55 protein-coding genes, 8 tRNA genes, 2 rRNA genes and 1 other RNA gene (2 of these 66 cut by a window edge) are annotated in these 57,671 nt (G+C 35.1%); 25 read left to right on the top strand and 41 right to left on the bottom strand.

Annotated elements, in window-relative coordinates:
* From DHMRE_RS03605 to DHMRE_RS03670, 14 genes are all read left to right on the top strand, one after another.
* Positions 1 to 98 carry the 3' end of a hypothetical protein gene (locus DHMRE_RS03605; protein WP_322632341.1) on the top strand. Its footprint begins 160 nt before the window's first position, so the window shows 98 of its 258 coding nt (coding positions 161-258); its start codon lies beyond the left edge, outside the window; its stop codon occupies positions 96 to 98.
* Positions 98 to 550, top strand: a complete 453-nt coding sequence (locus DHMRE_RS03610; RefSeq protein WP_322632342.1) for a type II toxin-antitoxin system PemK/MazF family toxin — start codon at positions 98 to 100, stop codon at positions 548 to 550. Before DHMRE_RS03605 ends, DHMRE_RS03610 begins: the two co-directional genes overlap by 1 nt.
* Positions 551 to 769: 219 nt before the next feature.
* The gene (locus DHMRE_RS03615) at positions 770 to 3,337 is read left to right on the top strand and encodes a hypothetical protein (protein WP_322632343.1); all 2,568 of its coding nucleotides are present in this window, start codon (positions 770 to 772) and stop codon (positions 3,335 to 3,337) included.
* Between the two features lie 154 nt (positions 3,338 to 3,491).
* Positions 3,492 to 3,803, top strand: a complete 312-nt coding sequence (locus DHMRE_RS03620; protein WP_322632344.1) for a hypothetical protein — start codon at positions 3,492 to 3,494, stop codon at positions 3,801 to 3,803.
* A gap of 131 nt (positions 3,804 to 3,934) precedes the next feature.
* An RNA gene (gene rnpB, locus DHMRE_RS03625) (RNase P RNA component class B) lies at positions 3,935 to 4,303 on the top strand.
* A gap of 75 nt (positions 4,304 to 4,378) precedes the next feature.
* Positions 4,379 to 4,452, top strand: a tRNA-Trp gene (locus DHMRE_RS03630).
* Positions 4,453 to 4,505: 53 nt separating this feature from the next.
* Entirely contained in the window at positions 4,506 to 4,709 is a 204-nt protein-coding gene (locus tag DHMRE_RS03635) for a hypothetical protein (protein ID WP_322632345.1), read from the top strand.
* A gap of 204 nt (positions 4,710 to 4,913) precedes the next feature.
* Positions 4,914 to 10,502, top strand: a complete 5,589-nt coding sequence (locus DHMRE_RS03640) for a DNA gyrase subunit A (protein ID WP_322632346.1) — start codon at positions 4,914 to 4,916, stop codon at positions 10,500 to 10,502.
* A gap of 83 nt (positions 10,503 to 10,585) precedes the next feature.
* Positions 10,586 to 11,053 (top strand): GreA/GreB family elongation factor, encoded by a 468-nt coding sequence (locus tag DHMRE_RS03645; RefSeq protein WP_322632347.1) that lies wholly within the window; start codon positions 10,586 to 10,588, stop codon positions 11,051 to 11,053.
* 19 nt (positions 11,054 to 11,072) lie between these two features.
* On the top strand, positions 11,073 to 11,912 hold the full coding sequence (locus DHMRE_RS03650) for a hypothetical protein (protein WP_322632348.1): 840 nt from the start codon (positions 11,073 to 11,075) through the stop codon (positions 11,910 to 11,912).
* A gap of 50 nt (positions 11,913 to 11,962) precedes the next feature.
* Positions 11,963 to 13,561: a hypothetical protein gene (locus tag DHMRE_RS03655; protein WP_322632349.1), complete on the top strand. Its 1,599-nt coding sequence runs from the start codon at positions 11,963 to 11,965 to the stop codon at positions 13,559 to 13,561.
* 305 nt (positions 13,562 to 13,866) lie between these two features.
* Positions 13,867 to 16,380, top strand: coding sequence for a leucine--tRNA ligase (gene leuS / locus DHMRE_RS03660; protein WP_322632350.1), 2,514 nt, complete (start codon positions 13,867 to 13,869; stop codon positions 16,378 to 16,380).
* 5 nt (positions 16,381 to 16,385) lie between these two features.
* Positions 16,386 to 16,922 (top strand): hypothetical protein, encoded by a 537-nt coding sequence (locus DHMRE_RS03665; RefSeq protein ID WP_322632351.1) that lies wholly within the window; start codon positions 16,386 to 16,388, stop codon positions 16,920 to 16,922.
* On the top strand, positions 16,876 to 17,199 hold the full coding sequence (locus tag DHMRE_RS03670) for a Ulp1 family isopeptidase (protein ID WP_322632352.1): 324 nt from the start codon (positions 16,876 to 16,878) through the stop codon (positions 17,197 to 17,199). The genes DHMRE_RS03665 and DHMRE_RS03670 overlap by 47 nt, the downstream gene beginning before the upstream one ends.
* A 28-nt stretch (positions 17,200 to 17,227) precedes the next feature.
* Here DHMRE_RS03670 and DHMRE_RS03675 read toward each other — a convergent pair whose 3' ends face one another.
* The 6 genes from DHMRE_RS03675 to tyrS form a co-directional block, all read right to left on the bottom strand.
* On the bottom strand, positions 17,228 to 18,049 hold the full coding sequence (locus tag DHMRE_RS03675; RefSeq protein WP_322632353.1) for a class I tRNA ligase family protein: 822 nt from the start codon (positions 18,047 to 18,049) through the stop codon (positions 17,228 to 17,230).
* Positions 18,040 to 19,383 (bottom strand): hypothetical protein, encoded by a 1,344-nt coding sequence (locus DHMRE_RS03680; protein WP_322632354.1) that lies wholly within the window; start codon positions 19,381 to 19,383, stop codon positions 18,040 to 18,042. The genes DHMRE_RS03675 and DHMRE_RS03680 overlap by 10 nt, the downstream gene beginning before the upstream one ends.
* Positions 19,384 to 19,532: 149 nt before the next feature.
* Positions 19,533 to 19,802, bottom strand: a complete 270-nt coding sequence (locus tag DHMRE_RS03685) for a hypothetical protein (protein WP_322632355.1) — start codon at positions 19,800 to 19,802, stop codon at positions 19,533 to 19,535.
* Between the two features lie 38 nt (positions 19,803 to 19,840).
* Positions 19,841 to 20,083: a hypothetical protein gene (locus DHMRE_RS03690; RefSeq protein WP_322632356.1), complete on the bottom strand. Its 243-nt coding sequence runs from the start codon at positions 20,081 to 20,083 to the stop codon at positions 19,841 to 19,843.
* Between the two features lie 57 nt (positions 20,084 to 20,140).
* Positions 20,141 to 20,216: transfer RNA gene (locus tag DHMRE_RS03695), tRNA-Arg, on the bottom strand.
* A 101-nt stretch (positions 20,217 to 20,317) separates the two neighbouring features.
* On the bottom strand, positions 20,318 to 21,406 hold the full coding sequence (gene tyrS / locus DHMRE_RS03700) for a tyrosine--tRNA ligase (RefSeq protein ID WP_322632357.1): 1,089 nt from the start codon (positions 21,404 to 21,406) through the stop codon (positions 20,318 to 20,320).
* 75 nt (positions 21,407 to 21,481) lie between these two features.
* Here tyrS and rpl5 point away from each other — a divergent pair, with 75 nt between their 5' ends.
* The gene (rpl5, locus tag DHMRE_RS03705; RefSeq protein ID WP_322632358.1) at positions 21,482 to 22,039 is read left to right on the top strand and encodes a large ribosomal subunit protein uL5; all 558 of its coding nucleotides are present in this window, start codon (positions 21,482 to 21,484) and stop codon (positions 22,037 to 22,039) included.
* 81 nt (positions 22,040 to 22,120) lie between these two features.
* On the opposite strand, the gene DHMRE_RS03710 is transcribed toward rpl5, so the two are convergent.
* From DHMRE_RS03710 to prmC, 16 genes are all read right to left on the bottom strand, one after another.
* Complete coding sequence (locus DHMRE_RS03710; protein ID WP_322632359.1) at positions 22,121 to 22,672, bottom strand: tyrosine-type recombinase/integrase; 552 nt, start codon at positions 22,670 to 22,672, stop codon at positions 22,121 to 22,123.
* Positions 22,673 to 22,839: 167 nt separating this feature from the next.
* Positions 22,840 to 24,078, bottom strand: coding sequence for a tRNA uracil 4-sulfurtransferase ThiI (gene thiI / locus DHMRE_RS03715; protein WP_322632360.1), 1,239 nt, complete (start codon positions 24,076 to 24,078; stop codon positions 22,840 to 22,842).
* Positions 24,079 to 24,729 (bottom strand): hypothetical protein, encoded by a 651-nt coding sequence (locus DHMRE_RS03720; RefSeq protein ID WP_322632361.1) that lies wholly within the window; start codon positions 24,727 to 24,729, stop codon positions 24,079 to 24,081.
* Between the two features lie 301 nt (positions 24,730 to 25,030).
* Positions 25,031 to 25,258, bottom strand: coding sequence for a 50S ribosomal protein L31 (gene rpmE / locus DHMRE_RS03725; RefSeq protein WP_322632362.1), 228 nt, complete (start codon positions 25,256 to 25,258; stop codon positions 25,031 to 25,033).
* Positions 25,259 to 25,439: 181 nt separating this feature from the next.
* Positions 25,440 to 26,162 carry a hypothetical protein gene (locus DHMRE_RS03730; RefSeq protein WP_322632363.1) on the bottom strand — a complete coding sequence of 241 codons (723 nt, stop codon included), beginning with the start codon at positions 26,160 to 26,162 and terminating at the stop codon, positions 25,440 to 25,442.
* A 127-nt stretch (positions 26,163 to 26,289) separates the two neighbouring features.
* Positions 26,290 to 26,418 carry a hypothetical protein gene (locus DHMRE_RS03735; protein WP_322632364.1) on the bottom strand — a complete coding sequence of 43 codons (129 nt, stop codon included), beginning with the start codon at positions 26,416 to 26,418 and terminating at the stop codon, positions 26,290 to 26,292.
* Between the two features lie 12 nt (positions 26,419 to 26,430).
* Positions 26,431 to 26,506: transfer RNA gene (locus DHMRE_RS03740), tRNA-Asp, on the bottom strand.
* A gap of 5 nt (positions 26,507 to 26,511) precedes the next feature.
* A tRNA-Leu gene (locus DHMRE_RS03745) sits at positions 26,512 to 26,588 on the bottom strand.
* A 9-nt stretch (positions 26,589 to 26,597) separates the two neighbouring features.
* Positions 26,598 to 26,671 (bottom strand) — tRNA-Trp (locus tag DHMRE_RS03750).
* Between the two features lie 70 nt (positions 26,672 to 26,741).
* Positions 26,742 to 26,817, bottom strand: a tRNA-Glu gene (locus DHMRE_RS03755).
* Positions 26,818 to 26,821: 4 nt separating this feature from the next.
* Positions 26,822 to 27,163 carry a thioredoxin family protein gene (locus DHMRE_RS03760; protein WP_322632365.1) on the bottom strand — a complete coding sequence of 114 codons (342 nt, stop codon included), beginning with the start codon at positions 27,161 to 27,163 and terminating at the stop codon, positions 26,822 to 26,824.
* Between the two features lie 33 nt (positions 27,164 to 27,196).
* Positions 27,197 to 27,640: a hypothetical protein gene (locus DHMRE_RS03765; RefSeq protein ID WP_322632366.1), complete on the bottom strand. Its 444-nt coding sequence runs from the start codon at positions 27,638 to 27,640 to the stop codon at positions 27,197 to 27,199.
* A 44-nt stretch (positions 27,641 to 27,684) separates the two neighbouring features.
* A tRNA-Gly gene (locus DHMRE_RS03770) sits at positions 27,685 to 27,758 on the bottom strand.
* Between the two features lie 71 nt (positions 27,759 to 27,829).
* Entirely contained in the window at positions 27,830 to 28,183 is a 354-nt protein-coding gene (locus tag DHMRE_RS03775; protein ID WP_322632367.1) for an HU family DNA-binding protein, read from the bottom strand.
* A 29-nt stretch (positions 28,184 to 28,212) separates the two neighbouring features.
* Positions 28,213 to 28,289, bottom strand: a tRNA-Phe gene (locus tag DHMRE_RS03780).
* A 3-nt stretch (positions 28,290 to 28,292) separates the two neighbouring features.
* The gene (prmC, locus tag DHMRE_RS03785) at positions 28,293 to 29,150 is read right to left on the bottom strand and encodes a peptide chain release factor N(5)-glutamine methyltransferase (RefSeq protein ID WP_322632368.1); all 858 of its coding nucleotides are present in this window, start codon (positions 29,148 to 29,150) and stop codon (positions 28,293 to 28,295) included.
* A 125-nt stretch (positions 29,151 to 29,275) separates the two neighbouring features.
* On the opposite strand from prmC, the gene rpmF reads away from it, so the two are divergent.
* Together rpmF and DHMRE_RS03795 are read left to right on the top strand one after the other, a co-directional pair.
* Positions 29,276 to 29,458: a 50S ribosomal protein L32 gene (rpmF, locus tag DHMRE_RS03790; RefSeq protein ID WP_322632369.1), complete on the top strand. Its 183-nt coding sequence runs from the start codon at positions 29,276 to 29,278 to the stop codon at positions 29,456 to 29,458.
* Between the two features lie 234 nt (positions 29,459 to 29,692).
* The gene (locus tag DHMRE_RS03795) at positions 29,693 to 30,379 is read left to right on the top strand and encodes a hypothetical protein (RefSeq protein ID WP_322632370.1); all 687 of its coding nucleotides are present in this window, start codon (positions 29,693 to 29,695) and stop codon (positions 30,377 to 30,379) included.
* A gap of 657 nt (positions 30,380 to 31,036) precedes the next feature.
* Here DHMRE_RS03795 and DHMRE_RS03800 read toward each other — a convergent pair.
* The 12 genes from DHMRE_RS03800 to DHMRE_RS03855 form a co-directional block, all read right to left on the bottom strand.
* The gene (locus DHMRE_RS03800; RefSeq protein WP_322632371.1) at positions 31,037 to 31,690 is read right to left on the bottom strand and encodes a hypothetical protein; all 654 of its coding nucleotides are present in this window, start codon (positions 31,688 to 31,690) and stop codon (positions 31,037 to 31,039) included.
* Positions 31,691 to 31,706: 16 nt separating this feature from the next.
* Complete coding sequence (locus tag DHMRE_RS03805; protein WP_322632372.1) at positions 31,707 to 32,951, bottom strand: EF-Tu/IF-2/RF-3 family GTPase; 1,245 nt, start codon at positions 32,949 to 32,951, stop codon at positions 31,707 to 31,709.
* Positions 32,952 to 32,997: 46 nt separating this feature from the next.
* A complete protein-coding gene (locus DHMRE_RS03810) occupies positions 32,998 to 33,864 on the bottom strand; it encodes an LPXTG cell wall anchor domain-containing protein (protein WP_322632373.1) in 867 nt (288 codons plus the stop codon).
* A 28-nt stretch (positions 33,865 to 33,892) separates the two neighbouring features.
* Complete coding sequence (locus tag DHMRE_RS03815; RefSeq protein ID WP_322632374.1) at positions 33,893 to 34,225, bottom strand: ribosomal-processing cysteine protease Prp; 333 nt, start codon at positions 34,223 to 34,225, stop codon at positions 33,893 to 33,895.
* A gap of 24 nt (positions 34,226 to 34,249) precedes the next feature.
* Positions 34,250 to 35,500 carry an amidase family protein gene (locus DHMRE_RS03820; RefSeq protein WP_322632375.1) on the bottom strand — a complete coding sequence of 417 codons (1,251 nt, stop codon included), beginning with the start codon at positions 35,498 to 35,500 and terminating at the stop codon, positions 34,250 to 34,252.
* A gap of 171 nt (positions 35,501 to 35,671) precedes the next feature.
* The gene (locus tag DHMRE_RS03825) at positions 35,672 to 36,796 is read right to left on the bottom strand and encodes a hypothetical protein (RefSeq protein ID WP_322632376.1); all 1,125 of its coding nucleotides are present in this window, start codon (positions 36,794 to 36,796) and stop codon (positions 35,672 to 35,674) included.
* Positions 36,769 to 37,593 (bottom strand): hypothetical protein, encoded by an 825-nt coding sequence (locus DHMRE_RS03830; RefSeq protein WP_322632377.1) that lies wholly within the window; start codon positions 37,591 to 37,593, stop codon positions 36,769 to 36,771. The genes DHMRE_RS03825 and DHMRE_RS03830 overlap by 28 nt, the downstream gene beginning before the upstream one ends.
* A 53-nt stretch (positions 37,594 to 37,646) precedes the next feature.
* Positions 37,647 to 37,997: a hypothetical protein gene (locus DHMRE_RS03835; RefSeq protein WP_322632378.1), complete on the bottom strand. Its 351-nt coding sequence runs from the start codon at positions 37,995 to 37,997 to the stop codon at positions 37,647 to 37,649.
* 45 nt (positions 37,998 to 38,042) lie between these two features.
* On the bottom strand, positions 38,043 to 38,405 hold the full coding sequence (locus DHMRE_RS03840; protein WP_322632379.1) for a hypothetical protein: 363 nt from the start codon (positions 38,403 to 38,405) through the stop codon (positions 38,043 to 38,045).
* A gap of 96 nt (positions 38,406 to 38,501) precedes the next feature.
* Positions 38,502 to 38,609 (bottom strand): 5S ribosomal RNA (gene rrf / locus DHMRE_RS03845).
* A gap of 72 nt (positions 38,610 to 38,681) precedes the next feature.
* A 23S ribosomal RNA gene (locus DHMRE_RS03850) occupies positions 38,682 to 42,783 on the bottom strand.
* Between the two features lie 267 nt (positions 42,784 to 43,050).
* Positions 43,051 to 44,076 carry a hypothetical protein gene (locus tag DHMRE_RS03855; protein WP_322632380.1) on the bottom strand — a complete coding sequence of 342 codons (1,026 nt, stop codon included), beginning with the start codon at positions 44,074 to 44,076 and terminating at the stop codon, positions 43,051 to 43,053.
* Positions 44,077 to 44,405: 329 nt separating this feature from the next.
* Between DHMRE_RS03855 and DHMRE_RS03860 the strand changes: the two genes are divergently transcribed.
* Positions 44,406 to 44,882: a deoxycytidylate deaminase gene (locus DHMRE_RS03860; protein ID WP_322632381.1), complete on the top strand. Its 477-nt coding sequence runs from the start codon at positions 44,406 to 44,408 to the stop codon at positions 44,880 to 44,882.
* A gap of 34 nt (positions 44,883 to 44,916) precedes the next feature.
* Here the strand turns inward: DHMRE_RS03860 and DHMRE_RS03865 are convergent, their stop codons facing one another.
* The 6 genes from DHMRE_RS03865 to DHMRE_RS03890 form a co-directional block, all read right to left on the bottom strand.
* A complete protein-coding gene (locus DHMRE_RS03865) occupies positions 44,917 to 46,506 on the bottom strand; it encodes a DEAD/DEAH box helicase (RefSeq protein ID WP_322632382.1) in 1,590 nt (529 codons plus the stop codon).
* A 57-nt stretch (positions 46,507 to 46,563) separates the two neighbouring features.
* Positions 46,564 to 46,980 carry a hypothetical protein gene (locus DHMRE_RS03870; protein ID WP_322632383.1) on the bottom strand — a complete coding sequence of 139 codons (417 nt, stop codon included), beginning with the start codon at positions 46,978 to 46,980 and terminating at the stop codon, positions 46,564 to 46,566.
* 63 nt (positions 46,981 to 47,043) lie between these two features.
* The gene (locus DHMRE_RS03875) at positions 47,044 to 47,451 is read right to left on the bottom strand and encodes a hypothetical protein (protein ID WP_322632384.1); all 408 of its coding nucleotides are present in this window, start codon (positions 47,449 to 47,451) and stop codon (positions 47,044 to 47,046) included.
* A gap of 93 nt (positions 47,452 to 47,544) precedes the next feature.
* Entirely contained in the window at positions 47,545 to 48,399 is an 855-nt protein-coding gene (locus DHMRE_RS03880) for a hypothetical protein (RefSeq protein ID WP_322632385.1), read from the bottom strand.
* An 85-nt stretch (positions 48,400 to 48,484) separates the two neighbouring features.
* A complete protein-coding gene (locus DHMRE_RS03885) occupies positions 48,485 to 49,756 on the bottom strand; it encodes a FlxA-like family protein (protein ID WP_322632386.1) in 1,272 nt (423 codons plus the stop codon).
* A gap of 160 nt (positions 49,757 to 49,916) precedes the next feature.
* A complete protein-coding gene (locus tag DHMRE_RS03890) occupies positions 49,917 to 51,536 on the bottom strand; it encodes a hypothetical protein (protein WP_322632387.1) in 1,620 nt (539 codons plus the stop codon).
* Positions 51,537 to 51,621: 85 nt separating this feature from the next.
* On the opposite strand from DHMRE_RS03890, the gene DHMRE_RS03895 reads away from it, so the two are divergent.
* From DHMRE_RS03895 to infC, 4 genes are all read left to right on the top strand, one after another.
* Positions 51,622 to 52,533, top strand: a complete 912-nt coding sequence (locus tag DHMRE_RS03895) for a Cof-type HAD-IIB family hydrolase (RefSeq protein WP_322632388.1) — start codon at positions 51,622 to 51,624, stop codon at positions 52,531 to 52,533.
* 99 nt (positions 52,534 to 52,632) lie between these two features.
* A complete protein-coding gene (locus DHMRE_RS03900; protein WP_322632389.1) occupies positions 52,633 to 52,725 on the top strand; it encodes an AAA family ATPase in 93 nt (30 codons plus the stop codon).
* Positions 52,726 to 52,889: 164 nt separating this feature from the next.
* The gene (locus DHMRE_RS03905) at positions 52,890 to 53,396 is read left to right on the top strand and encodes a hypothetical protein (protein ID WP_322632390.1); all 507 of its coding nucleotides are present in this window, start codon (positions 52,890 to 52,892) and stop codon (positions 53,394 to 53,396) included.
* Positions 53,380 to 53,907: a translation initiation factor IF-3 gene (infC, locus tag DHMRE_RS03910; RefSeq protein WP_322632391.1), complete on the top strand. Its 528-nt coding sequence runs from the start codon at positions 53,380 to 53,382 to the stop codon at positions 53,905 to 53,907. The genes DHMRE_RS03905 and infC overlap by 17 nt, the downstream gene beginning before the upstream one ends.
* A 116-nt stretch (positions 53,908 to 54,023) precedes the next feature.
* On the opposite strand, the gene trxB is transcribed toward infC, so the two are convergent.
* A complete protein-coding gene (gene trxB / locus DHMRE_RS03915) occupies positions 54,024 to 54,944 on the bottom strand; it encodes a thioredoxin-disulfide reductase (protein ID WP_322632392.1) in 921 nt (306 codons plus the stop codon).
* A gap of 68 nt (positions 54,945 to 55,012) precedes the next feature.
* Between trxB and DHMRE_RS03920 the strand changes: the two genes are divergently transcribed.
* The 3 genes from DHMRE_RS03920 to DHMRE_RS03930 all read left to right on the top strand — a co-directional run.
* The gene (locus DHMRE_RS03920) at positions 55,013 to 56,491 is read left to right on the top strand and encodes a hypothetical protein (protein WP_322632393.1); all 1,479 of its coding nucleotides are present in this window, start codon (positions 55,013 to 55,015) and stop codon (positions 56,489 to 56,491) included.
* A gap of 9 nt (positions 56,492 to 56,500) precedes the next feature.
* Positions 56,501 to 57,025: an alanine--tRNA ligase-related protein gene (locus DHMRE_RS03925; RefSeq protein WP_322632394.1), complete on the top strand. Its 525-nt coding sequence runs from the start codon at positions 56,501 to 56,503 to the stop codon at positions 57,023 to 57,025.
* A gap of 70 nt (positions 57,026 to 57,095) precedes the next feature.
* On the top strand, positions 57,096 to 57,671 hold the 5' portion of the coding sequence (locus DHMRE_RS03930; protein WP_322632395.1) for a hypothetical protein. 240 nt of this gene lie beyond the right edge of the window; the window shows 576 of its 816 coding nt (coding positions 1-576); it begins with the start codon at positions 57,096 to 57,098; the stop codon falls past the right edge of the window.

The following is a 57,671-nucleotide window of genomic DNA, read 5'->3' on the forward strand; positions in this document are numbered from 1 at the left end:
TAATTGTAGCCCATCAACGAATAGCCAAAAATAAGAAATTAAAAAAGGTGTTGGCGATTTGAGATGAAGCAGTGGACGATTATATCAACAAAAGGTAATGAAAAAAATTAAAAAAGTTCCGCAAAGGGGAGAAATGCAAATTATTGCCGCAACTAAAATTCCCCACCAAGGTGAAATACAAAGTATTAAAAATACGAGTATTCCTCGACAGGGGCAAATCTGATTAGTGAAATTCAAAAAAATTAAAGAAACCCCCAAAACTTTTCGCTCTTGTATGGTAATTAGTGGTGACATTCAGAATGAGTTTAATGATTTAGTAGTTGTAGTTCCGTTAACTACTGACAATGTCGAGAATATTGAGCCTTTTGAAGTTTTTGTCAAAAATACCCCAGCAACCGGATTAAAGGAGCCAAGCAAAATCCAATTTATTTTCCCTATGACTATTGATAAAGAGTTGCGCTTAGTAGAAAAGTTGGGAATGGTTAGCAGAGAAATAATGGAACAGGCTAAAAAGGCTTGGAGGATTGCTTTTGATATTGAAGATTGGTAATGAAAGCAAAAAAAAAATGAAGTTGAGGTTTTGAAATAGTAGAATATGTATAAAATATAAAATATATGATGTAAATGATGAAATAATTATAGATGACCGATAATAAATAATGATGTAGAGCGATTGAGATTTCGTCTCTCTCTCTCTCTCTCTTTATGTTGTTTTACATAATGAGGATAACAGAAAGTTATAAGAACGCTAATATAAAATATAATAACTATGGAACTTAAATGAATTGGTCACGACGACAAAATTACAAAATTAAAGAAAATATTAATATTAAAAAAAAGTGAATTAAATGCTATTTTAACAACAGTTAGTGGAATTGAAACTAAGAAGAAAGAGTTAGAAAAGGATAAATCTGCTGAAATTCGTTTTCGCGAAATCGAAAAAGAATTGGTAGACACTGACGAAAGTATACATAGGGTGACTGTTGAAATGACAGAGTATGCTGATGCTGCTAAGGGCAAGGCTGCATATGCAAATTTCAAAGCCAAAGGTTATGGTGCAGCACTTAACAAATGAATTAAAGATAATGCCGATGAAAAGTATACTAATAGATATGAAGTTACTTTAGAAGATGGAAGTACTATGTATACTACTGAATCGCTTGGTGCTCAAATGATTGGGCAGGAAATTGTTTTTCAGTTAGCGAAAATTGATGATACTGACTTCAATAGTAAAATAGCGGCAACTGGAACTCCTTTTGATACCACCCAGCAAACCAAGTTAACAGGCTTATTAGCAAAAATCAGAACTTATGCTGCTGAACTGGATCATACATGAACGAAGGTTGAAAATGGAAAGGCGGTCGGACCAGAAGGATCGGGGGGAATTGGAAGGAGGTATGAAAAAAATGGAGTAGAAATAATAACCCATGAGTATAATACAAAATTGCCTACTCTTAAATATAAAGATTTGTTCGATTTTGTTCATTTGCTAGCTCCTATTACAGAAATGAATGGAATAGATGCACCTTTTTTTACTAAACTAAGTAACAAGTGAGGGACTAATCAAAAATGATATATTTGAAAAGCCCAAGACCAGCCTTTAACTGAAGAAGAAAGAAAAAAACTAATAAAGGAGGGAAATGCTCCTCAGGAATTTTTGAATTGCAAATTCGCTTATTTTGATGACCATAATAAAGGAAAAGTTATCAATCTAAAAGATGGCTTAGAAGGCTGGATTAAACTTTACTACATGATTTTTCTAAATAAGAGTAATCGGGAGAAAGTTATTCGTTCTGTTAATGGGGATGGTGGCACTCTTGGAACTAGTATTGAAAATATATTAATCACTAATTACCATGATGCTACTTTTCAAACCAATTGCAGTTACGAATCAGAATTAGAAGATGAAGAGGGAAATAAAATAAGAGTTTTTGCTGTTTCTGACCCTAATGAAGTGGCTAGTAGACTTGGATTAAGGAAAAGAGCCCTTGAAACTAAAAAGAAACTTTTAGAGGAAAACGAACTCAAAGACCAGGGTGTAATATACAATGAATGAAAGAAAAAAGTCGATGATGAGAAAAGAAAACTCGAAGAGGAAGAAGGGAAAATTGATGCTTTAATTAAAGACGAAATTGCCGCTAAACAGAAAAAAGTTACCGACATGAATTTAACCGGTTTAAGTGATTCTGATTGAAGTAATGCTAACACTATTTTAAAGGCTACTGCTGCTAAAAGACTATTGTTGGATATAAATTGATTAGAAAATGAAGGAAAAGACGGTAGACCTTTTAAACAATCAACTAATCAGACTATTTTAGATCTTATTGATTCTAAACGAAAAGATGTAGCGGCTTGAAATGCTGTAATTAAACAAAAATTTGAAAGTCTTGGCACAGATTTAGCCTCTAGAATAACTGCTGCCAAAGCCGATACTGAAATTGGACTTGAACTTTTTCGAGATGCTTACGAAGAATTAGGAGACCAAACCGTAGTGGATGCGATTAATGCTGAATTAGCCAAAGATAAACCTCAGCAAAGCGGTATTACCACAGAAAATTTGAAAGCCTTATTCAATTTTGAATTCACTGCAGACGAAGCAAACAGTTGAAAGAAATCAGATGAAAAAACGATAGCAAACGAGAGCGATATCAAAACTATCTTCTTTGACGCTTACTCTCCAACGGCGGCTGACAAGACCAAATATAATGCTCTCCTGAAATATTTAAAAGAGAATGGTGACGATGGGGGAAAAAAAGAATATGATGACAGCGATGATACTAAAAAAGCCGAAAGTTGACAAAAATTTATCAAAAAAGGTGCTAAAACGGTTATCCGAACAATTGTGACTCATGAACATAAGGCTGATTTAGACAAACCTGCTAATAAGGATAATCCACTGGTGAAAAATATGAAAAGTAATGCTACTGCTGATAACAATGGATATAATACTGACCCAACCAAAAATAAGTTTAACAAAGAGCGGTATGGTAATCCAGAGACTGGCGAAGGAATAACAAAAGATAAGATTATTACTTACCTCCACGATAAAAGAGTGAAAGATATTAAGTTACGAAGTGAAGCCTGAAGTAAAACCGAAACTCCTAGTACGCCATCGCCAACTGAGGAAAAAACCGGCTGAAAGGCTTGATTTGTACCTGGCAAAGGCAACATTGTTAAACCTTTGATAACTTATACTGGAATAGTATTAGGATTGGCAGCCATTGGTGTGGCTATCTTCTGAAAACAAGTTAAAGATTGATGAAATGGACCAGCCGAGGAAGAAGGGGCTGGAGTCGAAAAAAAAGAAGATGAGGATGAAATAGAAATTAGAGATTAAATAAGCAATCGTGAATGGTTGTTTTAGTGTCGTAGATTAAATAAAAAAAGGGAGGAAATGAATAGTCTTTGATAATTCTATTATCGGAGGCTAAGTTGTCTCCTCCCTAATTGTATAATAAACTGACTAAGCAAAATTAAATAATAATATACATATGAATAAAAGTGAAGGTCGAAATTTAGAGGAAATAAATAAGAAAAAAATATTAAACTTTGGTGATTTATCTCGACACCAAAAGGATCTCGGTATTAGTGTCGGTTGGGATGAAGTCTGAATCAAATGTGAACGCTGTAATGAACGAACTAAAGTTAAATGAAAGGATGGTGCTTGGAACATGGAACCAAATTGGAGAACTTACATGAAAAAGGCTCAATTGAGGAAGCAGGATTTAGGTTACTATATAACGGCAGGAATAAAATTTTATTGTGCCCAGTGTGATAGTTGACATAATTGACGAGAAAGATAGATAAAAATATTTTGCCTAATAAAGACCAAAGATAGAAGTAATGCTTATACGAAGTATTAGGCGGATAGTGTTTTGAAATAGATAAAGATACAAAAATATCTTATAGAGATAACAAGATGGTAAAAATAAATCATGAAGACTGGTGGCAGTTATTTTATAACTGAGGAAAGTCCGTACTCGCACTTGCTGGAATTGTAAGTAGTTTTAGTGCTAGGTCCAATAAACCTAGGCAGATTTTATTGTTCTTTCTGACGGCTGGCGAACTACCTAAGTGCCTCTCTTTCTCTCTCCTCGGCATACGGTATATTAGCCTATAAAAGTGCCATAGTGACGATTACTCGGGAAACCGAGGAAGTGGAACGTCGTAAACCCCGCTAGCGAGCAATCCAAATTCTTAAATTGGTAGGAGCACCAAAGCAAGAGAAAAATAATCTTAATTGGTAATTCTCAAAAAGAATTAAGACAGATCACCGGTTAAAAACAGAATGCGGCTTATTCTTCATGATATTTTAGTTATTATTTATTTTACATAGTATTTTTACAAGGGCAGAGAGCGACAGATGTCTCTCAAATTAAGAGGTGTAGTTCAATGGTAGAACATCGGCCTCCAGATCCGAGAATGTGGGTTCGAGTCCTGTCGCCTCTGCCATTTTTTACAAAAAGGTTTTTTTAATAAAATTCCTTTCTGTAAGTTATTTAACTATGAATGATTTAATAGTTTATTTAGTGGTAGCCCCAACAGCCTTTGCATTGGGAGTTGTTGTTGGTATTCTTGTTTATCGTTATATGGCAAAAGTTCAAAAAGTACCAGTTGAAGGAACAAAAAAGGAAATCAAAGCCTCTGACGAGAAAAAACAACAAAACAAAAAGAAAAAAGCCAAAAAGATTCTCCAAAGAAAAAAATAGTGATTTGGGGATTAGTCTATTTTGAATTCTTTTAACAGAAATCCCTCTCAAATTTTTTATCATAATTTTAGCGAGAATGTACATACCTAAGTGGCTTAAAACAGTCATCAGAGTTTATTCATTTATTAGACAATACATTCAAAGTCAGGAAAATTATCACGACAGTTATTTTATATAAATTTCCAAGAAAAGAAAATTTAATTTATGCCTGAAAAGAAAAAGAAAAAAGAAGAATACGGAGCCGAGAGCATTCAGGTTCTAGAAAATATTGAAGCGGTCCGCAAAAGACCGGGAATGTATATTGGCTCCACTGACGAACAAGGCTGACACCACTTAGCCTGAGAAGCCATTGATAATCCAGTCGATGAAGCCGTAGCCGGTTATTGTCAAAAAATCTGAATTACCCTTTCGGCCGACCAAACTACTATTACTATCAAGGACGACGGGCGGGGCATCCCTATTGAAACTCATCCCAAAACTAAAATGAGCGTTTTGAGAACCATTTTTGAGGTTCTTCATTCAGGAGGAAAATTTGACAACAAAGCCTACAAAACCTCTGGTGGACTACACGGAGTAGGGGTGACGGTGGTTAATGCTCTCTCTAGATCTTTACGGGTAGAAAGTAGCCGCGAAGGAAAAACCGAAACCATAATTTATGAGCGGGGAAAATTAATCTCTTCGCAAATTACTGACACTCCCGAACGAAATAACGGCCTATTGGTAGAATTTACTCCCGATTCAGAAATTTTCAAGGAATTTACCTATTTCAAAGTAGAAACCATTCAGCGACGTTTAAAAGAAATAGCCTACTTAAATCCTAACCTTACCTTTTATTTTGCTACTTCTCCCATGGCCGAACCAATCGTCTATCATTTTACAGGCGGCCTAAAGAGTTGAATTGAAGAACTCCATGCCAGCAAAACAACTTTAGGAGAAATTTTTCACCAGGTAGTGAGCGAGGAAAAAGCCTCGGAATATTTCCAATTAAGTCTGGCTTTTCAGTATCAGGACAGTTATGACAAAAACAATATTCGTTCTTTTTGTAATAATATTCGCACCGGTGGCGGTGGTTCCCATGTTAGCGGCTTTGAGAGTGGTCTTTTTGAAATTTGCAAAGAATTAGTCATCAAGGATAATCCCAATTTAGAAATTGAGACGAGCGATATTTTGGTAGGTTTAACATCGCTGGTATCGGTCCGCATTAAAAACCCTGAATTTGCCGGACAAACCAAAGACCGATTGGCTAATCGGGAAGTCCGCGAAAAAACCAAAAAATTGACCCAAGAATTAATAAGTGGTTTTTTTCAAGACAATGCTGCCACGGCTAAAATTATTAAAGAGAAGATTATCGATAATGCTAAATTGCGTCTACACTTGAAAGAAGAGCAAGATATTTTTCAAGGCGGAAAAAAAACGCTTGATTTAGTAAAAGTATTATCCGGTTCGGAAGAAAACGAAGAAATATTTTTTGTCGAAGGTAAATCAGCGGGTGGTAGTGCTGAAGAAGGTCGGGACGTTAAAACCCAGACCGTTCTCGCTCTCCAAGGTAAACCACCCAACGCTTTGAAATTAGTGCGACGGGTGCTCCAAAATAAGCAAATCTATAACATTCTGTTAGCCTTGGGATTTGCCGACACCAAGGGACTTTTGAAAAACAATTATGTTCGCTTTCGTCCCTGATTAGAAAAACAAGTACTTGATGAAGAATTAACTTTGCCGGAAGAGTTTGTTTACGAAGAAGAAGGCAAAAAAAAGGCAATTGCGGCCGATACTCCACTTAATTTAGGGCAAGTATCCATTATTGTTCGAGAAACTCTCAAAAGTTTATTAGGCAAGTCCAATTTTAGAAAAATCATTTTGATGGCTGACCCGGACGACGACGGAGCACATATCGTTATCTTATTAGTAACTTTTATTTTCAAACACTTGCCTTATTTAATTGAAGGGGGAAAATTATTTGTAGCAGTACCTCCACTTTATCGAGTCCAAGCCAGAAAACAGATCCACTATTTTTATAGCGACCAAGAATTAGAAACTTATTTGAAAGACCACCCTCGCGAAGAACGAAAAATTGAGCGGATTAAAGGTTTGGGACAGATAGACGCTTCGGAATTATTTGAAAGTACCATGGACCCTGAAAGACGGCGTTTGTATAACGTAAATATTGCTAACTGGACCGAGGACGAGCAAATAATCCGGGGGCTAATGGGAACCAAGAGCGACAAACGTAAAGAATACTTGGAAAAAAGGAGTTATCGAGAAGCCACTTTAACTATCAGTGAAGACCAAAAAATTGATATGGGCCACTTGGCTTTGGTTAATTTTCTCCGTTATGCCTACGCCGTGGTCGAGGACCGGGCCTTGCCAAATGTACACGATGGTTTAAAGCCCGTACAACGTCGAATCCTTTTTGCTCTCTACCAACTAGGAATTACTCCTAACAAAGCCGAAACAACTTCGGCTAATATTGTAGGTAAAACTATGTCCGATTGGCACCCCCATGGTGACCAAGGTATTTACAACGCTATGACGAACATGGTGCGGTCCGACAAACTTCGTTATCCATTAGTTTATGGTCGGGGCAATTTTGGTTACGACAAAAATCCCCCAGCGGCTATGCGTTACACTAAGGTGAAATTAACTCCTTATGCACTTCATTTATTAGAAGATATCGCTTACGGGGCCACGGACTGAAAAAACAATTATGACGATAGCAAGGGCAAAGAAGAACCGGTTATTTTGCCAACTAGCCTGCCCAATTTGTTATTAAACGGATCCAGTGGCATTGCGGTGGGAATGACTGCTAATCTTCCTCCTCATAATTTAGGAGAAACTTTGACAGCCACTATCAACTTAATTCGTAATCCGGATTTAATTTCTATTCAGAAATTACAGACAGACTTACAGAGTAAGAATCAACAAATCATCGCTACTGATTTTAAAAGGGAGGAGACGCAAAATGCTGCGGCTAAACAATCAATTGAGGAACATTATAACAGTCTAATTACCGAAAGAAAAAAAATCGAAGAAGACCTCCTTCAGTTAAAAAAGAAAATTAATCAAGAATTAGTTCACGATTTAAAAGGACCTGACTTCCCTGGTGGTGGCTATGTTTTAGAGAAAGAAAAATTACCTAGCATTTACGAAAAAGGCGAAGGCACTATCCATTTACGAGCCAAGGCTCAAATTTTCTCGCCTCAAGAGGTGAAAATTGGTCGGGAAATAGCCGGAACAACAAAAACGGCTCGCAATATCATTTGGGTTACGCAATTGCCTTACAAAGTCAGCAAATCGGCTCTCGTAGCCCGCATTGCCGACCTAATTAAAATTAAGGATGAAGACAAAAAAATTGCTGGATTAAAGAAAATTGTTGACTATTCTAATCGGGGAATTACTGACATTCGCCTAGAATTCGATGCCCAACAACACGACGGACAAATAATTCTTAATAAATTATACAAAAATACTCAATTACAAATTAGTTTTTCCGTTAAAATGCGGGCTTTGGTAGGCGAAAATCCTAAGATTTTTTCTTTGACGGAAATTTTACAAGCGTTTATCAGTAATCGCCTAGAAAATATTCGCCGTAAATCCCAATTTCTCTGAAAAGAAAATGAAAAAGAGTTGGTTAATTTAAATACACGGCTCTTTATTATCAATAATTACCAAGAAATTGCGGAAATAATTAAAGGTTACCCGACCGAAGAAGAACGTAACGAACAATTAAAACAAAAGTTCACTGAAATTAAACAAGGAAAAATTAAAATTGAGAACATTTTAAGCATGTCGATTAGTTTTCGTCAATTTACGCCGGAAAAACAAGCCGACTTGACCCAGGGAATAGCCGACCTAAAAATCGAGAATGAAAAATTGGCTCAATTAGTTGCTAGTGAGGAAAAGCGCAAAGAAAAATTAATTGCAGACTTAGAACAATTGAAGAAGGATTACGAGAAAGACCATCGCCGTACTCAAATCATTTCCGATTCTCACCTAATCGACGAAAGAAAGGCCATTGCTCCCGAAGAAATTATTATTATTCTCAGCCGTGGTGAAAAGAAAAAAGCCAAGTCGGAAACGGGGGAAAAAGAAAAATTGCCTAGTTATTTAAATATTTACAAAATTAATTCTTTGGAGGCTACTAATATTCCGAGTGTAGGTAAGGAATTAAAAACTCGTGGGGAAAATTTAGCCATTATTAAATCCAACCGTCGTGATGATTTATGGTGTTTTTCTAACCTTGGAAAAATCTACATTCTCCCAGTTTACAAATTGGCTGATAAAAGTATTAATTTACGAGAGAGCAGAATGTTGAAATTAGCCGAGGGGGAAACTATCGAACAAGTTATTTCGGTTCGCGAAGACTTTCTAACTACAACCGAAAAAAAAGAAAAATGATTAGTAATTAGTACAAAGAAGGGAAAAATTAAGCGTTTATCCCTAGAAAAAATTGGTAGAGTAATGAAAGGGGGGAAAAAAATAATTAATATAGCCAAGCACCGCGACGAAATTAGTCAAGTCGCCTTTACTTCGGGAAATGATGATATAATGGTATTTACCAAGCAGGGAAAGAGCAAAAGTTTTGCTGAGAAAATGGCTGGGGACTTCGGCCGGGCTGCTTATGGAGTTACTGCTATTAAGTTAGAAGATGGCAGTCAAAAAACTCGTTGTCCTAAACACAAATCTTTGCTCGAGCAGCACAAAGCCGCTTCTTGTTGTGATAAGAGTCAACTAGGTGCCTCGCTTCGTTGCCCGCGGGGAAAAGAGATAAATAAAGAAATTAGAAATTGTCCGGACTGTAATAAGGTAACGCCTGTTGCACCAGGCCAAGCAAAAGATGAAATGATTAACTTTTTAGTAGTAGAAAAAGAATTACCGAAAAATGAGTTCAATTTGTTAGCGGTTCGCGAAGATAAAAGTGGAGTAAAAAAATCCCTCTCGGCGGTTTTCCAATTAGCCAAAAAGCGGGGCGGAAAAGGCAAGAAAAAATTCCGAGTAGAGGAGAAGTTGACTTCAAAGTATTGTGATAAGCACGAGAATTCTATTAGCAAGTTAAGAGAAAATTGAGAAAAATTGGAGGAAAAATTAAAAATTGTCAAGAAAAAAGAGGAGGAATTGAAAGAGGTGCTGGGGCAGGCACAAAAAGAACAAGTTAATCCAGAGGTGATTGAAAAATACAAAAAAGAATTGGATCAAATCAAACAAGAGCAACAAGGTTGAAAGGATAAAGCCGACAAAAAGAAAAAAGAGTTGAAAAATGCCGAAGAAAAAACCAAAAGATGTGCGGATTGTCGGAAAAATTGTCTTCAACACGAAGAGGCAAAAATTCAGCACGAGAATGATAAATGTTGTGATAAGAAAAAAAGAGAAAAAGAAGAATTGAAAGGAAAAATCGAACAATTGCAGAAGACTGCTAAGCCTAGCGCTAAAAAGTTGGAAAAATTACGAGCAGAATCGAAAGAATTAAATAAACAGTCCAGTAAAAATCGTCTGGAATGTCCTAAATTCCAAGCCCTAAATAAAGAAATTAGAAATTGTTCGGAATGTATCGGCAAAAAAGCCAAAAAAGCGGTCAAGATTATTCCATCCCATTTACAAAAAGTATTTTTGATTGACAAGCGAGCCAAGTCCGAGATTTATCTATTAGCCGAAGAAGTGGTATGCTGATACAATAAAAAAGATTTAGTCGATTTTCTTCAAGACGAAAAAAAGAAAAGAATTCAACTTTACAAAGGGCAAAAATTAATTACTAGTCTGAATGCCTATCCAGTAGATAGTTCCGTTACTCAAAAGTAAATCTAATAATAAATAAAATATTTTCTAAAAATTAAAAAAAAGGACAATATTGTCAAAGCGTAAAAAATAGATAAGAATATTTTATGCGAAGCATTAAAAATAAACCTGATATTTTGCCGGAGGCTAAAAAGAAAGTTAGAGAAACTTATACTCCTCTACAAGAAAGATTACACAAGTTGGAGAACATTTTTTTCGCCACTAAAGAAAAATTAAAAAATTATGGGGCTAAAGATTGTTCGGAAAATAGCGACTGGATTTTATTGAATGAAAATTTACTAATTTATCAAGAACAAATTGATTATTTAAAATCCAAATTAACCGCAGCCAGCCACGAGGAGGATAAAATTATTACTTATCGTTTATTGGAGACCGACGAGGAAATAACGGTTCGGCTAACCAGCGGAGAGACCAATCCCGAGCAAGGCCGAATTTCCCGCGATTGCCCTCTCGGAATGGCTCTCAACAACAAAAAAGTTGGTGAAATAGCCGAAGTCAAAACCAGCCAAAAAGAATACAAAATACAAATAGTTGCTATTAAAGAAGCCCAATAACGAAGTAGAAATAAATATCATGTTAAGTAGAAAGAAAGTGATTAAGCCAAAGAAAGTAATTTTAATAATTGTCGGTCTCGCGATTTTAATCTTGCTAGTGGCAAGTAGCGTTTTTTGGTGAAAAAGTGGAGATTTAGACAAAAGCCAAAGTTCTGATATTAATCCCAACGATTCGTCTAATCAAGAAACACCCCCGCTGCCAGAAAATAATGATAAAACTGAACTAAAAATTTTTTGAGTAGGCAGTTTGTCATTTGCTAACGACGATTGGAAAGACTATTGAGTGTTTTCTGAGGCAAAAGAAGGAGAATGAATGTATCCTACCAACAAAAGATTTCTGTTGCCAAAAAATACTCCTATTTTAGTAGATAAAGATTTGTGGCAACAAGACTTGCTTTTTAACCTTGTTTACTCCAAAAATCAAGGAAGTAAAGTTGAAAAAGCCGATAAAAATGGAAATCCAAACTTAACTATGATAAAAAATAATTTTACTTTAATTCCTCTTTCTCCAATTAAAAATGACTCTGACTTTTTAAATCGCTGAGAAAATACCAAAGCCAAGGAAATTTATTTTGACTATTCTCAGTATAGCGGCGGAGACTACATTTTTATCGATAACCAAATCCAAGGAGGAAAACCTGAAAAAGATTTAGATAAATACGTATTCCATCCGGACAATCCCTCTATTAAGGAACTTCTTGCTAAAAAACATCTACAAGTTCAAAACCGACGAAGTGATAAAGAATACCAAATTTTTTATTTAGAACGAGATATTGAAAAACGGGTCTCGGCAGGAAATTCCACAACTTACTATTTTAATAACGAAGCCAAAGTCAAAACTGCCACACTTCGTCCCTAAAAACCCTTACATGCTAACTATTTATAATTATCAATTACAGAAATATTAATATGAAAATTCGCTTTTTACTTTTTAGTGGCCGTTGAGAAAATGAAGGTAATTTTTACCTCTTAGAGTCCGAAAAAAATATCCTTCTTTTAGCCACCGGCAAGGATTATTCCTTAATTGGCTCCCAAGAACAACAAGTCGGTCGTGATTATTTGAAAGAAAACAGGAATAAAATTAGAGCAATCATTGCCACCAATACTAATTGGCAAAATATCGGATTATTGGCTGATATTGGTCGTGAAATCGGCTTCCAAATCCCTATTTACACCAGTCATCCGAGCAAATTAATTTTGTCTCATCTTTTTCCTCGCTTAAGAAACAAAATAATCGCTGTGGAAGCATGAAATTTTTCTAAGGAGCTAAAAATTGGCGATTTTTCATTATCTTTTGTTCCCCTCAATGGCTATCTATTAGGAAATTTGGGAGTGGCAGTTCATCATTCTCAATCCAGTTTCTATTTTTTGGAAGGGTTTATTTTTAGCGGTCTTCTGAATAATAAAATACTTTTTGCCTCTAATTTCTGGCCCAATTTTCAACAATTTTGTGCGCGAAAAAGAAAAAATACTTATTTGATTACTAACTATTGAGGTCTCCACTGGCAAAACAAAAATTCTCTTTTTTTTGCGGCCAAGAGAATCCCGAGCCAAGAACGACCACTCTTTTTCATTTTCTACGATTTTGACTGATTACATATTCTCGAATTACTGGAATTAGCCCGCGTCTGAAAAAAACAGGTTCAAATTCTCAGTCCGGAATTTATTCCTCTCATTAAGCAAATACTCGGCAAAAGTTCACTCAGCGAAGTGCTAGCCAAAGAACGCTCTCCCTTTGACGGCAAAAAAGGACCAGAAAAAATCTACTTGCTGGTTGGAAATCCGGAAAATATCGAACAAAAGTTACTGGATTACTTAGCCAATTTGCCTTCCGAACAGAAAGCCAATTTTCAATTTATAGTTGGCATTCCACCAGTTATCGGCGGAGAAATGAGATTAGCCCGCATAATTGACTATCTTTATACTCAGAGTGAATACGTAATTAATTTCAGCAAAAAGGAATATTTAAGTTTAGGTGTTAGTTTTTACGACTTAAAGTTGCTACTTCAATTATTACAGCCAGCCGGAACCATTATTCTCCAAAATAGTTATAAGAACAAAAATTTTCTGCCCCATTTGCCCGATCGATTTTTGACTCTAAATAATGGGTGTGCTCTGGATTTTCCCGCTCATAAAATTTCCCCCCTAAGAGCCAAAAAGTCTTTAATAAGTTTGGAGGAAATATTGGTCGAGCAAAGAAGCAATTTGGGACAAACCGGATTATTGATTGTTCTCCTGACCGCTGACTGGGAAGATAAGCAATTACAATTAAAAGAAGTAAGGGTTGAACCTGTGGCTATCAGTTCGGTGTTAAATATTCCCAAATTTGTAAACAAAATAAACGGTTGATGATCGACTAAATTGGTTTCTGATATCCAAAAAGAGGATCCGCTAAAAATAATAAAAAAAGCCGTAGAGAAAAGATTAAATGGTTTAGTAAGAAATTATTTGAGTTCAGAACACGATCTGAATGTAGGAGAAGCCCTTATTTTGTTGTTTATTCATTAAAAGAAGTATAAGTTAAGCCATTCTCCTGTAACCTGAAAAATTACAGACGGTCATTTGTATTTTTCTTGCGCGGGGGCCGAATAGGCGAGAACATTGCCATGATGTAGCCAATAATTAGGAAATATTTACCATATGATTTATTAATTTTGCTTATAGAAAGAGGAAAAATTAGACGGAGATATTTTGCTGAAAGGCTAAAAATGGATAGGAGTATTTTGTTGTAAACTAAAAATAAAAGCACGGATATTCTATCGGAGATTAAAAATAGACATTAATATTTTGTCGTGGGCTAAAATCTTTTTAATATGGGCTATTCACACCAGGAAATAGAAAAAAAATGACAAAATTATTGAGAGAAAAATCAAATTTTTTTCACTAATTTAACCGATAAATCGAAACCAAAAAAATACATTTTGGCTATGTTTCCTTATCCATCAGGTAGCGGTTTACATGTCGGGCATATTCGCAATTATACTATTACGGACGCTTTAGCCCGTTTTTATCGAATGAAAGGCTACGAGGTTCTGATGCCGATTGGTTGAGACGCCTTTGGCTTACCAGCCGAGCAGTACGCGATACAAACTAATAATCACCCCGCCACTTTCACCCAAAAAAATATTGATAATTTTAAGAGGCAATTGTTAAGAATGGGTTTTTCTTATGATTGGGATAAGGAAATAAATACTAGCGAGCCCGCTTATTATCACTGGACGCAATGGATTTTTTGCCAAATATACCGGCAAGAATTAGCCGAATATAAAGAAATCCCCGTTTATTGATGCGAAAAATTAGGGACTGTCCTGGCGAATGAGGAAATCAAAAATGTTGACGGCAAAAAGGTTTCAGAACGAGGAAATTTTCCGGTCGTAGAAAAAAAAATATCCCAATGAGTTTTGAAAATTACTCAATATGCTCCGCAATTATTAGAGGATTTAGAAAAATTAGATTGACCCAACAGTATTAAAAGTTTACAAAGAAATTGGATCGGTTTATCGAGAGGAACGATTATTAATTTTTCGCTAACCGAAAAAAAATTGATTATTCCTGTTTTTACTACCCGCCCCGATACTATTTATGGAGTGGTAGCAATCACTTTGTCAATTAATCACCCTTTAATTTCGGAAATTACTTTGTCTGAATATCAAAAAAAAGTTGCTGGTTTTTGCGAATATTGAAAAGACAAAAAAGAAAGCAAAGAAATATGTGGAGAGTTTACCGGAAATTATTGTTTAAATCCTCTAAATAATGAAAAAATACCAATTTGAATAGCCAATTTTGTCATTAGTGATTATGGCACCGGAGCAGTCATGATTGCCCCCTTTTTTCTAGTAGAAGAAATATATTCTACCTTAAAAAAAACTTCTCCTCTTGCCAAAGAGATTTCAGAACAAGAAATGAAGCAAAACAAAGAAGTAGATTTTGCTTTTGCTCAAAAATATCAATTATCAATAAAAGGTGTTGGCTTTTCACACAGTAGGATTTTCTACGACAAATATAGCCAATATGGTGATAATCTCGATATTTCTGGTTTTTTTTCAAATTCAAACGGAAGAAAAGAAGAACTTATGGAAATCATTAACCAAAAATTAGAAAAAAAACAAGTTGGTAAAAGAACCGAAACTTATCACCTAAAAGACTGAATTTTTTCTCGTCAGCGCTATTGAGGCGAACCTATTCCGGTTATTCATTGAGAAAACAATCAAAAAGAACTTTTGTCCGAAAAAAATTTGCCCTTAATTCTCCCTCCTCTAACTGATTTCACTCCTGATTCTCGCTATTATTCTCCTCTCCAAAAAGCGGAAAATTGAGTAAATTTTGAAAATAAAAATGGTCTAAAGGGAAAAAGAGACGTGAATGTCATGCCCCAGTGAGCGGGCTCTTGTTGATATTATATTGCGTTTTTGTTGCGGAAAAATGACTCCTACTTGCCGCTGAATAGCCTAGAAGCCCAAGAAATTTTAAAAAACTGGTTGCCAGTAGATATTTATATTGGAGGACAAGAACACGCAAATTTACACTTGTTATATGCTCGTTTTTGGCATAAAATATTACACAAAATTGGTGTGGTTTCCCAATCCGAACCTTTTCAAAAATTAATTTGCCAAGGCATGATTTTAGGAGCCGATGGCGAAAAAATGTCAAAATCGCGAGGCAACGTTATTAACCCCAATGAGTTGGTGGAAAAATATGGAGCCGACGCTTTGCGTCTTTACGAGGTTTTTGTTGGTCCTATCGATCAAACCGCTAACTTTAATACTGACGGTGTGCGAGCCATGAAAAAATGGCTAGACCGCGTTTACAACTTTTTTGTTGACTACCGCGAAGCCGTTCTCACCGACGTTCGCAATCAGGAGATAGAAACCGCTCATTACGAAATGGTTGTAAAAGTAAACATTTGTTATGAAAATATTAAATTGAATTTAGTAGTTGCTTCACTCATGGAATTTATTAACAAATGTTATCAAGCCGAGACAAAGTTCATGCCTACTGAATGTTTTTTGGATTTTCTTAAATTATTAAACCCTATCGCCCCTCATATTGCCGAGGAAATGTGAAGTTATTTTGAAAAAAAATCTATCAGTAAAAGTCCTTGACCGCACCTTGAAAAATTGTCAATAACTACCCCCCAACAAGTAAAGATTGTAGTCCAAATTAACGGACAAAAAAAGGTCGTGATTTCAGCCCCAAAAGACCTCGATCAGAAAAAAGTGGAGGAATTAGCCAAAAAAGACTCCGTTATAAGTAAACTGTTAGTGAAACAAACAATCACCAAAGCAATTTTCATAAAGAATAAATTAATTAATTTTGTTATTAATTAAAAATTATGTCAAAATTTTTAAGAAAAATACTTTTTTGGGTCATTTTAATAGCATTAATACTTGTGGCCGTTTTATTTGTTAATTGAAAAATAGAGAATGGCAAAAAGGACAGAGGAAATTCAGAAAACAAACCGCAACAAAATCCGCCTAAGCCATCAAATAACGATGGTTCAACAGAAAATCCCGTCCCAAAACCACCGGTGGATGCTGAAAATTGATGATTGGGTGAGGAGGAAATTGAGCATGCCTACCAAGAAATTAGGAAAGAAATCACCGACTACCCAGAGGTTCAATTAGCCAGCCCTAGTGAAGTTCGCGCTATCCAAGGGGGCGGTGAAATTAGCGAGAATTTGAAAAAGGCGAAAATAGTTTTCTTTCCGGTAAACAATTCAGAGGTTCTGGCCACCGGCCGAAAAATCCAAAATCATTGGACTTTAATGTTATTTCGCTTCTGGCGTCCATTAGACGACCCCGAAGGAGAAAAAAGAATTTCTTTTGACCTTTACGACCCCCTCAAATTCCTTTGAATGGAGTTTTTATAGAAAAGGAGTTAGCCAAAATAAATTAGCCGAGCAGTGAGAAAAAAAATTAGGAAAGACTAGTTGGACCGCAACTGAAAGCCCTGATAATGCTAAACAGACTAATGATAGCGATTCTGGCGTTTTTGTCATTGCCTTTACGCGGGCCTTGGTAAAAAAAATTAAAGAGGAGAGGATTAACAATTTAGAAACATACATAGAATTGAGAGAAAAAGACTTCATTTTCTCAATTTCTGAGGAAAGACAAAAATTAAAAGAGGCCGGTTTCCCTAAAAAATAAAAGATTTGACACAACCCACATTGTCTTTTTATATTTTTGTATTATTCAAAGAACTTTTCAACTTGGCTTGGATTTTTTTCTTTTGCTTTTGATAGTAAATCAATTTTTTTTTCTCTTCTTCTATTAATTGCAAGGGTGCTTTTTTTTGAAAATTTTTATTGTTTAATATGCCTTGGCTCCTTTGGCATTCGGCTTCATAGAATTTTAATTGTTTTTCTAACTCTTTTTGGTTAATTTTTTCATGATATCACAGAACGCCGAAAGGTGGCAAATCCAGAAAAGAACTGAACTCGGTTTTTTTCTCTTTTTGAGAAAGTTCAGAACAAACTCTTTCCTTTTCTAAAATGAAAATTTTACTCTTGGTTAATGGCTCTAAATATCGGTTAAAATCGAAAGCATTATTCAATTTATTTTTTCATTCAGGAGTCAGTTCTAAATAAAATTTATCAATATTACTTTTTTGGTGAAAATTACGAATACTACTTACTAGAAGCAGTAAACAATCAATTTGTCAGAGTTCTTGCTTTTGTTCTTTTATATCAATAATTTCAATTTCGGCTTGTAATATTTTTTGGTGGGTTAATTCTTGGTAAATATGCTCGGTAATGAAAGGAGTAGCTGGATGAAGCATAATTAATAATTGCTGATAAACAAAAAGTGTGGTATTTTTAGTATCAGTATCCCAAGGAGCAATTTTGCTTAATTCCAAATATTCATTACTTAATTTTTCTCGCGCAAATTTAATAAGTTGTGCGGTGGCGAAATTGATTTCTTTTCTTTTTAAATGGTAAAAATAATTCTTTTGACAAAGAGTTAGTTCATTTAAAATTCAACTGTTAATTAAGTCCATTGGTTATTTTTTCTCTTTTTAGAGCGAAAATAAAAAACCAGTCCTAGAGCAATTACTACTCCCGCCCCAATGCCTCCAAATAGTCAGAGATATTTATTTCTGTTATCAGAATTAGCAGTATTATCAGAGTTAATATTTAAACTTTCTCTGGTTATTTCTTTTTGGTTATGGGCTTGAAAATATTCTCTTATTTTTTGGAATAACTTATCGTTTATTTTGGCTTGTTCGACAGAATTAATTTCTTGGTTGTAGTCAATGGATAAAGTGTCATTTTCAAAGGTAATTTTCGCAATATGGTATTTTTGAAAAATATTTTTTAATCATTCTTGTTCGTGGTCGTTCATTTTTTTATTGTTATCAACTGGCAAAGGAGAACCATTTATTAAGGCTTCAATTTCGGCTCAATATTTTACTATTTCATTTTTTCCGCCGCCTCAATAATGATTAATCGCCAATTTTCAATACCTCCGACCGGATGGCTGATGTTTAACCAGTTGATTTAGGTTTTTGTCAGCATAATTCTCATTTTTCCCCCGCTCAATTTTCCACTCGGAAGGATTTTGCTCTATTTCTTGCTTTATTTTCTTAACCAATTCTCTTTTTACCTCATAATATTCGCTGCTAGCATTATCAAAATCATATAAGTCTATTTCCTCACCTTCAATGGTTATTTTTAGATAGCGGTTTTTTCATTCCCTTTGATACGGCAAGTTAAATGTCTTTTGGTATTCTTCCTCCGCTTCATCTGTTTTTAAATATTCGTTATTCGCCAAATAACCGTCTGGGTCTAAACATAATTTATCCAAATTACGAAGTAATTTTTCTTTTATCCGAACATTATTTTCGTTTGACGGTTCTTTACCCGCAAAATATTTTTTGGCACATTCGGGGTGGAAGTAAGCGATAACTTTTGAATCTTGACCAAATTCTTTGCCAATTGTTTTTTCATTTCATAACAACATTCGACCATTTTCCTCAAAAGTCATTTCTCCACAATTCTTACACTTTTTCGGTTTCTCATGTTCTAACCCTCTATTAGTAAGACGTCAATATAAACCTTCATGCTCTCCCTTGCCATGTTCGCCATCAAGTCGATAATAATAATTATTAGCAGAATTAGTTTTGCTATAATCTAAATAGTCGTTGACACCCGACGGAAAATCAAACTTCTTTCGCAAAAAACTTTTTAAACGTGGTGAAAGATGACTTATCGCCCCCGTTTTATGTTTTTCTGAATAATAAGGAATTTCAAAATCAACCCCCTCCTGATATTCATTTTTAATTTTTTGGATTAATTCTTGAATTTCTTCAATTACGTTATTTTTACTTGACATGACCTTTTAATTCTATTTTAAACTTTTAATTACTTCGGTGGTTAGAATTTATTTGGATTTGGGCTAATTGGTTGTTTTGTCATTGTTTTTACTCCTTATCATTTTTATTATTCTGCATTGTATCTTTATATATAATAATATTTAAGCAATTAAATACTTTTTTTGCTTTTGTTCTTTTGTTTACTTTTATAACGTTTTTTTTGGTGGGGAGGCATTTTTTTTCCTACTCGCTGTTGTCAACTACGACTTTTTACGCGTGAGGGGTCAAAATTTCATACATGTTCTAACTGTTTTTTCTCTAAATCGGTTTTGGGCGGTTTTCTTTTAGAAAAAACATTTGGAACGACTTTTCTCTTTCCACCCATCAACCAACTTATTATTTTCAACGGCAATTTTAAGCCGCTAGTTAATAAACTCATTTTTAAAGTAATTATCTGAGAATAAAAGTCATAATATATTATGTTGTTATATACAGATTGGTTACTTTATTATTACCTCGCTCATTAGTCTCAAATTCAATTTCTACTTCACGAATACTTTCGTAATTATTAGTTAAATCCTCTCAACCACTTTTGACGGCTCCTGAAAAGCAGAAATAGACTTCATCCTTGTTGTCATTATTAATAATCAAATAGTAAGTGTTTAAATTCGTGTCTTTCAATTCTTTGATGGTGATATTAGTTAGGTTTAAGGTTGGCATATAATATATTTTTGTTTTATTTAACCTCTTTATTCTTTCATTCATTACATAATAAAATGGTGCGCTTAGGAGGAATCGAACCTCCGACCTCTTGCTCCGCAAACAAGCACTCTATCCACTGGGCTATAAGCGCTCTATAACTAATTTTATTTTAAAAGCATTTATTACTAATTTGTTTATTCCACAATCATTCTAACCCCATTAGGCTTCTGATCAGAAATAAAAATCCTACTCTTAATTGTTAATAAATAATAAGAATTCGTATAAAATTCGCTGAAATATCCTGCGGCTAGGAGGTTTATTCAATTTCGCTAACTCGTTAATTTGGCTCTCGCTCAAAAAAGTAAATTGTTTGATATAAATTTTGGCCTGTTCGTCGGGCATATTCCTAAAAAAATCGAAAAACACCTTGTGTTCGCTATCTAGCCATAACGCCTGCTTGCCGCTTTCACTTTTAGAAATTTTTTTGCCGCTGGAGTCGGCCAACAATGGAAAATTGAAAGCAAAAGTCTTATTTTCCGGAGAAAAACTCTTAATTAATTTTAAACCAGTGGTCAAATTTCCTCACTGGTCGCTGCCTCCTAATTGTCCGTGACAATTATAATTTTTGTATAAATAATAAAAATCATAAGCTTGGATAAGCGGATAACTAAATTCTAAAAAAGAAAGTCCGGTATTTATTCTTTTTTTAACTGTCTCTTTGCTGGATAAATAGGCAATAGTCAAATATTTGCCGGTTTGCCGCAAAAAATCAATAAAATTCATTTTTTCTAGTCAATCCTTATTATTTAAAATTAGGAAGCGATTATTTTCTTTCAAAGGTCAAATATAGCACAAATAATCCTCTCATTGTTGGTCTTTGTTGGTGGTCGGATTTACATTTAATATTTGATAAATATCATTTAGTAATTTTGGGTTGTCAGCGTAAAATTGTTCTAGAGGCGCGAGATCATTTTTTTCTCTTTTTTTGGGCTTAATTAATATTCTTTCTATTTGTGCTTTTATTTTGGCCTGATAATTCTCAACTTTTTCGACCGCCAGTAGCGGTCGCTCTTCATTTTTATCGCTTGGGTCGCCGATTTTACTGGTGGCTCCGCCTAAAACCAGGAGAATTTGAAAACCTTCTTTGGCAAAGCGAATAGTTTGAATGAGTAAAAATAAATGTCCGATATGAAGTCTTTCTCCCGTGCAATCTATCCCTAAATAAACCACCTTTTTTTTTGGTTCAAATTCCAGTTGGTAAAAATTATCTAAATTAGCCACATTAGCCACTATTCCTCTTTGTTGTAAATCTTGGAAAAAGAGTTGCAAATTATTAGACATATATAGTTAATATTTTTAACGCGAAACGTTTTTTCTCCTTTCCTTTCTCTTATATGCATAAAATTATAATAATATATGCTTATCGTAAATGATTGGTGAGAAACCAAAAGAAAAGAGGTCAAAAAGTTGGTAGGAGAAAAATTTCAGCACACTACTCCTATGCAAACTACGGATATTGAAAAAATTGTCCTTAATAGTGGTGTCAGTCAAGCGGTCAACGACAAAAAAACATTGGAAAGTACCGAAAAAGCTCTCATGTTAATTGCGTACGGCCAAAAACCGGTTATTACTTATGCTCGTAAATCGATTACCGGGTTCAAACTACGAGAAGGGATGCCGATTGGTTGTAAAGTAACATTAAGAAAAAAAAGGGCTTGGAGTTTTCTTTTTGGATTAATTAAACTCGAAGCGCCTGAAATTACTAACTTTCAAGGCTTTTCTGAAGAAAAATTTGATCAAGATGGAAATTATAACTTGGGAATAAACGATTTAAACATTTTTTTCAGAGTTCCTTATAATTTAACTTTCAAAAATCAAGGGGTTCAAATTACCGTTGTTTTTAAATCTAATTCTCGCGAGGAAAATAATTATTTTTTACATTTATTAGGCTTTCCTTTTAAGAAAAAAAGATAACAAAATAAAAGGGATTAGTCAACTTTTACTTTTAAAAATTAGACATTGATAACTTCATAAGAGAATAGATTTTTATTTATTTTAAATGGGTTTAAACTTTAATAAATTAGCCAAATCGCTATCTTTAATATAGAGAGAGGTGGTAGAAACCCGACTGTGTCCCAAAACTTTTTGTAAAATATTGAGGGGCATGCCTGCTAGAAGATTATAGGTGGCAAAGCAACGACGAAGAGTATGAGGGGCTAATTCCGTATGCGGGCTAACTTTTAAATCATAACGAGCCCGACGCAAAAACTCCCAAAAATCCCGACGATTAGTTTGGTTTGGCTGTCAATTATGGGTTTTTAGGATAGCGGCTATTTCTGGCGAGACATAAACATATCGGTCTTTCCTTCTTTTGCCCCGCAACAAATATAAGTCTTGATATTCGGGTTCGGGATGTCGCAATTCTAAATTGAAATTAATGGCTTCGCTGACTCGCAAACCAATTTTTCAACAGAGTAAAAATAAACAGTAATGGATTCATTTTTTTCTCTCGCTTTTGTGATTAGGGCGAGTAGCAATGAATTCTTGGACTTCTTGCAAAAGTTGTTGGGATGGGAGTTGTTGTAGGGTTTTTTTGGAGTTTTTCATGAAAACTGAGAGGAATATAAATTAATTTTGGCGGGTATTGAGACAAAACGACGAATTGCTAGAAAGATTAAGAGGCGGCAAAAAATGCCAGGCATTACTTACTTATAACAATTTTTAAATTAAAAAAATAAAGTCAAGGTTCTTTTTCCTATTCCCATGGTTATCGTTTAAATTTTACTTTCTCTTATCTTTTTCCTAACACTCTCCAAAATTTCGGACCAAAAAAAAATCTTTTTTTCCAACTTCTCCACCACCTCCTTTTTGGGTTTAGTTATCGGATTTTTAGGCTCAAATAAGGAGCAACAATCCTCGTATTTTTGCAAAGAAAGTTCATAAGTTCCAATGTCTTCAGCAGTAGCAATTATTTCTTTTTTGTCTCAAGTAAGTAAAGGACAAAGGATGATTAATGAACTAACTTGGTGAATGACCGCCAAACTTTCTAAGGTTTGCGAGGCTACTTGGGCTAAAGAATCGCCAGTAGCAATAGCACCAATTTTTAATTCCTGGGCCAGGGAGCATGCCAAACGAACGAACGCCCTTTTTAAAATAATTAAGCGATATTTTAAGTGATATTCGTCTTCGGGTTCTTTCCTCTTTTTTACTGTTAAGTTCAGCATTTTCAAACTTGAAATTATCCTCTGCTTTCTGATATGGCTAATTTCGGTGAAAAGGGGTTGGGCGTCAATTAAATAAACGTCCCGAGCATAATTGTTATAAGGACTTAATTTTTCCCCTAGTGCAAGGATTTTATTTTGGCCTTCCTTTTGATGGTAAAAATGGCAATAGTCAACTTGTAAGCCTCTTTTCATTAATTGGTAAGCGGCCACTGGAGAATCTATTCCCCCGCTTAAAAGTAGCAAGACCCGTCCAGAAACGCCAACTGGTAGACCTCCCAACCCTTTCATTTTTTCGGTAAAAAAAATGATAAAATCCTGGTAAATTCGAATATAAAAGACTTTTTGCGGTTGCTTTAAATCGACTTTTAAGCCTCAATCTCTAACCACAATTGCCCCTAATTCTTTTTGTAAGGTCAAGGAATTTTTTGAAAAAGTTTTATCACTCCTTCTAATGTCAAACTTGAAAGTAGTAAAATTAATTTGGCAATAATCATTAATTCTCCCAGCAAAATTATAAACTTCTTCTAAATCATTTTTTAGTTGATAGGCTAGGTAAAAAGTACTAATTCCAAACACTTGGTTTAAAAAAGAGGCCATTTTTGGCAATTCATTGTCGTTGGGATTTGTGATTATCAATTGGTCGTGAAGTTTTTTAATCTTGAAATTAAAAAAATCATTTTTTTGAAAAGTTAAAATAATATTAGCGATTAATTTTTGAATGAAAACATTTCGGTTTTTCCCCTTCAAAAACAATTCCCCATAACGAACAATTAGGCAGCGATTATTCATTTATCGTCTCTCTCTCTCTCTCTGACCTCCGGCAAGAACTCCCCCTCGGTCGTTCTTTTTCTTACCAATAAATCTCGAGCCATAAACTTCTCGTTTTTTTCTTGCCAAGGCCCGTTTTTTGTTTGATAAATAATGCTTTATTTGTTTCCGATAACGCAAAATTAGATAAGTTAGCAAACTAAATAAACTAAACCAAAAGATAACCAAAATAATTTTCCAAATGGAACGGTAATCGCTGTCAACACCTAATTTTTCGCTCATTTTTCTGGAACTTAAAAAAGGTAAGGTTCACCGAGCATTAAATTTTTTAAAATACTCTCTGTCGCCCAATTTACTGCGAAAGTAGCAATAAGCAAAATAGAGAGCAGGTTGGGTGAAGCAAAGCAAAATCGTTAATTTTAATCTCTTTTTCAGCAGGTCTGTTCGCTCGTGGCGGAAAAATCAGACCAAAAAGTAGGTTGGAGCAATAAAATGTCAAATTGGTGAATAGAGCCACCATTGAATTACTTTAAGTAACTGGTGATCTGAATAATTTATTACGTGGCTTGGGATAGGGACTAATTTGGTTGTTCGGCTCGTAATTCCTCAATAAGTAGTCAAGCCGGTAATTAATCAGATAATTAAGCCCAAACCATAAATTAGCATAGTCATTATATTGCTAATTGTTACTATCAGAGAAAAGATTTGGTAAGAATAAGTGTTGTTCTTGGGTCGCTTTATCAATTTTCAGAAAATAAAACCGAAGGTTAAAATGCTGTTTCAAGTACACCACCAGGCCAAAAAGTGTCAAAAAAACTGACCCGGAAAATTAATCTTATCCCCCCCATTAAACCAACCTGAAATTAGGCAATAAACATGGGAAAACAACAAAAAATAAAAGATTTTCTTTTCGTGCCTCCGTATATTTGAAAATATCCCCGTAGATTTTTCTTTTTTTAGCATATTGATATTTTTACTTAATATCCCTCTTTGCCTTAATTTTTTGTTCTCGTTGTCGATATTTTTCCACGGCCCCGACATTCATTTCGCTAGCCAAGGTGCCGGTGTAAAAAGGGTTACAATTGCTACAACTACTACTCGAAATATTTTGGTTAGCAGTAGAAACTGTTTGATACTGCTGATTACAATAAGAGCAAGTAATAATTATTTGATGAAGTGGTAAATGAATTTTCTTTTTCATATCTTTTTGAAAATATTAGTCTCGACAATACTCGTTCTTTTAGAATTTCTTATTTATTTTTAATCTAATGTTATTAAATGTTAATTAGGCAGGTCAGAGGATGCCCGACCTCTCGGCGTATAGCCTTTACTATGGTTAACATAATACATCTATTTTTCACACTATATTATTATTTGTAACTTTAAAAGATATCTAACTGTTCTTTAACTTTTTTTTCTTGGGCTCGTTCACCTCTTATTCATTTTAAAATCTTTTTTCGAAAAATAATTATTGAGAGCAGAGCCGCCGCTAAAATGGTAATAAAAATAATTCAGCCTGTAGTTAATTTAGGTTTACTATTTTTTTCCTCCGTTAAGTCACCTCCTTCGGAAAAAGTAATTTCACTGGTCACATAATATTTTGGTTCAATCTTAATTTGGTTCTCGAGCAAAACCTTGGAAGAAGTGGCAGTGGCACCTTTTTTGTAAAAATTCAATTGAATTTTCCCTTCGGTCTCGGTTATATTATAGAGAATGTTATCAGAATCAGGAAGAGATTTTTTTTCGTCGATTGAAAATGGCTGATTTTCCTTCAACAATTTTTTGTGGATTTTTTTTATTTCTTGGTTAAACAAGGACCCGTTCTTTATTTGGATGGCTCCGTTATTTATTTCTCAGGCATTTGATTTGGGTAAAAGATATTTAATTTCGCTGTCTTCGACTTTCTCAAATGCTTTTTCTCATTGAAATTTCAAAATAATTACTACTTTGCTATCAGTGGGTAGAATATAGTCATATTCTTTCACTTCTTTGTCGTTGTTATCCAAGATTTTCAGTTCTAAATTCGATTTCGGAGTAGTGTAGAAATCAACTTTACCTTCTGCTGTGTCAATATATTGATAAATAAACCCTTTAATTTTTTTCATATCTTAAAATTAGTTTGTCAGTCAAGCAAAATATTTTATTCTTACCAGATAAAATATTCTGTTTACTTTTGACCTACGGCAAAGCATTTTATTTGCTTTTAATCTTATAAGATAATAACATTCCTATCTATTTATTTTTCTTTTTCTGAAAATACATATTTTTTCTGTAAGTTCGGAGAGCAAAAGAGGAGGCTTTTTTGAAAATAAGAAAAGATAATTCCTTATTATTTTTGTCCAAAACTTTGATTTTTATCATTAATTTAATTTATGGCGGTTCTGACGAGAATCAAACTCGCGATCTCCTCCGTGACAGGGAGGCGTGTTAATCACTCCACCACAGAACCTCTAATGGTGCCCACAGTGGGAGTCGAACCCACACTGGACGGATCTTAAGCCCGCTGCGTCTACCAATTGCGCGATGTGGGCCGACAAACCTGGCAGAGGCGACAGGAATCGAACCCACATTCTCGGATCTGAAGGCCGATGTTCTACCATTGAACTACGCCTCTTCACTTTCAAAAGACAATTACTATTCGTCACCGTGTCTCTACAAAAATTACTGATAACTGACCGCCAATCTGGTGACCCGTGCGGGATTCAAACCCGCGATCTTCTCCGTGAAAGGGAGACGTATTAATCACTTTACCAACGGGCCCTACTTAAACATCTAAAAACTCTCGTAATTGTTGGACGCTCAAACTCCCTGACCCCTTTTTAATCATTCTGCCTTGGTGGAAAAGAAAAATAGTTGGCACGGAGGAGACACGAAATTGTGTTCTTTGGGCTAACTGGGGGAATTTTTCCGCATCAACTTCTAGCACCAATAATTCTTTTTTTGGTGCGGCTGTTTTTTCCAACTCTGTCAACAATTCCCCAATATTTTTTTGTAGCACCTGGCAGGGCGGACACCAAGCCGTCGAAAATTTCACTAACACCAATTTGTCGTGATTTTTTTGGAGAAAAGTATCCAAATCTACTTCCTTGACTAATTTAACGAACATAGTCAAAAAGAGGAGTAATTGCTACTCCTCGTCTTATAAACTTTCTTCCTCTTTGTCTTCTTTGCGTCTGGAAGCAATTCATCATCAGATAAGTAGAAGTAATCCGACAACAATACCACCCGCTATTGTCCAAAATGGTCATCTTTTTGACGCGAAAAAACCGACACCTACTTGTGGTAACTCCTCTTTCAATTCTAAAGTCCCCATTTGTTTTTTTGTTATCTTTACCCCTTTAAAAAAAGTAGTTTCTGCATATTTGACATTTTCTTTTTCTACTGTCCATGTCGTTCAATTACTTTCACTCTCTTTTTTAAATTCTAATTCCACTTGCCCTTCGGCTGTTCCACCATCCTTAGCCTTGTCATCAAATTTCACCGTTTGTCCTTCACCACCTTTTGTGCGTACTTCATATTTATCAGTGCCGTCTTTTAAATTTAATCCTTTTTTATGAAACTTTATTTTGTATTCTTTACTCATATTTATAATTTTATATACTTATTTACTTTAATTTAATATTCTGTTGGAGCGAATAAGGGGAATCGAACCCCCATCAATAGCTTGGAAGGCTACGGCTCTACCATTGAGCTATATTCGCAGTAGCGGAAATTTTACTTTAGTCTTATCAGACAAGTTTCCTTTCCGCTCTTATTTGTGATTATCTTTTTATTAGGCGAAAGCCTTATCTGCTTTCTTCTTACTAATCTCTTTTTTTAACTCAATCGAAAACTTCGCTTTAGGAACTCTTTTAGCCGGAATACTCATTTTTTTCTTAGTTTGGAGATTCATGGCCACGCGAGGCTTCTGTAATACCGTCTGTAAAGAAAAATATCCCGGGAAACGAAGTGACTCTCCTTTAAGAAGAGCTTTTTTGATTTCCTCCAATGTTTCGCTAATCGTGGCTTCAATTTGTGATTTACTTAATGAAAGTCTTCGACCCTTACCGTTATAAACTCTTTCAGCCAATTTGGCTTTTCCTACTATCGATGCTGATGATGCTTTTGTCTTTCGTACTGTTACCATATATCTTAATTTTATTGTATTATTTTTACTGGTGGTTTAGGGCAGAATCGAACTGCCGACCTTCTGATCTTCAGTCAGACGCTCTAACCGACTGAGCTACCAAACCTTTTTACGTATTGATTACCATTAGCATACGCGGACGGCTTCCATAATCATAGAAAATAGAAACTTTGGCTGGGGACAAATGCTCTATTATTAATTTTATAACTTTTTCGGTCTGGTGAGAGCCAATTTCGACCATTAAGAGAAACTTTTTTGCTAAAAACAGGCGGGCCTGCTGGAAAATTTTTTGATAGAAAAAATAACCCCCGTTGGCGGCTATTAAGGCTTCTTGGGGTTGTTCTTTGACTGCCGGAGCCAGATTTTGATATTCACTTGCACTGACATAAGGCGGATTAGCCACAATAATATTAAATTTTTCTTTCTTGTTTATATTGCTAAATAGATCGCTTTTGATGAATTGAATATTTTTTATTTTTTGTCGAGTGGCGTTTATTTTCGCCACCTTTAAGGCTTGTTCATTGATATCCACAGCCAGAAACCTCCCCACCGGTCGATTTTTCGCTAAAGCAATAACTATATTTCCGCAGCCCGTGCCAATATCCAAAACTTTTAACTTTTCTGTTCTTTTCCAATATTTATCCGTTCATTCAAGGGTTTTTTTCACCAATATTTCGGTATCTGGTTGGGGAATGAAAACCCCTTTTTCGACCAAAAAATCCAGACCGTAGAAAGAGACCTGGTTAGTTAAATAGGGAACCGGACAATTTTCTGTTAAATGTCGGCTTAAATTATGACAAATCCGTGAATAATCCGAAGTAGACAGCAATTTATTCGAAAAATCCGATCAAAACTTCTCAGGCGTAGTTTGACAAAGGGCAATTATATCATTTTTTACTTCGGCAAGGTTAACATTTTCCCGTAAAGAAAGGGCATAATTTCAGCAATCTTGATAGGAATAAGACATGTTTTTATATAGTATTTTTTGTAATGTGCATGTCTCTAAATTAAAAAATCCCGTTTTAATCTCCGATAGAATATCCCGTCTATGTTTCAGACTAAAATGTATAAAATATAAAAAATATAGTTAATATGGCAGTTCCCGCTCGAAGAAAATCCTCTACTCGTACTAAAAAAGGCCGCGGGCCGAAAAGTTGAAGTTTTCAACAAAAGGCTCTTCAACAACCCTTAATCAAGTGTTCTGGTTGTCAAAAAACAAAAATACTTTATCATATTTGTCCCCATTGCTCCGCCTACCGAGTTAATTCAAAATAGAGTAGCATGAAGCGAGTAAAATTTATTCTCTGAATAATAGTTGTAGCCTCTTTAATAGTAACAATCTACTTATTTTCTCGCTCAATGATTCAGTGATGCTTTTAAGGGCATTTGGTGGGTATGGACTGTAAACAAAATACTATAATAAAAAACTTTATCCGGTCAAAAGGGCAAAAATGGGGGCGGATTTGTATCGTTTTTCGCCGCTCCTCCAATAATAAAATTTAATATATCATGAAACATTCCCGTCGTTATCGAGAAATCAAAGAAAAAATCGTTAATAAACATTATGATTTGCCAGAGGCAATCGAATTTTTGCGGACTAATAATCCCGAAAAATTAAAAAATATCAAAGTCAGTTTTTCTCTCCATTGAGTTAAGCAAAAAAATGTCTTTAAAACCAGATTAGTTTTGCCTTATGTGGTTAAACAGAAAAGAAAAATAGCGGTAATTAAAGAGGGGTTGCCTGAGGATATTTTGGCAGAATGTCAAAGGAATAGTGAAGTCAATTTATTGACTGTCGCCGAAGTTCGCCAACAAGTAGAGAAACAAAAAAAATCTCGTTGAAATTTTAACAAAATACTGATCCATTCGGCCGGAGAAGAAGCAATTAAACCATTGCAAAAATTACTCGGTCCCAAAGGGCTTTATCCGACCAAAAAAAATGGTTCTCTAACCGAGAATATACTAGGAGAGGTTACTAAATTTCAACAAGGAGAAACCGAACTAAAGACCGATAGTGGAGGTAATATTCAGGCCGTAATCGGCAGTAGTAATTTTAGTTCCGAGCAATTGGCCGAAAATTATAAAGTGGTATATAGCAAAATAACCGAACTAAAACCGGCCGGTTGAAAAGGAGAATTTTTGAAAAATGTAACCCTTTCTACTGCTATGGGTCCAGGATTGAGGACATTGAAATAGAGTAATAAGAATAAATTATACTTTGTAATCTGTAGAAAGTAATAAAGCAAAAATTTGCTTGGATAATATAAAAGAAATAGTTATGGTTTGTGACAAATGTTATGAAAAGATTAAAAAAGGTGAGGAAATAAGGATTGAAAACTCACAATTTTTGTGTAGAAGTTGTGCGAAAGAACCTATCGATCGATGTTATACATGTTTGGGTAATATTTATCGTAATCAAAAAGTTCGTAAACTTTCCAAAAAACAAAGCAGAAGTTTTTCTTTTTCTCGTTTATTTTCCTTTTCTGATAAAACTAGTTCTTTCGAACAAGTAAAGCAATGCAACAACTGTTATGTAAATTGAAAAATTGAAGAGAGAATATGAAAAAAAATCTTAAAACTTTGAATTTTTAATGTAATTTTTTGGATTGTTATTTTTATAGTTCATTGGATATTATTTATTCTCCTTTCGCATGAAAAAATAAATTTCGATCAACCTCATTGATTTATGAAAATGATTTTAAATCATCCTAAATGATGTAATATCGGTCATCTGATTGCTTTTGCTTATTTAGTTCTTTTTTATGTGTTCATTTATTTAAAACACTATCCAAATAGGCACAAATTAAGGTTGAAATATTAAAAATATGAAAAAAATAAATCGTAGAGAAATATTTAAACCTCTCTAATCTCTAATTCTGAATTGTTTTCGTTAAAAGTAAAGGTAAAATCTAATTCAATTTCGTCAACTTTTCCATAACGGATAATAAAAAACCTTTTTCGTTGCAATTCTCCTTCTTGCAATAGTCTCTTAATTTGTGGGTGATTTTTGCTGATAAAAAAGATTTTTGGGTTTGTGTTGGTATAGGTGTTAAAAGAATGATAGTTATATGCGCCATTCTCGTCCATGGCACTACCCATATATTTTAGTTTTATTTCAGTCTTATCAGTAGGCGGAAGATTATGACCAGGTTTATCACCCCCAATTTTTTCCTTAATCTCTTTAATTTCCTGCTCTAATTGCTGGATAGTTGATTTATCCGGGTTAATCAGATTTTTTACTTTATTTTCTAGTGCCGTTATTTTGTCCTCTAATTGATTTTTCTGAGGCTCGTCGGTTAAATTATTTAGTTGATTTTTGACTTCTTTTAGTTGTGTTTTTAAGACCTGGATTTCAGAATTATCACTGGGCGATTGACTATTTTGGGAGGTTGGCGATTGGCTTTTGGCAGACATCTTTCCCAACCAAAAACTGCCGCCAATCAAGGCCACCGCCCCAAGGAGAATGCTAATGATTACTAATGTTTTTTTTTTTTTTTTTTTTTGCAACTGTCATATTGTTAATTTATTTATTATTATTTTTTAAAAGTGCTCGTAAATTGCCAGCCCCAAAATTTACTTTGCCTACTTCTTTCATGCGAGACTTGCCTTTTTTTTGTTTGGCCCAGAGTTTCATTTTTCGGTCTAAAGCCCCACCTCCATGAATCCGAGATATAACATTTTTTTTTAAGGCGGACAAAGTCTCTCGGGCAATTACTTGGTTGCCAATAACGGCCTGTATCGGAACGGGAAAGTTTTGCCGATTGAGAGTGGTTTTTAATTGCTCGCAAGTCGTTTTAGCTCTTTCATAAGCCAAACTCTGATGTACCAAAAAAGATAAATCGGGAATTAGTTGATTATTTAATAAAATGTCTATTTTTACAATATCACTGGGATGAAAACCAATTATTTGGTAATCAAAAGAGGCATAGCCATGGGAAATTGATTTAATTTTATCATGAAAATCGAGAATAAACTCAGCAAAAGGCAAATGATAATTCAACTGATAGAGGGAGCCTGTTTTTCACTCTTGGGATTGTCAAATACCTCGCTTGTCTTGGCATAATTGGGAAATTTCTCCCAAATGCTCCTCGGGAGTAGTGATATTTAAATCAATAAACAGTTCTTCAATAATTTTTATTTTGTCCTTAGTCGGTATTTTTTGAGGATTGTTAGTTTCTAGTATTTCTCCATTAGTCAAAATCATTCGATAATCAATACTTGGTGGAGTAATAATAATTTCACAACCATACTCCTTTTCTAATCTCCCACTAATAATTTCTCGGTGTAATAAGCCTAAAAAGCCACCTCGTAATCCCGGACCAAGCAGTTGGGAATCAATGGGTTCTAAACTTAAGGCGCTGTCTTGGATTTGTAATTCCTCCAGCGATTTTTTGAATTCCTTGTAATGAGAACTGTCGCTGGGATATAAATTAGAGTAAACTGTGGATTTTGCTTCTTGGTAACCAGCCAAGGGCGAGGAATTATTATTGAGATCGAAAACTGTATCACCAACTTTTACTTCTCGCATGTCCCGAATGTTGGCCGTAAATCAACCAATTTCTCCGTCTGTCAATTTGTCTTTTAAAATCTCTTTGGGGATTTTTACCCCCGCTCTTTCTACTTGATAAACTTTTTGGGGATTAGTATAAAACTTAATTTTTTGTCCTTTGGTTAATTCCCCAGTAAAAATCCGCACATAAATAATAACCCCGTAATAGCGGCTATAAAGTAGATCAAAAATTAGAGCTTTTAGCAATTTTTTTTCCATTTCTTTTGTTATAAGTTATAAATGAAAGCATCTAACGTCTATTCTTCTAATCTTTTTTTCTTTTTCTCGCCACCAAAAAGCCAGCGCCTAACACAAAAACGGCTAAAATTGTTATTCCAGAAATCATTAGTCAATTGTTTTCAGAAGGAGGAGAATTACCACTATTTTTTGGCGGGTTAGGAGATGGAGGATTATCATTTTGACTGGGCTTTGGTGGTTGGTTGTCCGAACTGATTTCTCGAAGGCTACCTATGTCTAAATCGCCCACGTTATTAAAATAAAGAGAATTATTGCTGGCTCCTCACCTTCATCGCTTAACCTTCATACTAAAAGTTTTACCGGCACTTTCGGCTAATAATTTACTATTATATAATTCAGTCTTTATCAACCCTTTCTCCCTTTGTGTTTGTCCTGGAAGGAGAGAAATAAAATTAAAAATAATTCGGGAAATTTCCGGTATTCCCTCTATGCCGAGAGAAAAAGGCTTAACTACTAATTCGTGGCTATAATTTTTCGGGTTAGGGTTTTCCCCTTCGATTTTTTTCTGCTGACTAATGACTTGAAAAGTAATTTCTGCCTGCGTCCGTTCAGTCTCGATTAGTTTTTTCACTTGACTAGTGTCCTTAATTAATAAACCATTAATAATTTGTCTTCCTTTTTGAAAACCTGGTCGATACTTTAAGTTCGAAAGCGGAGTAAAAAAAACGTCATAACCATCCGGATTATTTTTAACGTGGCTAGCCAGCAGTGAATTATCGTCAGGAATAATTAAATGAGTTCTGGGATTGTCTAGTTCACAAAAATCATCTTTGGTAAAGTTAGCCACAAGATATTTTTGCCCGCCGTCGGTGTAATTTTTTATCCTTATTAGTGATTCGGTGGTCGCAAAGTAAAAATTAAAATTGTTATTCATTTTCCGATTTTAGATAATAATTAAGTTTTTAATGATTATTTTCCCGCCTCGCTTCAATTGTTTTTAAATAATCTGGGTAGGAATTAGCAATGTTTTCTAATTGATACAGCATTAATCGTAAACATAATTGACAATCGGAATTATTGGCAGACGGATAAATGATTATCTCGGCTGGGAGATAGGAAATTTTACAATCATTTGAATAATTTTTTTGGAGAAAGTTAACTGTCCCATTAGTAATGGCCGAAATCGCCGCACAGACAATATCCTGACCTTTTTCAGCAAAATTGGCATGGTCTTTGATAATGATATGCTGAAAATTATTTTTGGCGTCTTTCTTACAGAGAACAGTGGTTGGCATATATATTAAAATGTGTGAAGTAGTTTATTTTTCCAACTCTTCGGCCAATTCCAAAACTTTTTTGTCATTTCCATAACCGCTATTTATATTAATGCTAACCGGCAAATCATTAACAAAACCAATGGGTAAACTTAAAGAGGGTAAACCAGCGAAATTGGCTAAAAGCAATAAATTATCGCTCCAATGAGAAGATATTAATCCGGCAAAAGAATGATTAAAATTAGCTGCTGGTGGAGCAGTGCTATTAGTGCTGGGAAAAACTAGAAAATCATAATTTTGCAAGACTTTTTTCACCCACTTATCTACTAAATAACGCATTTTTTGAGCCTTGACAAATAATTCTTGCTTTTCTAGAAAATAGGACCCGATTAATAGCCGTTGTTTCACTATTTCTCCCAAGCATTTACTTCGCTTTTGAGTAATGGCAATGTTTTCAGGTGGGCCATAAGTTATTCCTTGAAGCGAATTAAGATGACTAATTAATTCACTAGAACAGAGAATTAGATAAGTAGTTTGTAAATGTTCTCGTATTTTTTTCGGTATCGTTATTTTTTCAGTCGTATATCCTACCTTTTCCAGTTTTTTGATAGTATTATGATAAAGGTCGTTTAGTTCGCTTGACAAATATTTTTCTATTCCAGCCACCACTGCAATTTTATTTTTGGCGTGAGTGCGGTTTTTTTTTCGTTTTGCAACTGTTAAGAGGTCGCGTGGGTCAGGTTGGGAAATAGTGGCGAATACTGATTTGATATCATGGATTTCACGGGCCAAAATCCCTACTGTATCCAAAGAGGAGGCCATAGGAATGACCCCATAACGAGAAATTGAGCCATAAGAAGGCTTAAAACCAACTATCCCACAATAGGAAGCGGGGCGACGAATAGAATCTCCTGTATCGTGTCCTAAAGACCAAGGTGCTAAATTTTTTGCTACCGCCCAGGCCGAGCCGGATGAGGAACCTCCTACTATACAAGAGGAATTGTAAGGATTAAAAATCGGTCCAGTGGCGGCATGAAGCCCGGTTCCTCCGCAGGCAAATTCGTCTAAAACAACTTTGCCTATCAATTTTTTTTTCTTTTTTTTCAGTAACTCAATGACAAAAGCATTTTGACTAGGCTGAAAGTCGTCTAAAAATTTTGATGAAGCAGTAGTAACTAATTTCTGGGTCCAAAAATTATCTTTGACAAAATATCCTGATGTTTTTTTTTTCGAATTTTTGCCTAGAATAATACTAGTATAATATTTTTCGACCGGCTTTTTATTTTCTATCGACATTTATTTCTTTTAGAAAGGGTTAAAACTTTAGCAGAGATTGATAACTCACTTACTTCTCTCTATTAATTATTTTCTCTTTCATATCTCTAAATTAAAATATCTGTCGTTTATTTTTAACCTCATAAGAATAAGTTATTTTATCTAACTTTCAAACAAAAATCCTTGTTTTTTCTATTTAACTTGCCTCCTCTTTCTTACTAGCACTATTACTACCGCTATTGCTACTACTACCAACGAAACCGGAATAACTATTCCTCATGGAGTTCCTGTTAGTTCAGAACCGGTTTGGTTTTGGTTTAAAACCGTGCTAATACTCTTTTCTAACCTTTCTACCTGACCTTTGTTGCTACTATAAAAACTAGCCAAATAAGAGTTAGTTTCTGAACCTAAACTTTTAATCTGTTCTTGGATTATTTTTAAATCTTTTTTTAATTTCTCAGTAATACTTTTTTTGGCTTCTTCTAAGAGCGATTTAGCCTTATTAAACAAAGTAGTTCATTTTCTTTCAGCACCTTTTTGACCAATTTCTTTGATGGCTTGTTCTTTAATTGTTTTAACTTTATCTTCATTAGTAATTTCGCCATTAATTAACTTTTTGACTTCTTCACTTAATTCATCGGCATTAATGTTATTATCTTTTAATCTTTCTTTAAGAGAAGTAACGATTGTGCTTCGGCAAAGTTGAGGATTTCTTTTTCATAACTCTTCTTCTATTTCTTTTCTAGTTTTTTCATCATCGTATTCCTTTTCTCCTTCCAATCGGATTGCGACTTCAAGTCCGCTTTTCAATTTATTATCTTCAACTTCATTTAATATTCCATTTTTAAGAAAGTCTTCGTAATTTTTTTTATCCTCGTCACCCAATTTAGGCTTCCTATTATTGTCATGAATATCCTCTCCTTTCTCGTCTTCTCTTTTATGTTTGCCTTTTTTGGCATTGCGTTTGGTTTCAATATCAGCCAATACTCTATCTCTAAGTTCATTAATTTCTTGTTCAGTTTTGGCACTGCTTAAAAGGTCGTCTCAGTTATTATCGCTCAATTCGCTACTAAAAACAACCGGGTCTTGATTTAGGACTTCATTAACCTCTTCCCTAACTCGCTTACAAAAGTCTGTTAATTTTTTTGCTTCTTTCTGGTCGGAAGATTTTTTTGGAATCGATTCTTCACCAACTTTTCTTATTACTTTTTTACCATTCGGGTCTTGGTAAACTCGATATGTAATGTCTCCGGTATTTCCGTTCCACTGGTGCTTCCATTTTATATCTTTTAAATCAACAACGTATTCCTCACCCACTTTAATGTATTAAAAAACTCAACAAAACTTTGCTTATTGGGACACTCAAGATATAATCGATGACCTCACAAACCTAACTTAAATGCTGGATAATCATTTAAATTCTCTTCTTCTATGTCTATAATCATTCTTGTATCTCTATAATCAACATGTCCCACCCTATCTTTATCTTTTACCTTAAATCGAAATTCATCAGTTGATTCTTTAAAATTAGCCTTTTCAGCAAATTTTAATACTCATCTTGGCTCAGCGGTGCCACTGCCAAAACGAGGAACTATTGTTGCTTTGCTGTCATCTATTTCAATACTTACTCACTTATCCTCGGGAAAGATTGTTAATTGTTGTTTATAAAACTCTTTGTCTTTATTTTTAAATTCTATGTAACCAACGTTTTTTCCTTGGTAATTAAAATGATGACACTGAATTATATTTTTAATCGCTCTTTTAACACTAAATTTATCTCTAATATCTTTCAAGTGTTCTTCATTACTTTTATACAATTTATTATCAGTTTCGTATATTCGCGTATTTATTTTCATGATTCTTAATTTTTTTGGCTTTTTTCTCCTTTGGCTAATTATTAAGGTGGAAATAAAAATTACTACTGGAAGAATGATTGTTCCACTAGTAAATAATTTTTCGTAGCCTGTTTTGGGTTGGCTGGATTGGCGAAAATTATTCTTAGTTTTTTCCTTATTGTAGTGCCCTGCAAAAATCAATTGCCGCTTTATAAGAACATTTTTTGTAAAGTAATGGGGGTGGTCTCTCACTAGAACCACCCCACTTTTATTTGCCAAATGGCAATGAAATGATTGTAAATTATTATTTCCTTAAAAAAACGATGAGTCGTTTACTTTTGACTAAACTTTTCTTTGAAATAAGTGTCTCAATCAGTATACTTTACCAATTGTCAATCTCTATCTTCTTTGGCTTCTCATATACCATTTACACCATCACCAGCATTAGCAAAGTCAACTACTTCTGCTTTTTTATTAACTTCTTCGATCTCTTTATTTCACAAATAGTTAGTTCCTTTGTGCAAGCCAATAGCAACTTCCGGGGCTATAGCAGCAGCAATATCTACTCGTGGGTCCATCGGAACTCCTGCTGCTCTGGCTTTTGCTACTCCAGTAGCAAAGACTCCCAATCCTATTATTCCTACTTTCATTCAAAAAAACTTATTTTTTAGCGTTAATTTCATATATAAATATTTTCTATTTAAGAATAAAATAATTTGTTGCACAAATTATTTATTTCCGTATTTCATCCTCGACAATCGCATTTCTCATTCGTGGATAAGTTTTTCCAACTCCTCCTTATATCTTTCTTTTTCTGTTAACTCCTTATTTATTACTTCAAATTCATCGTCATTCTCTATGTTATTATCTTTAATAGTTTCTATGTCGCCTTTAACTTTTTCTAAATGAACATTGCTTTCTTTTATCAGAGACCCTAGTCTTTCTTCATCCATTTTTTCTTGAATGTTTAAGTAGTCCTGGCGAAGTTTATTAAAGTAATAAGGAACATCGGAAGCCACCCGACTTCCTTTATTTATTACTGCTAATAATATTCAGACATCAAGCAAAGTACTTGCTATTATATTTACCATAATATTATAGTTTATTATTATTTACGACTTCTGCGAAAAAAATGGTTTGAAACAGAACCAACCCCTTTGACCGGCTGACCCTTACTTTCTAAAAAGTACTGGCAATGAACTATCTTCCCCGTAAAGAGTATTTTCGTCACACAAGTGCTTGACTTCTGTATTCGGAATGGGAACAGGTATTACCACTTGGTTATAATCACCAGTACAATCTAATTTATATTTAATTTTATAGTTTTTGAATTCTCTCAAGACCGAACGCAAAATTGAAAATACCAAAAAAATAAGTCCTCGATAAATTAGTATGGCTTAACTCAACATATTACTATGCTTACATTTGCCACCTATCAACCTCCTGGTCTAGAAGGTATCTTACTCCTTACGGATGGGAAATCTTATCTTGAAGTTAGTTTCGCACTTATATGCTTTCAGTGCTTATCTAATCCCGACGTGGCTATCCAGCCGTGCCCTTGATAGGACAACTGGTACACCAGTGGTCAGTCCACTCTGGTCCTTGCGTACTAAGAGCAGATCTTCGCAAATTTCCTACGCCCACAACAGATAGGGGCCAAACTGTCTCACGCATGTAAACCCTTATTTTTCAATAAGGCATGGACTATATCTTCATCCTACTTAATCAGCAGGAGTCGGCGTTTTATATTTTTTCTCACCAGAAAAAATATCTCGGGTTTTTATTCCCTCAGTCTCTACGGGGAATAAATTATGTTTTTCTAATTCATTTCTCACTACTAAAGCAGTTATGGTTCTTTTTTTCGAATCATTGAGAAATACCATCTTATCAATCAATCCGCACAACTTTATAAAAGTCGGCGGATTTTGTAATTTTGACAGATTATTAATAATATCTAAAACCAATTTAGCCTGCTTTCTTTTCAATTGTAAGTGTCCTTGTAAATTTTCCAAAATAATCTTAACTATTTGATTTCCTACAATGGCATACTCCGAAATTCCATCAGGACGTTTCCGGATCGCTCCATAAACTAATTTCTTTTTTAACCATAAGAGAAACCAATGACGATTAGATTTTTGAAAAAAGGTTATACTTACTCGAATTTGAAATCGCAGTTGGTAGTCCGGACGGCGAACTATTTGGGCATTAATACACCCATCGCCATCCAAAAAACCTGCTATATAAGACTTTTCTTGGTCAGAGATATCTTTCATTATTATAATTTATTCTTCCCTCGGTATTACCATTTCAGCCAGTTTGTAACTGAAGAAGGCTTCACCGATATTAGCCGATACTAGACTGATATTACTATCAATCAACGCAGTGTTCCTACGTTCTTAACCCAACTCACGTACCGCTTTAATGGGCGAACAGCCCAACCCTTGGTAGCTTCTTCACCACCAGGATGCGATGAGTCGACATCGAGGTGCCAAACACTTCCGTCGATGTGGTCTCTTGGGAAGTATTAGCCTGTTATCCCCGGGGTAACTTTTGTCCGTTTAGCGATGGCCTTACCACTAAGAACCACCGGATCACTAAGTCCTGCTTTCGCATCTGTTCGACTTGTTAGTCTCACAGTTAAGCATCCTTTTGCCTTTACGCTCACCGTAGGATTTCTATACCTACTGAGGATACCTTATGAACACCTCCGTTACTTTTTAGGAGGCGACCGCCCCAGTCAAACTACCCACCAAACACTGTCCTTTCGGCTGTAAACCGATAAGTTAGAATTTTCTGCTAATAAGAGTGGTCTTTCACCTTTTGACTCCGCTTGAACTGGCGTCCAAGCCTCACAGTCTCCCACCTAGCCTACACATATCAGAAAAAAAGTCAATATCAAGTTGCAGTAAAGCTCCACGGGGTCTTTCCGTCTAGTTGCGGGTAACCGGCATCTTCACCGGTACTAAGATTTCACCGAGCCTATAGTTGAGACAGTACACCAGTCATTACGCCTTTCATGCGGGTCAGAACTTCAAATGTGTTCGCTAATAGTTTCCTACTAGTTCAGACTATATCTTCACCTTATCCAATAATTTTAGAAATTAAGTTTATTAGACAATAATTTCATGATTATCTTTTACTAAATAAGGGCTGACGTATTAATTCGTTTTTCGCAAATTCTCAACTTTCGTTTCAGTCGTTACGGGTCACAAAATTATTGTGTTCCCACGGTATTCCCATATTTTGATAGAAAACCAAAACTTAGGGTTCACCGTTATTAGTCAGTTTACTTAAACAATATTGCTACTGTTTTCAGGCAAATTCTTTTCACCTGACAAGGAATTTCGCTACCTTTGGACCGTTATAGTTACGGCCGCCGTTCACTCGGGCTTCAATTCAGAGCTTCACCAGTATCTTACTACTGGCTAACCCCTCCTCTTAACCTTGGAGCACTGGGCAGGCGTCGCCCCCTATACATCCTCTTACGAGTTAGCAGAGAGCTGTGTTGTAAGTAGACAGTTGCCGGTGCCTCTTCACTGCGGCCTAGGTTGCCCTAGGCACCCCTTCTCGCGAACTTACGGGGCTAATTTGCCGAGTTCCTTAACTATAGTTTGCTCGCTGGCCTGTGGATATTCTCCTCGACCACGTGTGTTCGTTCTAGGTACGGGTGCCATAATTATATCTTTAGAAACTTTTCTTGGAAGTAAAGCGTTCGGATAATTCGTTGCCTACCCATCATATTTCAAGGTTAAACTGGGCGGATTTGCCAACCCAGACCTCTTTATACTTGGACCAGAATCAATAACTGGTTTATCTTAGCTGACTTCGTCGCTCCATCAGTAATTATGGCGAGTACAGGAATATTAACCTGTTATCCATCGGCTACGCCTTTCGGCCTTGCCTTAGGCCCCGACTAACCCAGGGTAGACGACCTTAACCCTGGAAACCTTGGTCATACGGCCAGAAGGATTCTCACCTTCTTTCGTTACTCACGCCGGCATTCTCACTAGTAAAAACTCCATTAATCCTTTCGGTTTAACTTCAATACTTTTACTACGCTCCCCTACCGCTAGTTGGCAAAAGAAAAAATATTAACTATCTACATATAATCGCATACTCTTTTCTCCACATTTGGAACAAACGAGGCAGTTGATTCCTTTTTCAGAAATAACCTGTTTATGTCGACATTTTTTTTGAACTTTTTTCATTCTCTTAATCTCAATAATTAATAATTCTTTTATTGCCAACTAGCCTATGGCTTCGGTATAGTATTTGAGCCCCCTTGCATTCTCGGCACTGCTCGACTAGACTAGTGAGCTATGACGCACTCTTTAAAGGATGGCTGCTTCCAAGCCAACCTCCTAGCTGTTTTAGTCTCACAACTTCCTTCTACACTTAATACTATTTAGGGACCTTAGCCGATAATCTGGGCTGTTTCCCTCACGTCCATGGAGCTTATCCCCCACAGACTGACTACCAGATAATAGACAATGGTATTCGGAGTTTAATTAGAGGCGGTACCCGGTTAAAGGCCCTTCTCTATTCAGTGCTCTACCCCCACTGTTTTCACTCTGGCGCTAGTCCTACAACTATATCGGGGAGAACCAGCTATCTCTAGGTTCGATAGGCATTTCACCTCTAACCACAAGTCATCCGAGGTCATTTCAACGAACACCGGTTCGGCCCTCCATGAGGTTTCATCCTCACTTCAGCCTGCTCATGGTTAGCTCACCTAGTTTCGGGTCTATAATCATTGACTAATCGCTCTATTAAAACTCGCTTTCGCTACGGCTCCATTTCTCAAGAAACTTAACCTCGCCAATAATTATAACTCGCCGGCTCATTCTGCAAAAAGCACGCCATTAGGCTTTAACGCCCTTTGACTTCTTGTAAGTGTTATGGTTTCAAGTTCTATTTCACTCCCCTTCCGGGGTTCTTTTCAACTTTCCCTCACGGTACTAGTTCACTATCGGTGACTAATGAGTATTTAGCCTTACGGGGTGGCCCCCGTGGATTCCCACAAGATTTCACGTGTCTCGTGGTACTCAGGATGAAATGCAGAGGACTATTGATTTCGAATACTGGACTTTCACCTTCTTTGGTGTGGCTTTCCAACCACTTCTTCTATCAATAACTTTGATAACTCTTGATATTAAAATCAGCATTTTCCTACAACCCCAATTTACAAACATAATTGGTTTGGGCTATTCCCAGTTCGCTCGCCACTACTATGGGAATCACTAATTTGTTTTCTTTTCCTCCGGATACTAAGATGTTTCAGTTCTCCGGGTTTGCTTCTAAGTATTATGAGACTCAGACTTTACCACATTACTGGTAATGGGTTGCCCCATTCGGACATTTCCGGATCGTAGCCTATTTTCCGGCTCCCCGAAACTTATCGCAGGATATCACGTCCTTCATCGCCTATTAGTCCCAAGTTATCCACCATACACTCTTAGTAACTTAAATTTTCGGTAAAATCTTTTTTTGCGTTCAGTTTTCAAAGAAAGAGAGAGTAAAAAAACATATACCTCTCAAAATTAAGTAGCCAAAAACCACCACTTACTTTTCAAAAGTATATATTATTTATTTTATATTGTACAAAAGGATTCCGATTAGAGCCAACGATGACACATATATTATTATTTTAGGGAAAAGGGGGAATTAATTCTCCCCCTCCCTTTTTCAACTGCCTCAATTAACTTATCAACTTTATTTTAAGAAAATCATCAATGATTATTTATTTCGCTTATTCTTTCTCAACAACAAGTAGCTAATAATTCCGACTGAAGCCAAGATTACTGAACCACCAATCACATACGGCAGGGGACCTTTATCATCTTTGTTTGGAGCACCAGTAGCACTAACTTCATTCATTAACGCTTGCGATTTATTAATCTGGTCTTTAATTTCGTTTACCGAAACCACTTCACTGTTCTTAATCAATTTTTCATTTTGAACTATTTGTTGTTCCAATTTTTCACTATCCGAACCGGATGAATTATTCCTCAACTTTCGCAATTCCTCTAAAACTTCGGTTAACTGTTTTTTAACTTCTGCTAATTGTTGGCGTAATTCGTGGTTTTCTTTTTGTAAACCAGAATAATCGGAACCATTAGCATTTTTGGCTAATCAATCCTTTTCATGCTGGATTTTTGTTTCAAACTCGCTGATACTTTTTTCAATATCTCTAATTAATTCTTGTCGCTTAGGAGATTTTAATCACTCTCGCAAGTGCTTTTCACAGCAACTTTTTGGATGGTCCCGTTCCTCGATTAATCTCATCTCGTAAAAATGTTTTTTTTCTTGAAATTCCGTTAAATACTTCTGATGCATAGCAATTTCACCATTGTCAAAAACCGGTTCATTTTTTTTCAACTCGGGGTTGTTTTCTAATGGTCGAAAACTAATTGACGTATTTGTGTAATCACCATTGCCGTTTTTTCACATTAAACTTGAAACTGGCCTTCATCTGTCTTCGTCAGCCGGCGGATTTCCCTGTCATTCTTGATAACTATAACTATAATCCTTTCCTTCCTCAAAATGACCTCTATATTTATAATCTTTGCCATCGTAGGCTTCTTGGGTTATTCGCACTGGAACGCGGTCGCCGCGAAACACACTTCTCAATTTGTCATTGTGAAAATTATAGGTTTTTATGTTGGGTTCATCGGTCGGAGAAATTGAATAATCTTGCCCCTCTTTAAAATCTTTTAGTTTGTTTTCGATATCGTATTTATTGAATATGTTAATGTTATTCATATCTGTTATAAATTTTTAATTATTTTTTGCTACCTCTTGCCTCGGTAGCCTGGCACCCAGTATTAGCAGACTAGATAACTGTTCCCATTCACTTTTTCGGTCAAAAATAATTAGGAGTAATTGGGATTAGGGAACTAACCACTTCTGACCTTTCCTTTCAACTTATCTTCTCTTACTTTTATTATTCTTAACTCTCATAAAGAGAGAGAGAGAGAGAGAGAGAGAGAGATTTTGAAATCTCTGCCTCATCCCTTTTCTCTGCCTCCTTAATGTTATTTTATAATGTTTATGTACTAACTAATGTTTTTATTCTCAGTTAAAAATTATTTATGCCCAAGAGAACGGACTATTTAACTTGACCGGAATATTTTATCACAATTGCCCAAGTTTGTGCTATGCGAAGCAAAGACCCCAACACCCAGGTAGGGGCAGTAATAGTTAACCAAAACAAGGAAATCATTGCGACTGGTTATAATGGTTTGCCGTGGGGTTGTAATGACGATGATTACCCATGGGAAAATAACCACAAAAACTGACTAGAAACCAAATATCCGTATGTCGTTCATGCTGAGGCTAACGCTATAATTCATGCTCACCAAAATTGTCAGGGTTTTTCACTGTATACCACTCTTTTCCCTTGCTGCGAATGTGCTAAATTGATTATTCAGGCAGGAATAAAACATGTTTTCTATTCGAACGATAAACATAACCAAAAAGAAGAAGTAATGGCAGCAAAAAGAATGTTAAAAGATGTGGGGGTTGAATATGGACTGGTTGCGGCCCCGAAGATAGTTTTTGAGAGATAAAAAAAATGTCTTGCGTGTTAACAAAAAGAAAGAATTAACTAAAAAAATAACCAGGATTACTATTCAACACCTTAATTATGTCTTCCTTTCTTTTGAGTAATTGGAGGATTTTTTCATCAATGGTTCCCTGGCAAATAAGGTCAATTACTAAACGCACCCGACCAGGTTCAGAATTAGTGGTAGGCAAAAAACGGGCTTCAGCTTGTTCGTTGTCAGCCGGAGAATAACTGCGGTCGGCAAAAATGATGGTTTCGGCTCGGCTCAAATTCAGTCCCATGCCCGCACTCTGGATATTACAGAGTAAAATATCGAGCGTGCCATTTTGAAATTTGTTAATGTTTTCTTCTCTTTCCTGAAAATTAGTTTTGCCAATAATAAGTCCAGTGGTTATTTTTTTCTCGGCTAAGGCGGTGGCCAAGGGCTCCAAAAAAGTTTCACTACGAGTTGAAAAAATGATTATATTTTGTCCTTTTCTTTCTTTCAGAAAATCAACCAGATAATTGATTTTACTGCCTGATCCCGGCAAGCCCAAGGCCGGTGGATAGAGAGTTAGCGTTTTTAAATTGGCTAATACTTCAAGTGGCTGATAATCTTTTCATTTTTCCCGTCATTGGGAATAGACAAGTTGTTGTTTTTCTTCCATCAACAAATATTCTTTTTGGTAAATTACAGGTGGTAGTCAGGGCAGGACTTCTTTTTGGCGGCGGTTGACCGAAAGTTGGCTGATTTTTTCTTGTAATTCCCGGCGCGCTTGCTCGTTCTTAAAATCTTGGACTCGAAAAATTTTGTAGACTTTTTTGCCTTTCCGAATTTCTGATTTATAAATATAAAAATATTGTTCGGCAAATCTTCAATAAGAAGAATAGGTTTCCGGATAAAGAAATTTGAGAATACCAAATATATCCGCGGAGCGATTAACCACTGGAGTGCCGGTCAGGGCCATTTTGTAGGGGGCATCTTTGAGTGTATAAATGCTTTTACTTTGTTGAGATTGGTGATTACGGAGAAAATGGGCTTCATCAACAATGACGCAGTAAGAATGATTAGTTCCTCATTTTTTTTTTATTTTTTTAAAACGAGGGCTGTCAATTTTGAAGGTATCTTTCGAAACAGTGATAATTAATTCTGGTTCACTGAGTAATTTCTGGTAAAAATCATAACGCGATTTTTTGTCTAAATAAGTAATAATATAGGCTGGTTTTCTCAACCATTCCTCCACCGATTTTTGTCATTGTTGTTGTAAAACGCTGGGTGTAATAATTAGCAAATTATTGACCGGTCATTGTTGAAAAACTTTTAAAGCAATTGGTGTTTTGCCGGTTCGCATTTCACTAAAAATTGCTACACTTTTTAACCGACTGAGAAATTTGACATCCGCTAGTTGGTAATCACGAAGAGAAGGGGATTGGGTGTCATTTGTCGGAACACTATTAATGGTTGCTGAAAAATCATAATTTGACACTATTTTTTGTAATTTTTGGCTATTAAGAGGATTAGCCGGCAAAGAGTAATGTTTCAATTTACTTTCTTGATTAGCACCTAAACAAAAGGCTCAGGAATAAGTGGTTTTGAAAATAATTTTTTGCGAATTCGTTTCGACAATTTCTACTTCGGTTTTTTTCATTAATTTTCTGGTCAAACTATTATAAAAAGTTTTTTTAATCTTAATACAAAAATTAATTTAGAAATTAGTAAGAGTAATAATTATTTTATTGTTTAAACCGGCTAATTTATGATATTTGTTGTATTCATTGCCAGCGTATTCAAGAGAATTTTTTTCAATCGGAATATTTTCGGCTCCCTCAATGTAGCAAAGTCTTTGGTAATTTAAATAACTGAATTTGGGAAATAAAGCCAAGGCGGGGTGATTTTTGGTAATGAAAAGTTGGTAAAATTTCTCTTTTTCTTTGCCTAGAAAATAAAAATGGCGACCGAGTTTTGCATCACTCTTATAAGTTTCAAATGGGCCATAAAATAGTTTGGGGTTGTCATTTATTTTTTCCAATGCTTTTTTAAAGGGCAGAGCCTCTTTTTCGGCCTTTGAATTTCTTATACGGCAAATTAAATCGGCTATTTCTAGGTGGTCTTGGGATTCCAAATCACTTTTTCAAATGTTACTCGCTTCCCTATCCGGTCAACCAAATTCTCTATCGTACTGTTCCTAAGACCAGCCGTGTTTCTTTATAAACTCCTTTTTGTCTTTGTCTCATTTTTCTTTTCTTTGCTGATAGTGGCGGTTAAAATTTTCTTTCAATTCCTCATTCAATTTTTCGTTTTCCTTGGTATGTATTGTAATTTCCCCATCTTCAAATAATTGATAATCCAAAAAATAATTTTTTCAGTGGCTTTCATTAGTCAAGGCGTCTTGTAAATCGTCTTTAATGGCCCGAGCCAGAGTTTTTGCGGAGTAGTTATTATTGGGAGCAGGTGGGGGAGAAAAAGGACTATCCGTTGGCTGCTCCGGTGGGATTTCCTCATTCTTGTTGGCTGGCGGAGCGGAAGTTGGCTTGGCAGTTAAGGACTTGTTTTGTTTTTGGTTTAGAAAGAAAATTATTCCTCCTCCTATCAAGACAATTAATAGAACGCTTACAATAACTTGTTTTTTTTTTTTTTTTTTTTGCGATTGGTGTCATACTGCTATTTGCTATGTTAATACGTTATATTAATTTTGCTTTTGGTAAGGGTTAATCTCTATTTGTTGTAATTGGTGCGACTCTTGGACGATTTCATTTTGGTGGATAACCAGTCCGGTTTCTTTTTCCGACCCCGAATTATCTGCTTCTAAATCATTTTTCCGGACCGTAATTTTTGGGTGGGAAGTATTTTTTTCTTTACTGGAAGAGGTGGGATGAGGAGTAGCAAATTGTGAAATGTGTTCTGGTCCCAATCAATTCGCCGAGCCAGTTCCTCCGCCCATTCTTCAACTTTTAAAGTCATAAGTCCCGTGAAAACTACTAATGAGAAAAGGTTGCAATTCCTCCGCAATTTTTTTCACTCCGCTTTCCTTTCTTTGGTCGGCCGAACAATGAAATTCTTGGACTGAGCTAGGCAAAAATTCTAGCCCACTATCAATATCAGTATTTTGAATACTTAACCTTTCCAACTTAGTCAAATCGTTTAAACACTCTAGGCTGCCAGTAAATCGATTATAAATGCCTTGTTCGATTTTGTTTTTATCCGAATTGCCAACCAAAAGTGCAGTTAGATTAACAAATTTCGCAAAACAACTTAAATCTTGCTCCGAAATATTATTATCCTCCAAGTAAAGATTAGTCAATTTTTCGGAGTCGAGGGTAGTCAAAAAACCCACGTCAGTAAGTGAGTTGGCAGCACAGTTAATCAACTCAATTTCGGGGCAGTTATTAATGATTAATTCGGCAAGTTCATTATCGTAAAGATACAATTTTTTTAGAATTACAAAATCGCTTATGATTAGGGAACCGGCCAATTTTATTTTAAAAGAATTTTTATTTTGGTCGTCTGCTGTGTAGGGGCTTAGGGATAATTCCTCAACCACTTTTCTAGTTAATTTATTGGGATATTTTTCGTTTAGTCACGCTTGGGCTTATACCATAATTTATTAATAATATTAACGGGTTGTTTTACGCTTCAATCACTTCTATGCTATCATTCTCTCCAAAAAACATAATTTTGGTAGTTTCAAAATAATTTTCTGCTACTGGATCTAATTCAAAACCAATTTCATACTCGACAAAATCTTTTAGTATTTTGTTATCAACGCTGGGATTTTTTTGGCTAATAAAAACCGTTTTTCCTTTTCTTCCTTCTCCACCAAACACATAGTAATCAGAACCAGAATTAAACATATATTTCATTTTCAAAACTATTTTCTTTTTACTTTGGGAAGGAGGCGGCGTTTGGCTGCTCGGTGGTGGAATTGGTTCTGGTTCAGAATTATCGTCCGGTCAATTTCCCAATGCTGTCAAAGTAAAATTATTGTTGTTTTTGTCAAAATAGTATTCACTTTTTTCTCCTCATCCCGTATTCATTATTTTGTGTGTTGTGGCGTCTTTTCCCAAAAAAGAAATTTTAAAATTAGGGGCATTTCGTCAATCAGTTTGGTCCCAATTTCTCCCGCCTCAAACAGAGTTCTTTTTGGAAATAAGTATAAACATTGGTCTCTTTTTGCCATCATCTCAATCGCCCTGTTTTATATTATTAGAAAATCTTATATATTCATCATTAGCCAAAGGTAAAATGCTAATTTCCTCCTCTATTCGGTCAAAGTTGGGGTCATTACTCGGATTTTTCGAGGGCGAGGGAGCCGTGGTTATAGGTATTAATTGAAAATTATCATTATTCTCATCAAAAATGAAACCATTTCCTCTTTTTTCGGTGGCGTCCTCCTCGTAAAAAGAAAAATTATATTGATTATCTTTGATAGTTAAATTGCTAGCAGAGGAGAAAATTTTATTTTTAGTATCAATTAAGACTCTCTTTTTGTTGTCATTAATATCAATATATTCATGCTTAGCACCTACTTCGGTATTGTATTTGACAGCAATTTGCCGATGGGTTTTATTATTATTAATTGGTGGTTGCTGTCCATTGCCACCTGGATTAATCGGCGGGTTGGGGGAATTATTACCTAGATTTTGGATTTGTTGTTCTATTGTTTTGGTCTTTTGCTCTAATTCTTGTTTTTTAGTGGGGTCATTTTCGTTTTGTAGTTGCTCTTTTAATTCTTGTAATTCTTTTTCTAATTTGGCTTTTTGTTGGTCAATTTTGGCTTGGTTGACTTTATTTTTAGCACCCAACTTTTGCCCTAACCAAAAAATTCCTCCAGCCAGAGCCACAACCAGGCCACCCACCAGAATTATTTTTAGTATTTTTCTTCTATTGGAATTTTCCATAAATAATTTTTATCGTTTTTATATAATAAACATGAGTGTTAAAGTTAAAATTATAATATTATGGTAGCAAAAAAAGTAAACCAATAAATGTTGGCTTCACCTAAACTCAAAAAATAACGCCCCAGTTCTGTAAGCAATAGGTAATTAGCCGTAAAAATAATTATCAATTCTCAAAAGGAACTTCAATTTGATTTAATAACTGTTCTTGCTCTGAAAAATTCGTCAGATAATTATCAAGCGTTTGCTCTTTTTGTTGACCATTCTTTTTTAATCCTTTTATAAATTTTTCCCTGTTTTCAATTAAATATTCACTATTATAGTTGAATTGTATAATTTTATTTCCTTTAATCCCAAAATTTTCTTCTAGATAGTCGCGATAACTTATTTCTTTTTCAATATTGTTTTCAATCAATTTGTCTTCAATAAATAATAAATCCTCCGCATTATAATACCCAGTTTTTTCAAATATCTCCTCAAAATCTTTAATTAAGGAGATGCAAAAATCGCTTATAGCAAAAGAATTGCGTTTTTTGATGTCTTTCCGTACTTCATTTATATCAATAGCAATCAAAAAAACGTCAGAATTAGAGTAAATTGGGAAAATAGATGAATTTCCAACTTCGTCTAAAATGTACATTTTAGAAGCATCCTTTAGACCCAAATTATCTGCAATTATTTTTCGTAATCACTCTTGTTCTATTTCATTATCACTTCTAATGTGATAAAAGGATAGTTCTGCATCATCATAGTCTATCGCAAGATATCTTTTATCAATTAAAATTCATTTTTTATACTCAGATTGGTTATTCGCTTTTATAAGTTCTTCAACAACTTCTTGATTTTTTTGTTTGATAAAAGTTTCTATTTCTTCACTTTTTCTAAGTTCGCACTGTCCCGGAATGGCCCCTCGAATAAAAATTCCGTCCTCATTATTAAGCGCGCTTTTAATAACTTCTTCACAAAATCATTTTCTATCTAGACAAAGTCATTGGCCTCCATTAAGGAAACTAACCCCCTCTCTAAAATAAACTTTAGATATTCTGTCCAATCCATCTAGTTTTTTTGGACCCTTTCCGCATCAAGCACGCACTTTATTATTCTCGTCCTCTACCAGTGTTCTAATAAATGTTAGTTGCTCATCACCTAGTTTTCGAGCAACAAAATTGGTTTTATTTCCATCATCTTTATTTATAATCTTATTTCCTTTTTGTGTTTCTCCAATGTTAATAATTATTCATGGTTCGTTTGGTAAATTATTGTCGTATTTGTCAATGATTTCTTGGCGGACAGTTTCATCCCTTACTCACCTTATGATTTTCTCTAATTTTTCCTTATTGAATTCTTCATTTTCTTTATCGTTAGATACAGCATAGTAAAACTCTATTGCGTCTTTGATCTTATTTTGTAATTCTGTCTCTTTCAAATCTTTTTCTGCTATACTATTAAGCCAGGAGGGTCTGTTTTTTTCTTTCATTAGTTTGCGAAAGAGGGTACGCAAGACCCTGTCTCCATATTCATCTTCATGTCAGTAGTCCCTTATTTTTTTGTCATTAGCAAAATTTTCGACAACATCCGGATCCAGATTAGCAAGTAATCCACTAGGTCCGTTTATTTGGTGAATAAGTTCAGGAGTACTGAATTTGTAAATTTCTATATAATAAGAAAATAGAAAAGGGGTTTTTGGATTAACTGGATAAATTGGTAAATTGACTGCTCCGCTAGTTGGTATACCTAATTCGTCTAGATAACTATGTATAATTAATGTTTCTTCTACTGGCATATATAACATTTTTAGTTTTCATGGAGTAGAGATATGATTAAATTACAATAGCATTTTTATTGAAAAGGTAAAAAAATAATAATATATGAATATTGAAATAGTAAAAAATTCTAAAAAACACTTAATTATTATTGACTTAGACGGCACTGTTCTAAACAGCGATTTTGCCACCCTCAACCAGAAAAATAAAAAAATCCTCCAAAAACTACAAGAAATGGGGAACAAAATAGTTATTGCCACTGGCCGAAATTATTTGTCGGCTTTGCCTTTTTATAGAGAAATTGGTTTAGATACTTTTTTGATTACCTACAATGGAGCTTATATTGACCATCCCTTAAAAAAACATAGCCCTATCATGGCCATTCTCCCTCTAGCTAACGAGACAGTTAAGAAAATATTAAATGAAAAGATTATTAAAGAAAATTTACTTAATGTTTTAATCGATTCGGCTGACAAGGAAACCATTTCAACGGGCGAGGATATTTACTACCACGAAATTTTTTTTAACGGCAATACTTATCATGCGACTAATGATGCTTTACAACATTTAGGAGATCGAGATTGCTTACAATTAGTCCTTGAATTTAAAAATGATAAAGAGAAAATTGACTCCATTCGTTCGTTTTTAGGAGAAAATTATAAAGCCAGTGTGGACTATTATTCAGGAAAAAAATTAAAATCAGAAAAAGAAGGAGATAAAATTTTGGTGCCGGACCCCGAAAAAGTGATTTTTAAAATCCGCAGTTCAAAGGCTGATAAAGCCGAGGCTGTGGCAAAACTAGCCGCTTATTATAATATTGATGAATCACGGATTATTGCTTTTGGCAATGATGTTAATGATATAAAAATGATTGAAAATGTAGGATGAGGCGTGGCTATGTCAAATGGAAATGACGATTTAAAGCCTTACGCTCGCAGCATCACTAGACTTGATAATCACCACGGGGGAGTAGCCGAATATTTAATAAAATATTTTCAAATGAGTTCTCAAAATTAGGTTCGGCAAAAGTAGAATACATTTGATGTTTTGTCTGTTAATAACTGAGGCATTAGCGGAGAAGCTGAAAGAAAGGTAGAAAAAAAATAATTGGTTAACATGGCAATTATCGCATTTATTTCTCAAAAAGGAGGAGTAGGAAAATCAACTTTAAGCCAAGCTTTAGCAAGCGAAGCCTCCAAGCAAAATTAAAAACTCTGCTGGCGGATTATGATCCTCAACAAAAAATCAGTTGAAGCGAGCGAAGGAGAAGTTAAGGGGCAAAACCATTATCAATTTCAATCTTACCTTTTTTCGATAAAATTTATATATAGTGGAGGAAAAATTGCTCCTAAAATTAAAAAAGCCAAAAAATTATGAACTACAAAAATAAAAATGGTCCAATAAATATTGGTTTCCCATTAAGTTCAGAGAACCACAAAAAATATCAGGAGGGGGTAGATTATTGCGTTGAAGACAGGGGAAATGGATTTAAAAAATATATCATTCTCTCGGAAAAATTAAAAGCAGATTTTCGCAGATTTAACCACGGACAAGATTTTGGAGATATTACCGAGCAAAAATTTGAAGTGCTGCCCGAGAACCCCGAAGAAATGGCCAGGAAAATAAGGGAGGGGAACGAAAAGCATCGGCAAAAGTTCATTGCCGAAAATAATCCGCCCAAGTTGCGTTTCCAACCGAATGAGCCGAAATTGAGCAAGAAATCAGCAATTTCCACTTCTAAAAGCCACCAACAATCTCCAAATAATTCGGACCATCACCACGACTTAATTATCATTATTAGCCTAGTCGGTTTAATAATTCTATCAATTGGACTACTGATAGTAAAAAAATGCCTTAAAAAGAATGAACCTAAAAAATAAAAAAATAGTCAACACCCAATTCCTCAACGAAAATATTCCCTTTTCCCAAGTTCTCTTGGTTATTGACAAAGAGGAAAAAGAAATTATTGACCGGCAAGAAGCCTTAAAAAGAGCCAAAAATTTGGGCCTTGACCTTTTTTGCGTGGCCCCAGACAAAAATCCTCCGGTTTGTAAATTAATTAATTATCAAAAATACGCTTTTGAATTAAGTAAAAAAAAGAAAGACAAAAAAGAAAATATTTGTAAAGAAGTCAGGATTTCTTTCAATATTGGTGAAAAAGATTTAAAAGATAAATTGGAAAGAGTTAACAAATGGACTGAAAAGGGTTGATTAGCCAAAATTAGTGTTGTCATGGTTGGAAAACAGAAAACCCGGCCCGACTTGGCCCAGGAAAAATGTCAAAAAATAATTGCCGAGTTAAAAACCAGATCTCCAAAAATTGAATTGAGAGATGACATTCGTCGGCATCTTAATACTTTCTATTTCTTTCTTTACAAAAAAAAGCAGTAATTTATCCTTGTTTTTTTAAAAGTTGCGTTTTTAGAGATTAATTTTGTATATGTGTTTAATTTTTCGACGATGGTCGTTAGCAGACAGGCATCCTTAAATATATAAGACATCCTCATTTATTTTTTTAAGTATTTGATTACTGATTGCGAAGCAATGGCTCCCTCGGCTACGGCCGTCACAATTTGCTTAATTTTATTGGGAGTTGGACGAGCCACATCTCCGGCAGCAAATAATCCTGGAACAGTTGTCGAACAATCGTCTTTAATAGCAATGTAATTTTCTCGGTCGCAGACACCTAATTCATGAGCAAAACTGCTAAATGGAGCAAGGCCAATACACGGAAAAACTGCTTTGACTGACAATTCACTTTTTTTATTATTTGCTAAATTATTAACCGCTACTTTTTCGACCATCTCCCCTCCTTCAATTTTGGTCAGAATGGAATTCAAAAGAAAAATTATTTTCGGATTGTTTTGGGCTTGGATTACTATTTCTGGCTCAGCTCGAAATTCCGAACGTCGGTGAATAAGATAAACTTTTTTTGCTACATTACTCATATACAGAGCCGTCTCCAAGGCCGAATAACCGCCACCCACTACTGCTACTTCTTGGTTCCGAAAAAGAAATCCATCGCAAATGGCACAATAAGAAACCCCCAAATTAGTAAATTTTTTTTCACCCTCGATTCCTAATTCTTTTTCCATGGCCCCAGAAGCAATAATAATTGCTCGGCTAACAAAACTATCCCCTTCACCTGTTTTCACAACAAACTCCCTTTCTTTTTTTTCTAATTTTAATACTTCCTCGGATTTTCAGTCAAGTTCATAATTTTTGGCGTGTTCAGTCATTTTTTGGGCTAGTTCAGGTCCTTTGATAGAAGTAAAACCCGGATAATTATCCACATCGGCCGTTTTATTTAATTTCCCACCCGTTAAAGATTTTTCTAAAATTAGACATTTCAAAAGTGCTCGTCTGGCGTAAATGGCCGCTGTCAGCCCGGCCGGTCCAGCACCAATAATAATCAAGTCATAGAGCATATATTAATAAAGATTTTATAAGATTTTGCTTTTCTTTTTTTTTTTTTTTTTGCTAAAATTAATGTATAATGACAGACTCTATCGGAATACTTAATCCTAATCCTAGTCAAATTAGAATCTTGTCTTGAGGCAGATTTTCAAGCAACAAATGAAATACGATAGTTTTCCTCTGCGAACTGGATGACAGTTATGAAGTATATACAAACAATGGATATTGGAAAACAATAGGACTGTCTTTTCCCAAAACTGAAAATGACAAAATTGCCAAAATAGAAAATATTTTGAAACTTAATACTTTTAATCCTAATGATAAAAAAAAAACTTTTCTCTTAACCCAAAGGGCAGGAGATGTGGCGTTGCCTCACACTCCTTTAGAGTTTGGTTTTACTTCCGTAAAAGGCGGTCAAGTCATGATTTTCAATTCTCCCGATTTAGATTTCTTTTCAATTCCTAACCTTTATTATGGTATAAAAAATGAAGAGTTAAAAGTGGAAGTAAATGGATTTAATTACCAAGCAAGCGAAAAAAAAATTATTCTCGAAATAACCAAACAGGATCTCAAAGAGCATATTTACAAAGCGGCAGTCCCGGTCGCTAAAATTATTTTTAGCGGAAATAACCCTGGCAAATTGGCTGAAATACACAAGATAATAGAATACAATTTCAACAAAAATGAAAAACAATTTACTATCAAACAAATAGAAGATTGACCGGCTATTTCTACTTGGGGAGAATTAGAAATAGATTTAGAAAAACGTTTTCCCAACCTTATTGTAGAGGGTAAATTGATCCCCCAAACTACCGACCCCTTGCTAGCTGAAAAAAACACTGCCATTTCGGACATTGACAATGCCCTCAACCAAAATCCCACTATCAATACTAATGAATTAGAAACCACTAACCAAAATTGACGTCACGATATTCAAAAGGCGAACGATTTGCCTACTATTACGACGATTAAAGACCGAATATTAGCCGACATTAAAAATAAACGGCAGGCTAAACAAGGAGGAAGCGGTCCCGGTCCTGGTAATCCCGACTCTCCCGGCACTCCAGGAGGGCCAGGCGATAGCCCTGACAATGGAAATGACCCAACCACACCCACACCCGGCAAAGACAAAAATGATGTTCCTCCGCCCTCCGAGGATGAGGTCGAAAATAGATTTAATAATGACCCTGCCAAGCAACAAATAGAGAATAATCAGCAACTTACAGAAGACGAAAAACAGGCAACTTTAAAACTACTCAAAACCTTGATTGCTGCGGAGATTTTAAGTGAAAAAGGACAATTTAATCAGTCAATTTTTGATGAATTGCTAGGCGAAAAAAATCAACAATCCGCTGCCTACAAAACGCTTAATGAAAACGGACGAGTAGACAATGTTATTGAGAGTTTACAAAATATTAACCAAACCCCTCAAAATGGCAACCAGCCAACTCGGGATAAAGACGAATTTCCGGTCTGAATCTTTCCGGTCATAATATTTTTGCTAATAATATTGATTGGAGCAATAATGTTAGTAAGGAAAAAGAAATTAAAAAAATAAGATAAACTAATGAATAACGCTAACCACCAAAAAGGAAACTATTATATTATCGCCGACCACCTGAGAACTACTATTTTTGCTCTGGCTGATGGTGCCACATTCGGGCCCAAAGGACGTGGTTACATTCTCAAAAAATTGGTCAAAAAGGCTACTTTGTTAGCCTATTTGCTTGGTTTAAGCACCGATCAGTTAATAGAAGTAAGCAAAAAAATGATTGTAGTTAATTCTTCTTACTACCAGCATTTAAAAAAAAAGGAAGGTTTGATAATTAATGAGTTGAAAAAAGAAATCAATAAAACCAGGGAATTTATTGATAAGTCGAACCGAGAATTAAGCAAAAATTATACACCCACAATCGCGGCACAAGATATTTTTTTCTGGTATGATACCAAGGGCATTTCAGAGGAACTAATTCGCTTTTATTTGGAAAAAAAGGGTCATAAGTTTCCGGAAGAAGAATTTAGTAAATTATTAGCCCAGCAGAAGGAAAAAGGTCGCAAGGACCGAGAAACCAGAAAAATATCAGTTTTTTAATTTTTTTCTAACAAATATCATAATGAATAAACAGGGCTACATTTTGAACGGCTAAAATAATAAATTATATATGACCGCATTACTCAATAAATTAAAAGTCGAAGAAATAACTCACAAAAATAAACCTCATACTTCCTCTTTTGTCTTTCGCCACTTGCCAGCCGGCATGGGGGTGGTTCTTGGCAATTATTTTCGGCAATTTCTTCTGAAATATACTAGCGGAATAGCCCCTTTAGGTGTCCAAATTAGCGATAAAAATGGAGTAGTGGAAAGCGAAATTAGTGCTTTGTCGGGAGTGGTAGATCCGGTAGCAACGCCTTTTCTCGTTATGAAATTGAAAGAGGTTAGAGCAGAAGCCAAAAAAAAGAAGGAGGGAATTTTTTGTCTAGAATTGAGTGTTGAAAACAAAGAAAAAACGGAAAAAAAAATTACGGCTGGTGATTTTCAAAAGGATAAGGAAGTCAAAATTAAAAATCCTAATCTTCATTTGGCTACTCTGGCAGCAGCAACCAGCGAGGAAAAAAAACCTAAATTAGAAATAAAATTATATTTTCAGAAAAATTGGGGTTATTGGGAGGAAGAAGAACAAGAAAAAAATTATTTGGCGGATGTAGAAAATGTTATTGCTTTTGCTACCGATTATGCC

This window comes from endosymbiont DhMRE of Dentiscutata heterogama (assembly GCF_002888635.2).
Taxonomy (GTDB): Bacteria; Bacillota_I; Bacilli_A; order Mycoplasmatales; family CGIF01; genus CGIF01.